The organism is Actinoplanes sandaracinus (assembly GCF_030009775.1).
GTDB lineage: Bacteria > Actinomycetota > Actinomycetes > Mycobacteriales > Micromonosporaceae > Actinoplanes > Actinoplanes sandaracinus.
Genome location: NZ_JASCTH010000019.1, coordinates 172128 through 212528, shown reverse-complemented (window position 1 = coordinate 212528; position 40401 = coordinate 172128). Strand labels below are relative to the sequence as shown.

Genomic DNA, 40401 nt, shown 5'->3' with positions numbered 1-40401 from the left:
GCTGTCGCCGCAACACTCAACAACCGACCACGTAAGACACTCGGCTGGCAAACCCCCGCCGAGGCCATGAACGAGCAGCTACTGTCAGTACAAAGCAGCGTTGTTGCGACGACCGGTTGAATACGGGTTGTGGCCCGCAATCAGAATGGAGGCCATGAGTGACCTCGACGAGCTGACCCGCCAGGCCGTCCAGAAGCTGGAACCGCGCCGCCACGGTGTGGTCGTCGCCGCGCTGGCCGGCGACACCACCGAGATCCGCGGCAGTGGGGGCCTGACCGCGAGTTCCCGCCTCGAGATCGGCTCGGTGACCAAGGTCTTCACCGCTCTCACCCTGGCCCGTCTCGTCGAGGCCGGTTCGGTCGGCCTGGACCAGCCGCTGAGCGACTTCCTGCCCGCGCCGGCCGGGATCACGCTGCGCCATCTGGCCCAGCACACGTCGGGACTGCCGCGCCTGCCGAAGGGGCTGATGCTGCGGGTCCTGCTCCGCCGCGGCATGAAGGATCCGTATGTGGACTGCACCACGGACTTCCTGATCGAGAACCTGTCCCGGGTCCGGCCGGGCGAGCCGGGCAAACGCTTCCGGTACTCGAACTTCGGCGCCGGCCTGCTGGGCCTGGCGCTGGCGCGCCACACCGGCCTCGGCTACGGCGAGCTGGTGGCCCGGGAGATCCTCCACCCGCTGGGCCTGACCGGCACGGGCATCGGCGGCCCCGTCGTGCAGGGCCACAAGGGCAACGGCACCACCCCCGCCGGGCCGTGGAACCTCGCCGACCTGGCCGGTGCCGGTGGCCTCCGCTCGACCGTCACCGACGTGGTCGCGTTCGTGCGCGCCCACCTGGAGGACTCGGTGCTCACCCCGGCCGTCGCGGTCGCGCTCGGCGCCGAGCACCGGGTCAACCCGATCATGTCGGTCCGGCTCGGCTGGATGGCCCAGCGCCTGCACGCCAGCCAGGGCGGCCACCTGCAGATCTTCCACAACGGGCAGACCGCCGGGTGTTACTCGTTCGCCGGGTTCGACCCGGAGAAGCGGGTCGGTGTGGTGGTGCTCAGCGACACGTCGCGGCCGGTCGACAACGTGGCGCTGGAGCTGCTGAAAGGGCTGCGCTCACGGGCGTGACAGCCGGCGCATCGAGCGGAGGTAGAGCTGGGTCGCGATCTCCTGGCCCAGGACGGTGAGCGGCCCGCCGATCCGGGCCAGCGCCGTCGCCGGGCGGGAGAACGCGGTGATCCGGAACCGTACCCGCCCGGCGCCGGTCAGGTGCAGGACGAACGCCTCCTCGCCGGACTCCGGATGCCCGCGCAACGTGCCGTAGGCGAACCCCTGCCGGTCGGGCTGGTCGATCCGGTAGACGACCCGGCACGGCGCGGAGAGCCGGAACGGTCCGGCCCCGATCCGGATCACGGCCGGGACACCGGGCGCGGCCGGGGCCGGAGCGTCGACGGACAGGCCGGCGCCCCGGTGCATCCGCCAGGACATCAGCGCGGCGGCGGCCCGGTCGAATGTCTCCCGGCCGGCGCCGATCTCCACGTCCCGCAGCACGTGGCGGTACCCGGACGGCAGGGGCGCGGCCCGGGTCGCGCCGACCTCGGCGTAGGTGAAAGGAGTGTTCAGCAACATCGAGTTCAGGCTAGGCGACCGCAGGTCCGCGAGCACTGTCCATTGATGATCGCCATCTTGATATGGGTGCGGAGATTGCGATGACGGGCGTACCGCGAGAACAATGGCAAACGGTCAGCAATTCGCGAGCGACACGGTGAACCAGATCAAGATCGAAGTGGTTATGACAGTCGGTGGCGCACAGCTGATCTATCGGCAAGGGGTACGGGGATGGCCGGTCACGAACCGCTCGGCAGGGAGTACCTGCTGCACGAGGAGATCGGCCGCGGTGCGATGGCGGTCGTGCGGCGCGCGACCAGCCGGCACGGCGGCCCTCCGCTGGCGGCCAAACTGCTGCGCCCCGAATTGGCCGGTGACCGCCGGGTCCGCGAGCTGTTCCTCCGTGAGGAGGCGGCGCTGCGTGCCCTCGACCACCCGGCCATCGTCGGCCTGCGTGACCTGATCGTCGAGGGCGGCACCCTCGCCCTGGTGATGGAGTTCGTGGACGGGCCTAATCTGCGCCGTTACCTGTCGTTCCGGGGCGGCCGGCTCACCCCGCCCGAGGTCGTCGCCGTCGCCGCGCAGACCGCTACCGCCCTGGCCGTCGCGCACGAGCGCGGGGTCGTCCACCTCGATCTGAAGCCGGAGAACCTGCTGGTCCGGCGTGGCTCGACGCCGCCGGAGATCCGGATCACCGACTTCGGGGTGGCGGTGCTGCTGAACGACGCCGACCACGGGGCGGCCGGCGGCACCCCCGGATACACGGCGCCGGAGATCTTCCAGGGTGGGCCGCCGACCCCCGCGGCGGACGTGTGGTCGCTCGGGGTCCTGCTGCTGGAGTTGACCACCGGCCGGCCCACCGGAGACCCGTCGGCCCTGCCCGGTCCGCTCGGCCCGGTCGCCCGGGACTGTCTCGCCGCCGATCCGCGACGACGTCCACCGGCCCGCCGAGTGGCCTCCTACCTGCGACAGTTCGCCGCCGGCCAGGTCGGCGGGCGGCCGTTCAGCTCGCCGCCGGTGCCGCCGGTCTCCGGGCCGCCCACCGCCGGCCGGACGCCGTCCGACGAGTTCGAGCCGACCACCCTGTCGCTGGGGTTCCCGCCGCCGCGACTGCCGCAGCCCTCGTTCCCACCGCCCGCGCCCCCGCAGCCGCCGCGTGCCGCGTTCGTGGGGCCTCGCGACACGATCGGGCAGTGGGCGGGGCGCCTTCCCGAGACCGGCCCCTACCAGCCTGTCGTGCCGGCGCCACCGCCGCCGAGCCGCGGTCCGTCCCGCTGGCGGCGCGGCCCGCTCGTCACCCTCGGCGCCGCGGCCCTGGTCGCCGCCGTGATGACCGGCCTCAACCTGAGCGCCGACGCCGGCGCGCGCACCAGCAGTCTGGTCACCCAGGTCAGCGTCCCGCCCGCGGTGTCTCCGGTGGAGGCCGGGCCGTCCGCCTCGTCGGCCGCCTCGCCCGGCCCGGCGCAGACCCTGCCGCCGACCAGCGAGGTCGCCGTGCCGCCGCTGAACACGCCCGACGCGGAGAGACTGCGGGTCACGATGGCCGGCAAGGTCGACGACGACGCCGGGACCCTGGCCATCTCGATCCGGGACGGGCAGGCCATCGCGTACATCTGCGACGGCGACCGCCTCGAGGCGTGGCTGAAGGGCACCGCCCAGAACGGCCTGCTCAACCTCACCGGAAAGAAGGACAGCAAGATCACCGGTTTGTTCGACGCCAACCGCGCGGCCGGTGAGATCACCGTCGAGGGCCGGGCGCACCGCTTCGAGATCGGCGTGGTCCGCAAACCGTCCGGCCTCTACCGCCTGGCCGGTCAGGTCGGCGGCGCCAAGGTGGCCGGCTCCTGGATCGTCCTGCCCGACGGCCGTCAGGTCGGTGTCCTCATCCGCGGCGAAGGCGAACAGGTCGGCCCCGCCCCGGTCCTCGACGTCGCCAACCGCACCACCACCGTCGACGGCGCCACCGTCACCGGCGCGACCACCATCGACGTCGACACCGGGGAGGGGTTCTGACGTGGAGGCCGCGACCCTGCTCCGGCCGCGTGCCTGGCTGCCCCTGGCCGCCGGAGTGGGGGTCGCCGTCGTCCTCGGCGTCTACGGCCGCCTCCACGATCCGATCGGCGCCTCCGACGTGGACTTCTTCCTCAGGGTGCAACTGCTGAAGGTCTGGCTGGCCACCGGTGTCGCCGTCCTCCTGGGCGTCCAGTTGTTCACCGCACTGGCGATCTACGGGGTGATGCCGTCGGCGTCGTGGATCCCGGCGCTGCACCGCTGGAGCGGCCGAACCGCCCTGCTGCTGTCGGTGCCCGTCGCGGTCCACTGCCTCTACGTCTTCGGGCTGCGCGGCGACACCCCGCGGGTGCTGGCGCACTCACTGCTCGGGTGCCTGCTCTACGGCGTGTTCGTGACCAAGATGCTGCTGCTCAGCCGGCCGGGCGACGGTCGCGGCTGGGGCGTCCCGGTGGCCGGCGGCCTGCTGCTCACGGCCGCGGCGGGGGTGTGGCTGACGTCCGCTCTCTGGTTCTTCACCACTATCGGCACACGCTGGTGAAGATCCGGCGACGGTACGAGGTGCGAGCGCTCCCGCCGCCGCGGCGGAACCGCGGTGGAGTGTCGTTCAGCCGCGGTGGAGCAAGAGCCAGGCGTCGGCGGGGAAGAGGCGCTGGGCGACGGCCCAGGTCGTGCGGGTGTAGTAAGGGCGGGCCGACGCCGCGTCGATGATCCGCGGGTCGGTCGCCCGGAGGTCGGCGCCCTTCCACCGGAGGGTGCAGCCACCCGCGGCGAGCACGTTGCGGACCCAGTTGGTGCCGGCGCCGAAAGGCAGGTTGATGATGTAGCCCTCCGGGGTGGTGACGATGGCGACGGGCACGGTGAGGTCCCGGCCGCTCTTGCGGCCACGGTGATGGACCACCGCCCACAGCGGGAACCAGCGTCGCCCCGCCAGCGCCGCGGCGACGGGCGCGGTGGCGCGGGCGAATTTCCAGGACGTGTTGGCGGGAGCCACGGAAGTCATGCCCCGATCGTCCGCCCGTGGACGGCCCCCGCGCGTCCTGGCCCTCCGTCAGGCGCCGTGACGGTTTTCCGTCATCCGGCCCCGCCGTGACGATCCCGGCCGCGGCAGCGGGGTCAGCCCAGCGTCAGGCGGACGGCGTCGCTGCGCCCCCGGGCGCCGAGCTTGCGGTAGATCGCCGACAGGTGCCGTTCGACGGTGTGCACCGCGATCCCCAACCGCCGGGCGATCTCGGTGTTCGAGTCGCCGGCCGCGAGCCGCCGCAGCACCTCGTGCTCGCGCGGCGTGAGGCTGCCCGCGCCCGAGACCGGTCGGCCCACCCGCCCGCCGGTCACGAAGTCGGCGACGAGGTTCTCGATGAACAGCGTCGGTGTCGAGCCCGGCAGTTCCACGAGCCGGGCGTCCGGCAGCGCCTGGGCCAGCCTGCGGGACGCCTCGACCGGGATCCGCTGCTCACCCTGGCGGTGCAGGATCAGCGCCGGCGCCCGGACCGCGGCGACTTCGCCGGTGACGTCGATCCGGCCCGCCGCCTCGAACCAGGCCTTGGCGACCGGTGCGGTGGTGGCGGTCCGGAACGCCTCCGCGGTCCACCGGCCCGACGCTGCCGAGTCCCAGCCGAGCCAGGCGGTCGCGGCGGCGTCCGCGAACAGGCCCCAGTCCTGGTCGATCAGCGAGAGCAGCGCCTGCGTCTGGGCCGGCAGCATCGCCTCGCGCAGGCGTGGCGTCCCACCGAACAGGACCAGGCGCTCGACCCGTTCGGGCGCTCGGGCGGCGAACGCGATCGCCGTCGTCACCGAGTGGTAGAACCCGAGCAGGGACGCCTGTGTCAGCCCGGCGGTGTCCAGCACGGCGTGGAGGTCGCGCAGGTGGGCGTCGACGCCGAGGTCGTCGAGGTCGATCCGCCGGTCCGAGGTGCCGGTGCCCCGGCTGTCGTAGAGCACCACCGTCATCCGCTGGGACAGGCCCAGGTAGGCGGCTCGCAGGGCCGGGATCCGCCACTGGGCGACGATGTTGCTCAGCGACGGCATCCACACCAGCGGCGGTCCCTGCCCGAAGACCTGGTAGCCGATCGTCACGCCGTCCGCGGTACGGGCGAATCGCACCTCGGGCTGACTGTCCACCCGCCCAGTATCGCGTAGCCGTGGGCACGGCAGCGGCCCGTGACGCCGGGGCCGCCCGGTCGCCGGGCCGGCTGTGCCCCTCGCCGCTGCGGCAGCGGGGCATATTTGTATCCATCTGAGGTCAGGCAGGTGCGGGGCCGCGCCGGGCGGGCCTCGACTTTACGCCGCCAGGCGCGGTGCGCTCCCTCAGAGGTTCTTGAGCATGTCCTCGAAATCGGCGCTGAGGGCGAACGGGTCGGTGACCACCGCGGGTTCGCGGCGTTCGACCTCGCGGGCCAGCTCGGCCGCGGCGCGCTCGATGCGGCCGCGCAGCGGGCCCTCGACCGAGTCGGCGCCCCAGTCGTCGCTGGCCGCGAAGACCGACGTCGGGATGATCGCCGCCCGCAGGTAGGAGAAGAGCGGCCGCAGCGCGTGTTCCAGGACCAGCGAGTGGCGGGCCGTTCCGGCGGTCGCCGCGAGCAGGACCGGCTTGTCGGCCAGAGCGTCCTTGTCGAGGACGTCGAAGAACGACTTGTAGAGGCCGCTGTAGCTGGCGGAGAACACCGGGGTCACGGTGATCAGGGCGTCGGCTGCGGTGACCGCCTCCTGGGCGTACCGCAGCTCGGTCCTGGCGAAACCGGTCAGCATGTTGTCGGTGATCTCGTGGGCCAGGTCGCGCAGCTCGATGACCTGGACATCGAGGTGCACGCCGAGCTGGGCGGCGGCCCGCACCGCCGTCGCCGACAGCTGGTCGGCGAGCAGGCGGGTCGACGACGGCTGGCTCAGGCCCGCGCTGATGACGACGAGCTTGCGCTGTTTCATGCCTGAACCTCTTCCTTGGCGTTCTTCTTCGCCAGCAGGGCGGCGTGCGTGGGCGCGTCCGGCACGTGGGCCGGCTTGAGGGCGGCGAACTCCTTGCGGAGCACCGGGACGACCTCTTCGCCGAGCAGGTCGAGCTGCTCCAGCACCGTCTTGGTCGGCAGGCCGGCGTGGTCGAGCAGGAACAGCTGGCGCTGGTAGTCGCCGACGTAGTCACGGAAGCCCAGCGTGCGGTCGATGACCTGCTGCGGGCTGCCGACGGTCAGCGGCGTCTCACGGGTGAAGTCCTCCAGGGACGGGCCGTGGCCGTAGACGGGGGCGTTGTCGAAGTACGGCCGGAACTCCTTCACGGCGTCCTGGCTGTTCTTGCGCATGAACACCTGACCGCCGAGGCCGACGACGGCCTGGTCGGCGGATCCGTGGCCGTAGTGCTCGAACCGCTGGCGGTAGAGCTGGACCATGCGCTGGGTGTGCGACGCCGGCCAGAAGATGTGGTTGGCGAAGAACCCGTCGCCGTAGTAGGCGGCCTGTTCCGCGATCTCCGGGCTGCGGATGGAGCCGTGCCAGACGAACGGCGGGATCTCGTCGAGCGGCCGCGGCGTGGAGGTGAAGCTCTGCAGCGGGGTGCGGAACTTGCCCTGCCAGTCGACGACGTGCTCGCGCCACAGCTTGTGCAGCAGCGCGTAGTTCTCCAGCGCGAGGGGGATGCCGGCGCGGATGTCCTTGCCGAACCACGGGTAGACCGGGCCGGTGTTGCCGCGGCCGAGCATCAGGTCGACGCGGCCGTCGGCGAGGTGCTGCAGCATCGCGAAGTCCTCGGCGATCTTCACCGGGTCGTTGGTGGTGATCAGCGTGGTGGCGGTGCTGAGCTGCAGCGTCGACGTCTGCGCGGCGATGTAGGCGAGCGTGGTCGTCGGCGAGGACGAGAAGAACGGCTCGTTGTGGTGCTCGCCGAGCGCGAAGACGTCGAGGCCCACCTCCTCCGCGTGCTTCGCGATGGTGACGATGTCCTTGATGCGCTGGGCCTCGGTCGGGGTCCGGCCGGTGGTCGGGTCCGTCGTGATGTCGCTGACGCTGAAGATTCCGAACTGCATGACCCGCTCCTGGACTGCTCGGCCGGGGTTCTTACGTCCCGGACTGTCCCGTACAACTCCCTTGACTCCGCAACTATTTCAGATTCAAAGAACTGCCGCTGCGGCGGGGGTCACAGCTGAAGCCCTCGACCGGCTCGAGTAGTCGCTCCTCACCCTCCCGCCTGGGCGTGCCGCTCCAAGATCACCCGTAGCGCCAATTTCGCTCCGATGTTCCTCAAGGGCCGGTCCGGGGGAGGGGTGAAGCTTTCCAAGCAATTGCTTGACATCGAAAGGCGCGCATCCAAGACTCCAAGCATGTCTTTGGAATCTGGTCACCGGATGGTGGGTGATCCCATGGTCTTGCGGGCCCTGGCTCACCCGCTGCGTCTCAAGCTGCATGCGCTGGTGGGCCGGGAGGGGGCCATCACGGCGGCTGAGGCGGCGCGTCAGCTCGGCGTGAGTCAGGCCCTCGCCTCGCATCACCTTCGCCAGCTTGCGAAGTACGGATACGTCGAGCCAGCCGAGGCGGGCGACAATCGGGAACGTCCCTGGCGGGTGACGGCCACCTCGCAACAGTGGGATCCGGGCGACTCCACCGAAGCGTGGGAACAGGTCGATCTGATCGAGCGGTTCCTGGTCGAACGCAGCGCCGCTCAGCTCGCCGACTGGCAGCAGCGGCGCACCGCCGACGATCCGCGCTGGTCGGAGCACACCGGGGTCTCCCAGAACCTGGTCTACCTCACGGTCGAGGAGATGGCCGCACTGTCCCGGGCGTGGGATGAGCTGATCACGCCGCTGGCCCGCCGCCGTCCTCTCGGCGACGCGCAGAGCCGCCCGGCCGATGCCATCCCGGTCGACATCACCCTCGTGGCCGTGCCGGTTCGGCCCACCGCATCGGAGGGCTGACAATGCGCAGGCTATGGGCGTTCCTGGCGGGGAACCGAGACTATCGGCTACTGGTGTCCGCGAATTTCGTCTCGTCGACCGGCGATTGGATCCTGCGCACCGGCCTGGCGTATCAGATCTATGCCCTCACCGGATCCACGATGGCGTCGGCGGCCGCCGTGCTGGCCGCCCTGGTCCCCCGGATGGTGTTGGGCTCCATGGCCGGTGTGTACGCCGACCGCTGGGACCGACGGCGCACCGTCATCGTCACGAACCTGCTGCTGGGCCTGTTCTTGCTACCGCTGATCGCCGTCCACGGACCCGGCCAGGCCTGGATCGTCTATACGGTCCTGGCCGGCCAGAGCTGTCTCGCGCTGCTCTTCTCCACCGCCGAGGCGGCCCTCGTCCCCGCAATGGTCGCCGAACACGACCTGGTGACCGCCAATTCACTCAACGGGCAAGCACGCGACGTCGCACGGCTGACCGGCGCGGCGCTCGGCGGCGTCGTCGTGGGAGTGGGCGGCATAGCGCTGCTCACCGTCGTCGACGTGGCCACCTACGCGGTCGCCGCCGCGCTGCTCGCGTTGATGCGGCGACACGGCGGCTCCTCACCGGCACCGGCTCGACCACCCCGCCTGATTCAGGAGTGGGCCGACGGCCTGCGCATCGCGGTTTCCAGCCGGACATTGAAAACCATCATGGTGTTCACCCTGATCACCGGCATCGGCGAAGCCGCGATGAGCACCCTGATGGCGCCCTTCGTGCACGATGTACTGCACGGCAGCGCACAAACCTACGGCACGATCATGTCCGCGCAGGCCATCGGCGGCATCATCGGAGGCCTCCTCACGACGATCTACGGCCACCGCTTCGCGCCCCGGCACCTGCTCGGCTACGGCGCCGTCGTCTTCGGCCTGCTCGACCTGGCGCTGTTCCTTTACCCGCTGGTCACCCGCTCCCCGTGGCCCGCGGTGATCCTCATGGCCGTCGTCGGGCTGCCTGGCGCCCTCACCATGGCCGGCCTGATGACGATCTTCCAAACCGCCACCGACGACAGCCACCGCGGCCGCGTTTTTGGAGCACTCGTCACCCTCGACTCCGCCGCGATGCTCGCAGCCACGGCAGCCGCAGGCACCCTCGGCCAGCGCCTCGGCATCGTCCCCGTCATCGCGGTCCAAGGCGTCGGCTGCTGCCTCGCCGGCCTGCTGGTATTCGCCCTTCTGCCGCGGGCTCACCCCGCGGCGCAGAACAGCACACCCTCACTGCCTCATGAAGCCGACGCCAGTGCCCGGTAGCCGCCGCAGTCATGACGACACTCGCCGGTAACTCCGCCCCTCGGGTCGGGTCAGCTAATAGCAGGGCCTCGACACCGGGTGGCGCTGATCGAGGGGTTGACCCCATAGAAAGATCATCTTTATATTGGCCGGCATGTCCGCACCCATGCGTGAACCCACGTTCTGGATCCTCGCCGCGCTGGCCCCAGAACCCCGGCACGGCTACGGGGTGATCCGAGAGGTTGCCCGGCTCTCCACCGGTCACCTCACCTTGCAGGCCGGCACCCTGTACGCCGCGCTCGACCGGCTCACCGCGCAGGGCCTGGTCGAGCCGGACCGGGAGGAAGTCGTGGACGGCCGGCCCCGACGCTACTACCGGCTCACCAGCGACGGCGCCGCCGCACTGGACGCGGAGGCCGAGCGGCGGCAAAGAAGCGCCGAGGCGGCGACCGCACAACTCGCGGCCCGCCGTCGTTTCGGTCTGGGTCCGGTGTCGCCGTGAGCAGCCTGGCCCGCCGGTACACCCGCTGGGTGCGCTTCTATCCGCCCGGACCACGCCGGGCCGAGCTGCTGGGCACCCTGCTCGAGTGCGCGCCGCCGGAGCGTACCCGGCCGACCGCCCGTGAGGTGGGCAACCTGGCCCGGCACGGATTGCGCGCCCGGCTGGGCCGCCCGAAGAGCACCGGGGTGGTCGTGCTGGCCACTCTGGTCACGCTGGTCTGCGGCCTGTTCGGTGCGGCCGCCGCGACCCGGGTCGGCTGGGAGTTCGCGCCGTCGTTGCCGGCCGGCGCGGAGTCGACAGCGCTCGCTGCCACCGTCTTCCCCGGCCAGCAGGTGTGGGGCGGCGGCGACACGCGGCTCTTCGACATGTACATCATCGCGGACGGAACGTCGCAGTACGGCTCCGTCGATTACTGGGTGAAGCACACCGCGCAGACCCGGGACGTGCACACGTACGCACGAGGCGCCCGTGATCGGCTGGCCGCGGCCGGCTGGCTGATCCAGGACGGCGCTGCGGACGGCGAGTCGGTCGAGTTCTCGGCGACTCGAGGCGGGCTCTTCCTCACCTATTCCGCCTACTACCAGCCGGATCGTCCCTGGTACGACTCCGACGGAGTGACCAGCTTCGAACTGAGCCGCGCGTCCGCGCCGTCGTGGCTGCCCTGGGTGGCCGTGGCGGGCGGAGGGCTCGCCGCGGCCACCGGCTGGCTGATCTTCGGCTGGGCGAGCCGGCGCAGCGAGGGCGCCATGCTCCGGACCGGGTTCGGTGCCGCCCTCACCGGGCTGACGCTCGTCGTGGCGGCGCTCTGTGCCCAGCTCGCCAGCGGGTACTACCCGCCGTCGCCACGGCCCGAGGACGAGGCGTTCTGGGCGATGCTGTGGAATCTGCACGACGAGTGGTCCCTTGTCGTGCTGCTCCCGGCGCTCGCCGCAGTCACTGCGGCGGCCCTGCCGGGCCGCAGGCAGGTCGCCGTGTGGGCGACCCTGACGGTGGTCATGGTGGGCGCGGCGAGCAACGTGCCGATCTGGCTGCGCGGGTCGTGTACGCCGTCCGGGCCACCGCCGAATCCGTCCGCCGAGGACGCCGCCGGCAGTAATCTGGCCCGTGTCTTCGTCCATCAGGACTCGACCGATGAGCAACGCAACCTGGCCGAGGCCGCGATCAACCGGGTGTGGGGCGCCGGCGCCTCGTCCTTCCACTACGACCCGACCAGCGCGGAGTACCGGTACGCGTACTGCGACGGCCGGCGGCTGGCCGGTGAATCCGGCAACCGGATGCCGTACTTCTGGGAGGTCGCCGTGTCCGGTCCGAACAGGTTGCCGGCGCTGGTGGCCGAGGTTGAGCATCTGCCCGGCGTGGCAGCGGTAAGGCTGGGCCGGCCCTACTGGACCTTCACGTAGTTTCCTGCCTGAAATCAACGGCAACGCTGGTCAACCGGCTGATAACGCGAGCGGCGCGACCGCCTGTCGACATCGGCTCTGAGGCCCTGCGCTGGGGATGATGGGCACCGAGACCTCGGTGCAGTGGGGCAACAACCGGATGGACGCGGCCATCATGAACGGCGGGTCCTACTGGAACGGCGCCGTCTACGGCGGCAGGGTCGACGGCACGGCCTGGGCCGTCGGCGGCCAGCTGGCGGTGGCGGTGGGCAACAGTGTCTGTTCCGACGGTTCGTTCACCAAGAAGAACTGCAGCGCGACGATCAGCGCGATCAACGCCTGCCTGAACCTGAACGACAACGGGACGATCGTGCGGGTCTGCGACCAGGCGCTCGCCGACTCCACCTCGGGCCGGATCGTGCAGCACGGCGACAGCGGCGGACCAGTCCTGCGGCACACCACCACGTTCGAGGAGGCCGTCGGTGTGGAGCTGATCAGCGGCGGCAATGACAACGGCCGGCACATGAACTTCACGCAGATCCAGGACTTCTCGTCGACGTTCGGCGTCAACGTGGTGACCGGCCGGCCCTGCTGCTGACCGGCGGGGGCCGGGCCGCGGAGGCCCGGCCCCTCACCCGCCGTGCACGAGCCTCCTGCCGTTCAGCGGCTCCGGCAGCCCGACGCCGACGATGGCGTTGTGCCGCCCGCCGCTGGGGCAGGGGCTGCGCGCGGTGCCCCAGACCGTGACGGTGACCGTCTCCGACGTGGACGTCACCTCAGCGCCGGTGGGTGTGCGGCAGTCGGCGCCGGGCACGACGACGAGCAGTTGCCGTCCCGGCGGCTCGCTGCCTTCGAGCTGCCACGGCAGGGCCACCGCGCCCGGGATCGGCCCGGACACCGCGGGCAGCGTGGACAGCGGTACGGGCGGCTCGGTCTCCCTCGGCTCGCTGCTCGCGCATCCGCCGGCCAGGCCGACGGTGAGCACGACCGAGCCGAGACGGCTGAATGGCACATGCATGCCTCCCCCTTGTCGGATTCCGTAGTCCGCCGCACGGCTGACCGCAGTCCTCTGCACTACTCCCCGTTCTAGGGCAGCCAAGCTGTAAGCGCGGCTGTGATGAGCAGCATGACGGGCAGGCCCCAGCGGGTTACGGCGATGAGAACGCGTGGGGTGGAGAACGGTTCAGATCCGGTGCGTGGATCGATGATCCGATCAGCGAAGATTCGATGGGAGGCGGTAGGCCACCACGCGGCGGCCAGTAAGAACAAGCCGGCAGTCAGTAGTACCCACCCGGATGCGTACTCGGTCGGCGTACGCCACAGCACTGCGGGAACGCCGGTCTTGCAGCCGTTTCGGTCATCGTCATCGACGATCACGCACGCCTCCTGCGGAGGCCTGCGACCATGACGAGCCAGGCAGTGGGGAGTGGGGTTCGCGCCGCGCCAAGCAGGTGAGGTATGGAGTAATGGCTGGCGTCTCGGGTCGGATGGGCAGAGGTGTTGTGGATCTCGACGCTGTGATCGGTTCGCTGGACTGGGCGTGGGAGTCTTCACCACCGCAACAGGACCCGGCCCGGGTGAAGGCGGCGTTGCACTCGATCGCCTCGGGTCAATCGGAGGTCGCGGTGGCGTGGGCCGTAGCCGCGTTGCAGGACGCGGCAGGTAACAGCCACGCCGCGGTGCTGTTTCCGGTGGCTGCTCCGGCAGCGGCGGTGATGTTGGCGGTGGCGGGGCGTTGGCGCGCCGAGGCGCGTGCGCAGGCTTTGGTCAGCCTGGCAGAGATGCTGGAAACCGAGGTTCTGCCTGGGTATGACAGCTACGAACGCGATGGCGTGATGGTCGACGTGGAGCAGGTCATCAAGGGGCATGTTCGCAACGCCCTGCCGCTGTTGCGGTCGATTGCCGCCGGTCCGCAGCCGTGGCAACACAATCGTAGGCTCGCCCGGTCACTGATCGAGCTGAGTACCGATGACGCGTGAGGGTTCGGTTACTGGCGCACTGGCCGGCTGACCGAGTTCGGGGTACTCACGCCGGGACGCGGCCAGTCTGGGGAACTGCCTCTGGACCGTAGCTTGGTCGCCGAAATCGATGGGTTGTCCTACCAGATCCTCCGGCCCGTCAGGGTCGCAGCCGAGCGGCCACGTGCCGCTGACGACGACATGCGCCTCGGTGAGGAACTCGCCGAACCATGGCGCGCGAGCGTTGCCCGCATCCGCGGCGAGATCCGCGAGGCTGTCCGGCTCCCGAGCGATCCGCTCGACCGCCGTGTGGCCGTACGAGATGATCCAGTCCTGGATATGGCCGAGGTCTTCCTCCTCGACCGGACCGAGCAGCACGCAAGCCGCGTCGGTCACCGGCCACGAGAAGAGCCGAGATCTTGCGCGTTCCCAAAGCAGGACGAACTCGACGACCTCGGTTGCGTCGAGCGCGCGTAGACGGCGGAACAGGCCGCGCGAGACGAGTTCGGTGTTGTTCCCGCTCTCGTGCCGACATTCCGCGATCAGCGCCCAGAACGAGTCGTCGTTCACGAACGGACCGTAGCAGCCAAGGTGTCAGGCATACACGCTCTGTGGAACCGCGACGGCGGCATCACGTCGGACCCGCTCGCGTTTCGCCGGACGGCCCCTCGACCTCCCGGGGCGGCTCCCCTAAAGTGTCGGTCACGCCACGAAGAGTGACCTGCGCTGGAGGCGGCCTTGCCGGAGTCGGGTGGGAGACGGCGATTGTTCCGGGCGGTCATGGTCGTGGTCGCGGTGGGCTCGGCAACCTGGATGATCGTCCAGGCCATACGCGGCGACTTCGACCTGTGGGCGCCGCTCGGCGTGGTGATCTCCGTGTTGTCGCTGATCGGCGACGCGGCGGAGCGGCGGCGGCAGCGCCTCCTGCCCGGCCCGTCGGTGAATGAGCTGGCCGCCGTGCTCGCCGACATCCTGGATCGCAAATGCCGCGCCGAGGTCGCCGATCGAGGGCTCCTCGACGATCCGGGCCTCCTCCCGGTGGCCTGGACCGAGGTGAAGGCGAGGGCGCCGAACGTACGGGTGGACGAGGCCCGGCCCGACCAGCGGATCCGGAAGCGCTTCGAGGACGCGACATTCCGGCTGGCCGAACTGTTCCGCAACGACCCTGCCGGGCGGCTGGTGGTGCTCGGCCAACCGGGCGCCGGGAAGTCGGTGCTGGCCCTCACACTCCAGGCCGGCCTCCTCAAGTCCCGGTTCGACCGGCCGGCCGACGAGCCCGTTCCCGCACTGGTTTCAGTGGCCTCCTGGAATCCGCTCGGCGTGACCCTCGACGACTTCCTGGTCGACGCCCTGGCCCGGGCACACTACGGCGGAAGCCCCGACCATCCCCGGAGCCTGCTCGACGCCGGCCGGGTGCTGCCGATCCTGGACGGCCTCGACGAGATCCCTGAGTTCTCCCGAGCAGCGGCAGTCACCGCCGTCAACGAGGCGATCGGCCGCCACGGCTGGCCACTCGTGGTCACCTGCCGCCTGGTCGAGTACGAGGACCTGATCCACGGCGGGGCGCCGCCGCTGCGCCGGTCGACAGTGATCCGGGTGCTGCCGGTCCAGCCTCGGGACGCCATCGCGTACCTGAAAGCGGCGGCGTCGACGGACGCCTCGGCATGGGCAGGCGTCTTCGCCGAGATCGAGCGCCCCGGTTCTCCGGTCGCCGAGGCGTACTCGACGCCGTTGATGGTCTCGATCGCCCAAGAGGTGTACGGGCGACTCGGCCGCGATCCCCGCGAGCAGCTCGACGCCTCTCTGGACTCGCGGCTCGCGGTGGAAAACAACCTGCTGGACCGGCTGGTCGACGCGGCCTACCCGTCGCCGGACGGACCGCAGCCGCAGGAACGCCCGGCCGGACGATGGCCGAAGGAGAAGGCATCCCGCTATCTGACGGCCCTGGCCCGATACCTCTACGACGCGCAGGAGCGGGACCTGCGCTGGTGGGATCTCGCCGACCGGCTGCTTCCAGCCGGAACAGGGGCTCTGCTAGGCACCGTCATCGGTCTGCTGATGATGGTCGCGTCTCTGGTGTGCTTCGCGGTCGCTGGCGGCGGCGCGGCGGGCTCAGCCTTCTGGACCAGCGCGCTGGTCGGCTTTCTGTTCCTCGTTTTCATCATGTCAAGCTGGTCGGTGGAGAGCGCGCCGCCCAGCCGCTTGCCGACCCGGCCATTCTCCGCGGCGGCGATTCGCGAGGCGTTCGCCGTCACGCCGACGCTGGGCGTGCTGATGTGGATTCCGTTCGCGCTGGTCTCCGCGGTGGCGATCACGGCGATCGACGGCTGGTCGGTCTCCAGCGGTGAGCTGTTCCTGCAATCGATGGGACTGGCCTCTGCCCTACTGGTGGCGTTCGCTGTCGCGCTGTCGGCGCACCGGTGGCTGCTGGCCGCTCCGGCCGCCGCTCGCCTGGATTCGCCGCGGGCCGTGCTGCGCCAGGACCGCACCTCGGCGCTGGTGAGCGCGGCCGCGAGCGGGCTCGTCTTCGCGCTGCTCCTCACACCGCTGGGGCTCATCGCCGCCGCGTTCGGCAGCGCCGTCTACGGCTGGACGACCGGCGGAGCGGGCTGGCTGCAGGGCGCCCAGTTGTCGGACATCGTCCAAGCCCGCCTCCTCGACGTCGTGCCGGGCTACTTCGCCACCTGGCCCGTCGCGGTGTGGCTGCTCGTCGTGGTGCCCGGCCTCCTCCTCGGCACCTATTTGCTGGTGTCCCGGGCATGGTTCCGCCTTCAGATCGCCCGGGTGCTGCTGGCCGGCAACCGGGTGCTGCCGTGGCGGCTGCTCGGGCTGCTCGAGGACGCCGGCCGGCGCGAACTGCTGCGACAGTCCGGCGGGGCCTACCAGTTCCGGCACCTGCGACTCCAGGAACGGCTCGCGGACGATCAGTCGGCCGCCTATTACGCCGTTTCGGAGGCGGCGCGGCGGCGGGCGCGGCGGCGGCGACGGATCCTCGTGCCGGCGCTGATCGTCGCCTTCCTGGCGAGTCTGGCCGTTCCGCTGACCGCGGCGCCACGCGACAGCGCCGACGCCGTGTTGCGACTGCCCTACGGCAGGTTCGCCGACGACCTCGTGGTCAGCCCGGACGGCGAGACGCTGGCCACCACGTCCACCGACGGCGTCCGGCTGTGGCGATTGGACAACGTGGGCGTACAGGACGACCCCTACTTCATCGCGACCGCCGGCGACGACGTCCGGGACTACTTCAACCCGAGCGGGCGGCTGTTCTTCGTCCGCGACAGCGTCCCCTCGGCCGCCGGGCCCGATGCGGATGCGGAGCCTCGTGTGCGGGTGTGGCGCTGGGCCGCACGGGGCTGGGAGCAGCTCGGCCCGGCGCGGCCGCCCGAGGCCGTAGTGCTCCTGGCCGGCGGCGCCAAGGTCGGCCTGCTGTCCGCCACCGACGGGCGGGCGAACGCCACCCTCACCGTCCACTCCGCCGACGGCGGACCTGCCCGACCGATTCCCGGCCGTTTCGCCGACGATCTCGGCGAAACCCAGCCACCCGAGTACGACGCCGACGGCACGTCCGTGGATCTCGTCGAGCGGCGTTTCGTGCTGGGTGGAAAGGACGACGGCTCCCTCACGGTGTGGGACACGGCCGCCGACCCGCCGTCTTCCAGGGTGATCGCGCAGCCCGGCGGCGGGCCGAGCGAGGCCCTGGTGGATCCGGCGGGCAGGCACATGGTGGTGCGCACCGAGAGCGGCGCGAAGCTCTTCGACCTGTCGCGCGGGACATCGGTCCCGCTGCCATTCCGGGAAACCAAGTCGGAGCTCCGCTTCGACCCGACCGGGACGTGGCTCGCCGGATCGAGCGGAACCCGGGAGAACGACGCCACCGACGACCGTATGGTGACCGTCTGGAACGCGGCAGACGGCCGGCAACAGGGCTCCTGGACGCTCGGCGGAGACGTGGTCGACTTCGACTTCGTCCCCGGCGTGTCCGCGCTCATCGTGGAGACCGCGGAGCAGGATTCGGGCTACCAAGCCCTGCAGGTCCTGCCGGTGAGCGGCGGCCCCGCGTCGCCGCCGGTGACGGGCGCGTCGGGCTACACCCTGTACCAGACCCGGCCGAAGCCGATCCTGGTCGTGCCGCGTGTCCGGCCGGACGCGCCGCGCGGCCAGCGGGACTCGGTCGACATCCTCGATGCGGCCTCGGGGGCACTGCTCCACTCGGTCGCCGTGCCCGGCGCGCTCGAGCAGGCTGATGCGTGGTCACCTCGGCCGGACGACGACGAGGGCCAGCCGCCCCCGATCGTCGCAAGCACCGCGGATGGCGGCCGCATGGCCTGGAACTCGGTGACGGGGCAGGAGTTGGGCATCGGAGGGCGCGTCGATTGGGTGGACCACCTGCCGAGCCCGCCCGGCACGGTCATCGCCGGGAAGAGCGACGGCCGCCTGGCGATCTACGATGCCCGGACCGGCGCGCTCGAAGAGAGTCTGATCCGGTCGCTGCCACCGCCGAGCGACGTCGACTCCGACTTCGGCCCGATCGGCGCGCTCTTCAACGCCGACGGCCGCTTCCTCGCCGCGCCCGCCCGAGACGGCGCGATCGAGGTGTGGGATCTCGCCGGCCCCAGCCGCTCGATCGAACTGAACGGGCACAGCGGGAAGCTGGAGACGTTCGCCTGGGGTTGCCAGAAGACCCGGGAAACCTTGATCAGCGCGGGTGCGGCGGACTCGACCATACGGCTTTGGAGGCTGTGATCGTCGGTCAGTCTCAGTGGATCTGGTCCGGGAGGATCAACCCGAAAATCTCCAACCGTCCTCTCAGATCCAGCCGTTGTCCTGGGCCACCCGGTAGGCGTCTGACCGGCTGGTGGCGCCGAGCTTGTGGGTGGCGGCGCTGAGGTAGTTACGGACGGTGCCCGGTGACAGGAACAGCATGCGCGCGATGTCACGGACGGGTCGGTCCGGGCCGGCGGCGGCCAGCACCTCGGCTTCGCGCGGGGTCAGCGGGGACGGTGGCGCGGTGAGGGCGTCGGCCGCGAGCAGCGGGTCGACGTAGCGGCGCCCTTCGTGCAGGCGGCGGATCACCTCGGCCAGCGTCGCGGCGGGCGCACCCTTCGCCAGGAAGCCCCGGGCACCGGAGGTCAGGGCTTGGCGGAGCAGCAGTGGCCTGCCGTGCCCGGTCAGTATCGCGACCGGGCAGGACGGCAGGACCCGGCCGAGTTCGCCGACGACCTGCAGCCCGTCGAGCCCGGGCATCTGCAGGTCGACCACGGCGACGTCCGGCCGGTGGGCACGGGCCAGGGCGACCGCCTGGGTGCCGTCGGCGGCGGTGGCGACGACCTCGATGTCCGGCTCTCGCTCCAACAGGGCGGCCAGGGCGGTACGGATCATCTCCTCGTCTTCGGCCAGCAGGACACGGATCATGTGGCCGGCAGCTCCACGCGCACCTCGAAGCGGTCGCCGGCCGGGCCGTACCGCAACACGGCACCGACCTGCGCGCAGCGCTCCGCCAGCCCGGCCAGGCCGATGCCCGCACGGCCGGGAGCGGACCGCGGTTCGTCGTTCACCACCGCCAACCTGACCGACCCGCCCGCCGCCGTCAGGTCGATCCAGACATGCCGCGCCTCGCTGTGCCGGAGCACATTCGTCACCGCCTCCCGGACCACGGCCGCCACCAGCTGCGACGCGGCCGGGGGGAGGGCAAGCGGCTCGACGTTGACGACCGGCTCCACACCGGCGGAGGCCAGCACCAGCCGGGCCGTCCGCAGCTGCACGTCCAGGTCGACCGTGCCGAGTCCGTGTACCGCCGTCCGCACGTCCCGAAGTGTCTCACCCGCCAGCCGCTGGATCTCGGTGGTCTCCGCCCGGCAGCGGGCCGGCGCGGCCTCCACCAGCTCCCCGGCCAGCTCGGCCTTGAGCCCGATCACACCGAGCCGCTGGCCCAGCAGGTCGTGCATCTCCTGGGCCAGCCGAAGCCGCTCCTGCGACACGGCCAGTTCGGCCTCCGTCGCCCGGGCGGCGTCGGCGGCCACCAGCAGCCGCAGTAGCCACACCACCACCTGCCCCATCAGCATCAACGCGGCCGCCGCGACGAGGGTGAGCACCAGGTTCCGAGCGACCGGCTGCCCCCAGACCCCCGCACCCGCCGCGACGGCGGCCAGCATGCCGACCGCGACGAGGCCGGCGGCCGGCCACCGCAGCACCAGCGGCGCGGCGCCGATCACCGACGCCGCCACCCACGCCCAGGGCTCCCGCCCGGGCTCGGCCCACGCAAACGTGACCGGCCACAGTGCCAGGGCCGCCACCGTCTGGGCCGCGACCAGCCGCCCGCAGGTCGCCGGGCTGGTCGCGGGGGTCACGGCGGCCCGCAGGACCAGCGCGAGAGCGACGCCCGACGCGGCGGCGAGCAGCACCAGCACCACCCACCCGACGGCCGACGGCGGCCGGGTGAGCCGCAGCGGCAACGCCACCGCCCACACCACGTTGGTCAGCAGCACCGTCAGGACGACCATGCGCACCACGGGGAACGGGGCCTGCCCCGACCGGATCGACATGTCAGTACGTGACCAGCAGCGAGACGCCGACCAGGACGTCCAGCACGGCGCACCACTCGGCGTACGCGGCCGGCACCACGCCCCGACGCCGGAGATGGAGGAGGTCCCACAGCCCGTGGCTCAGCCACCCGGCAGCGACGAGCACGCGGGCGAGTTCGGGCCCGGTGTGCAGTGCCAGAACGGCCACCCCGCCGAAGACCAGCAATCCCACCAGCTGGACCGCGGTCTCCGCCCGCCCCGCACGGCGGAGCAGCCCGGCCCCGCCGACCGCCGCGGCGACCACGAGCAGCGCGGTCGCCACGTCGATCCGGTTCTGCAGGTGGAGGGCGAAGACGAGTCCGGTCCCGGCGAGCAGGGCCGGCCAGACGACAAGGGGCCGGCCGACCGCCGCCACCACCACGTACAGCATCGGCAGCAGCAGCAGAATCTGGGCGCCGCCCACGGTATCGACTCCCCACATCAGGCCGGCCGCCGCGACGGCGAGAGCCGCCGGCCAACGCCTCCACACAGCCGCCCACGCGGCCGGGCCACGCCGCCCGGCCCGCTCCGGCGTCGCTTCGACATCGTCAACGGCCAGAGCTCCGGCCGAGCCCTCGGTTCGGACAGCATTCAGGCGCTTCATCATCGGATTACTCCCTCGGATCGGTACCTCCCATCCTCAGGAAGTCCGCGGTCGGTGGGAACGTGCCGCCTGTCATGGTCTACCCATGACAGTCACCGGACCGGGCCAGGATTGAGCTCGACCTGCCGGGCGGTCAACTATCCTCGGCGTGCGCTTCGGGCGAGTACGGCCACTCGATCACCTCGACGCTGACCCAGGTGATCAGGCCGGCGGCAACCTTGTCGCCGCAGCCGACGCCCTGATCACCGTGACCCCGGTGTTCTCCGCCAGCTACAGCGGCCTCTACTCGGTCGAGGGCCCGCTGCGCGGCCGCATCGAGCGCGCCGCGGCCGAGCCGGCCCGCGAGGTCGAACGCCGTGAACCCGCGGTGGTCACCGACCCGTTCGCCCTCAGCGCCGATTTCGAGGACATGCTCAAGAACCTCTGAGCGTCGTACGACGGGAAGTGACGCGGCGGCCCGGCTCTTCAGAGGATCGCCGCTTGCACGAGCAGCGCGGCCACCGGCAGCAACGCCACCCCGACACCGGCTACCCAGCCGATCCAGCCGTGGCGGGGCGCCTTCCTGCCGGCCGCGATCAGGGCCGTCGCGGAGCAGGCCGTTGCGCCCAGAATGGCGAGGATCGGCAGGAGCCAGCCGATCATGTCCACGACCGAGAGCGGCTCCGGCTCCGGCATCATGGCCGGTGGCAGTGTGAGCACGGTCGTGGCCCCCAGTGCTCCGAGCAGCCACCACCAGCTCCGGCCGCCACCCGAGCGGCGCAGCCACACCAGCCCGGCGACGGTGAACACGAACCCGGCGATCAGACTGCCAAGCGTGATCGGCAGCACCCGGTCCTCGCGCGGCGCTGTCGCCTCCTCCAGACTGATCGGCGCCTCGTCCCCCGGAATGCCCGGGAACCCGATGCGCTTCCACTCTCCGGTCACCGTGCGCAGCGCGAACCCGTCCCGCCCGTTCGCGACGACCACCACGTGCCGGTGCTCGACGTCCAGAACGGCCAGCGAGTGCGAGCTGAGTTCGTCGACATGCGTCGTGTCCTGGTACTTCCGGTTGAGACCCTTCCGCTCCTCGTCCGTGATCCGCCAGCTCACCGTCCACGGGCCGCCCGCGGTACTGCTCTCCACCCCCAGCGCGTGGGGAATCGTCCGGTAACAGACCACCGGCTCACTCCTCGCGCAGGTGGCCGCGCCCGGAAGGCCCTTCGGCGCCTCCGCTCCGGCCCAGGTCGTGCCCTGATCCGCGCTGACCGTCCAGACGTCGCCGTAACTGTCGTGGTCCGCGCCCGCGTAGATCAGATCACCGTCGAGGATCACCCGGTCCGCCGACGGCCGGGGAGCCGGGCTCGTCGCCGCCACTCCGGCCAGCGCGAGCGGCAGCAGCACCGCCGCACGAACCGCGCGGGCCAGCCGTTCGTTCGGTGTCCTCCGGCTCCGGCCCGCCGACCACCAGGCCACACCCAGGAACGGCCACGCGAGCAGATCGGTGGGGTCGGCGCGGATCAGCGAGGGCGTGCCGAGGCTCCAGAGCGCGGACGCGAGCTCGGCCCCGTACCACGAGGCCTTGACGAACCCGAACCCCAGACCGACGGTGACGATCGAGCCCGCCGCGAGCCGGCGGAACGGCAGGCGGGGTGCGATGAGGCCCGCCAGGGCCGCGAGCAGCGGCGGCGCCAGGACCATGCCGGCGGCGTCGCTGAGCTTGCCCGTCACCCAACCCGGGTGAGTGTTCTTGAGCACGTGATCATTGACGATCAGCAGCGCCAGGGCGGCCATCGTCACCGGATGGCCCAGCCAGGCGAGTGTGCCGTTCCGAGTGGTGGTCACATCGGACACCCTCGCGACCCGGTGTCACGAGATCGACACGGTCCGATTCCCGTTGAAGACCGTTTCCGGGCCCCCGACCTCGTGCAGGATGAGGCCATGTGCACCGAACCGAAAGCCGGCCATGGCCTGTCACGCCGCGCGGCCCTCGCCGGGGCCCTGGGATTCGCCGCCGCCACCGTCGCCGCTGAGCCCGCCGCGGCGTCGGGCGGGCGTGGTCTGCGCGATCTCACCTACCCGCTGACGACCGGCTTCCCGGCGTTCGCGCCCGGTGAGGAAGCCGTCCGCCGGACCGTCGCCTCCCTCGAGGAGGACGGCTACTACATGCAGGAGTGGCGCATCGTCGAGCACATCGGCACCCATGTCGACGCGCCCGGCCACTTCACCGCGGGCGGCCGGACCGCGACCGAGTTGCGGCCGTCCGAACTGATCGTGCCGGCCGTCGTCGTCGACATCGCGCGGCGGGCGGCCCGCGACCCCGACACCGTGGTGACCGTCGACGACCTGCGGGCGTTCGAGCGCCGGTACGGCCGGATCCCGGACGGCGCGGCGGTGCTGATGTACTCCGGGTGGGGCGCCAAGGTCGGCGACGCGAACGCCTACCGGGGCACCGACGCGGCGGGCGGGCTGCACTTCCCCGGCTTCGGCACGGACGCCTGCGAGTGGCTGCTGCGCCACCGCGCGATCCGCAGTCTCGGTGTCGACACGCTCAGCATCGACCCGGGCGTCTCGGCGACCTTCGACACGCACCTGGCGCTCACCGGCGCCGACCGATACGGCCTGGAGAACCTCGCCGGCCTCGATCGGCTGCCCCGGCACGGCGCGACGATCTTCGTGGGGCTCATCCCGTACGAAGCCGGCTCCGGCGGGCAGGCCCGGGTCCTCGCCACCTGGTGATCGTCCTCAGGGTTTGCGCGCCACCCCGCCGTAGAGCGCCACCTGCGCGTCGGTGAACTCGGGCTCCTGCTCCGGCCGCCAGCGCAGGATCGGCACCACCCCGGGCTCGAGCAGTTCCAGGCCGGTGAAGAACCGCGACACCTCCGCCTGGCTGCGCAACCGAGTGCCGATGCCCTGCCGGCGCATGATCTCGGCGAACCGGGCCCAGGACTCCGGGTCGTGGTCGGCGGTGATGTGCGAGATCACCAGGTGACTGCCGCTGGGCAGGGCGGACATCAACTTCCCGACCACGGCATACGGGTCGGCGTCGTCCTCCAGGAAGTGCAGGACCGCGAAGAGCAGCACCGCCACCGGCTGCCGCAGATCCAGCACCTCCAGCAGCTCGGGGGCGTCCAGGATCGTGCCGGCGTCCCGCAGGTTCGCCTCGACGTAGGCGGTGCGGCCCTCCGGAGCGCTGGTCAGCAGGGCCCGAGCGTGGGCGAGCACCAGTGGATCGTTGTCGACGTAGACGACACGAGCGGACGGGGCCACCGCCTGGGCGATCTCGTGCACGTTCGGCGAGGTGGGCAGGCCGGTGCCGATGTCCAGGAACTGCCGGATCCCGGACTCGGCCAGCAGCCGCACCGTCCGGCGCAGGAACGCCCGGTTCTGCCGGGGCGCGGTCGCCGCGTTCGGGTTGGCCTTGAGGCCTTCGGCCGCGGCCGCCCGGTCCGCGGCGAAGTTGTCCTTGCCGCCGAGCAGGTAGTCGTAGACGCGGGCGGGATGGGGCCGCCCGGTGTCCAGTGGTTCGGGCACGCTTCCTCCAGCCGTCGCGGCACGCCGATCCACGTCGCGGCACACCGATCCACAGAGGATAGCGGCTCCGCCCCGACGCCCACCGGAGTCCTGACCGCATCCAGGCTCTGGGATCGATGCGGGGCGATCATGGCGACCTGGCGGGCGCCCCTAGGCTTCCCTCGACCACGAAACCATGGATGGCGTCGACCTTGCCGGCGGCGACCGTCCCGTGTGAGAGGCGGAAGCCTGTGCATGTCATCGAAGCCGTTCAGATCCTGGCGGCGGGCGCGGCGGCCGGCGCGATCAACGCGCTCGTCGGCTCCGGAACACTGGTGACCTTCCCGGTACTGCTCGCTCTCGGCTATCCGCCCATCGTCGCGAACGCCTCCAACGCCGTCGGCCTCGTGCCTGGTTCGTTCGCCGCCGCCTGGGGTTACCGCGCCGAGGTCGCCACCCAGCGCCGCCTGCTGCTGCCACTGGGCGCGGCCGCCCTGGCCGGCGGCATCGTGGGCGCGTGGCTGCTGCTGGTGCTGCCGGCCGCGACGTTCCGGGCGGTCGTTCCGGTCCTGATCGGCGGCGCCCTGATCCTCATCGTCGTGCAGCCGTGGCTGGTCCGTGCCCTGCGCCGCCGCAGCCCCGCCACCCGCTCAGCCTCCGACGACGACGCCGCCACCCGCCCGGCCGCTGCCGCCGACCCCGCCGTCCGTCCCGCCGGGCCCGCGCTGATCGTGGGCGTCTTCGCCGCCGGCGCCTACGGCGGCTATTTCGGGGCGGCGCTGGGCGTACTGCTGCTCGGTCTCCTCGGTGTTCTGGTCTCATCGAACCTGCAGCAGGTCAACGGCCTGAAGAACATCCTCGCCGGGGTCGCCAACACGGTGGCCGCGCTGGTGTTCATCGCCGCCGGCGTGGTCTCCTGGCCGCCCGCGCTGCTGATCGCGGCCGGCGCTGTCGCCGGGGGTGCGGTCGCCGGCCGTTACGGCCGCCGCCTGCCCGACCCGGTCCTCCGCACGGTGATCGTCGCCGTGGGCCTCGTCGCCGTGATCCGCATGGTCGCCTGAGCCCTCTGACGGCGGGAGGCCCGGACAGGGGCGGCGAGCGGCCCGGACAGGGGCCGCGGGCGGGTCAGGCCGGCGGGCCGGCGATCAACAGCGCCGAGACCGCCAGCCACCCGATGTGCCAGGCTTGATCCAGCTCGAAGAGGCCGGTCCCGGGGCCGGTGTTCGCCGCCCCGGACGGCCGCATCACCCCGACGTGATCCATGTACCCGCCGCGCCCCAGCAGCCGCCCGAGCCTGATCAGCGGAGTCCGCAGGTCGGCGATGAAGTGGGTGACCGCGTTCAGCACGACGCCCGCCACCAGCCACCCCGGCTCCAGCGGCAGACGCAGCCACCACGCGGCGGCGAGCAGGAAGACGGTGGTCGTCACGGTCCACGACGCGACGTGCTTGGCGCAGTGCCACAGCGCGGCGGAGCGCACGCAACCGGCAGTGTCGAGGCCTTTGCCGTAGGCCTGCCCACTGGTCTGCACCCAGTGATCACCGACGTAGTGCCCGGCGAGCATCACGCCGAAAGCCACCGCGGCGATGATCGCCCGGATCAGATCTTGGTGCTGCATGCGCGGTCCGCCTTCGCCGAGAGTGCCGTGCCCCATGCCCACTCCAGCACCCGGGCGGCGCTGTGAACGCGAAACGTGTCCGCGCCCACTGCGTCACCTCCGTCACCCTCAAAGCTTGAAACCTTCACATCCCCCATCTCGTACGGCTACCAAACCCCATTCCGTGGCTACCACGCGAGGTGGTCGCCACACCGGGCCCCAGCGCGACCACCGGGCTGCTGCCCACGGAAAAACGGCCCGGCCCGGCCCCGGTGCGCCTCCGTGAGCAGCGGCGCGTTCCACCGCGATCGCGCGTGGGGGATGAGACTCAGGCCGGTGTCAGATCCCAGCCCAGAACCCGGTGGACGCGGGCCGACTTGGGATAGGTGGAACCGTCCGCTGACCGGCCATCGGTCTCGAACAGGTCGAGCATCAGCACGAGCGGATATCCGGGAGCCTGCTCGAACCGGCCGGCGACCAGGCCCTCACAGCCGATCACCGTGCCGTCCGGTCCCCAGATGACGGTCCAGGTGTGCGGCTCCGACGCGGTCACCGGGACGACCACCTCGATCATCTCCGTGCGGAGCCGGTCGTCGTGGTGCGCCTTGATGCCGATCCGGGCGGTCGAGGCGCCGTCCCCGATCGCGGCCGCGTCGATCTCGAAGACGCAGATCTCCCCGCTGTCGCGGGGGTCGAGATGTTCGGTCCCGACCAGCCAGGCCGCCAGCATGGAGCCCTCGTCGAGGCTGGCGCTCACGGTCACGTCGATCCGGCCGGCCGACGGCGTCCAGAGCAGCCGGGTCCCGGCCGGGGTCCGGACGGTCAGGCCGTCCGGGCGGTGCCGGTGCGTGCCGCGTTCGCCGCCGGCCAGCCCGGAGAAATTGCCGGTCTGCAGGTTGGAGACCCGCAGCGGGGCGTCTTCCGGCCGCCAGTCGGGCTGGTCCTCGTCGATCCGCAGCCGGACACCGTCCGCGTCCAGGTCGTATCGGGCACGGGAACGCTCCGGCGTGCTCCAGTGCGGCAGATAGTGGTCGATCCAGACGTCGTCCCGCAGCGCCGGCCCGGCGAAGTCGTCGGACAGATCGGGCGCGCGGCCCGGTGGTTCGGGCAGTACTTCCAGGTTCACGTCTCCATCCCATCACAGGCCGCCGCGGTGGCCTTCCGTGATCCGATCGTTGGCAGCCTTCACTCACCGTGACACGAGACGCGAACGACGTTCGTCACATCCCGTCGGACCCCGGGTGGGGGCGGGTGCCGACACAGGTAGCCTCCGGGCTATGCGAGGAATGACCATCGCAGCCGTTCTCACCAGCACCCTTCTGGCGACTTCCGGCTGCGTTACGAGCACTGGACAGCCTGCCGGCCCCGCTACCGCGGCCCCGGCAGTGACCATCAGCGGCTTGGACGAAGCCACCGCGACCGCTTGCGGCATCTCCAACCACGCCACTCTCGGTAAGGGCGGTTACGACTTCGATGTCGCCACGGCCAAGCAGATCGTCGCGCTCGGCGAGACGTCGAAGAGCACCGTCATCACCGCGGCGGCGAACGTCCTCGAACTCCCGACCCGGCAGGCGGAGTCTTCCGTCGGCCAGCCCGAGGAAGCCGCCCACCTCGCCGAACTCCGGTCGGCGATGCTCAAGTTCCAGACCGTCTGCCAGGACGTGGACGCCATCATCGGCAGTGTTCAGGAGAGCAAGCAGGCCGTCGATGAGGACGCCGACGACGTCTCCAACCGCTGACCCCCCGACACTTCGACGAAGCCGGAGACCCCGGAACCGGAGAAGCCGAAGAAACCCCGGACCCTGACGGTCCGGGGTTTCTTCGTGTCGGAGGTCGCCGCCTGGCGAATGCCCGGCACGCCACCGGCACGCGGAACACCGTGGACGCCCGGCCGAACGAGCGCCCGCTGCAACGTGGACGCCCGGCCGGGGGGTGCGTCCGCTGCAACGTGGACGGCCGGACTGCGGTGCGTCCGGGTGACGGGAGCGTGCGGAAGAGATGAATTCTGGGTGGACGCTGACGCTCGGTAAGACGTGATCACCAGGGCGGAGTCGTGTGTTCGGCGCGGATGATCGGCTGTCCGGCCTATGTGATCGCCGGTGTGGTGGCGGTAAGTTCACCGTCCACACGTCACCGGGCCATGGGGGAGTGCCTTGCACCGGAACGAGACGGCCCGGGACGCTTTATCCCAGGTGGAGAGCGCCGCCGGACTGTACGCGGCCGGCGAGGACAGGATCGCGGGATTCCGGGAGATCCTGGCACGGCAGCACCCGAACGACCGTGGCACCTACGCGTGCGCCGCCCTCGACCGCGTGGTCACCGACATCGCCTACGACCACCGCACCGAATGCGACGGCGGGCCGGACTGCCGCACCTGCGAGGGCCTGCGTGACGCGCTGACGATAGCGGTGGCCAGCGTGCGCTCGATGATCGCCGACGAGATGACCTGGAGCCGCCGGCGCAACCGTCGCTGGTTCTGGTCCCGCTGACCTCCTCGTGCCAGACGGAAAGACATTCCCGGTCGTGGCGCCCGGCGAAATTCGCCGAAGTCGGCCTTCCGGGGTGACTTCGTCCCCGCGACTTGTTGCACGGTGTAACGATGGGGACAAGCGGCACCGGCGGCAAAGGAGGCGTCATGTCCGAAACTGTGATGGCGCGGGCGGAGACGCGCCCGCTCCGGGCGATACCGGCGGGGCCGGTGGCCTGGCAGCGGACCGGCGTGATCGGCACCGAACTGGTGTTCCCCCGTGGCGGCGCGCGGCCGGGAGCGACCGGAGGCGAGCCGCCCGGCGCTGAGCGGCCGGGCGCGCACGGCACGGCCGTCGTGGCCGGGGGAACGCCGTACTCGCTCCAGTGGCGCGCCGTGACCGATGACGACGCCGGTGTTCAAGAGCTGAGCGTGAGCTGCCGGGGCGCCGACTGGAGCCGCACCACCGAACTGCGCCGCACCGACGGCGACTGGGAGTGTGAGGGGGCCGCCCGGATCGACCCGGACGCGGTGGTCCGCCTCGCCGACTCCCCGATCTTCGTGACGTGGGCGCTCCGGCGGCTCGGCCTGACCGTCGAGTCAGGACCGATGTGCGTGCCGTCGGTGCGGATCCTGACGCCGTCGCTGGAAGTGGTGCCCGGCACGGCGACCTATCACCTGGTCAGCCCGCGGCGGTTGCGGATCACGGGGGAGGGGCCGGCCGTCACCTACGAACTCGATGATGCCGGCTTGGTCGCCTATCAGCCGGGCAACCTGCGCCTGGTTCGCTAGCGGGGGCCGGGAACGCGTGCGAGGCCTTGCGGCTGCCCGCTTCACGGCCCCTGACCAGCCGCGGTCCGTGGATGCCCGGCGGGCGTGGTGAGCGTCGCCGGGGCCGGGTGGAACGGTGGCCGCCGACCCATATGATCATGACTGCAACGGGGACCGACCTGGCGGGGAGTCTGGTGAGCGAGCAGAAACGACGCGACGGCTGGAGTTCGGGAGACAGGGGTGGGGTCGGCCTCGGCCTGGGACTCCTCTTCGGTCTGGTGTTCGGATCACTCACCGACCAGCTGATGCTGAGTCTCGCCGTCGGCCTCACCCTCGGCGCGGGCTGGGAGATGCTGGCACGGAGCAAGAACAACGCGAAGGACGAGCCCCGTCCGTAGGGCCGCTCCCGCCGGGGCGGCCGCTAGACCATTCTGAAATCGGCGAAGTCGAAGCCCGGCGCGACCACGCAGCTGACCAGCACCGGCTCGTCGCCGGCAGGCTCGGCGGCCTGCCACACACCGGGCGGGATCAGCGCCTGCGGCTCCTGGCCGGCGGCGACGTCGGGGCCCAGCAACACCTCGTCGCCGTCGCCCGGCTGGTCGCCGTCGCCGCCACGGCGCAGCAGCAGCGGGCCGCCGGAGTGCCAGAACCACAGCTCGGCGGACCGCACGACATGCCATGCGGACCGTTCTCCCGGGTGCAGCAGGAAGTAGATCGCGGTCGCGGCGTGCCGGGGTCCGTCGTACCCGTCGGGTTCGAACATGACGGGGGAGCGCCACGTCTCCCGGTACCAGCCACCTTCGGGGTGCGGTCGCAGATCGAGCCGCTCGGCGAGATCGGAACGGTGAGCCATGGCCGAGATCCTATGCCGCCGCCGCCGGCCGGCGGTCGATTCACGGGCCGAAGAACGGTCCGGCGGCCGACGCCGGTCAGAGCGGGTAGGCGGCGCGGAACAGGCCGTTCGGGTCGGCGGCGGCGCCGGCCCGTCGCAGCCGGTCCAGGTGGCGGCCGTGATAGCGGCCCGGATCCGTCGGCCCCGGCTCCAGGTAGTTGACGTAGCGGCCGGACGACCAGGCCGCCACCGCGCGATGTCCGGTGTCGATCCACGTGTACCCGTCGGCTGTCGATGCCGCGTCGATCGCCGGTGGTTCGACGAGCCATTGCAGCATGCTGTGCGCGCCGTGCCAGGGGAAGGCGGTCGTCTCCGGGGCGACGCGGGCCGGGGCGCCGGTCATCCGTTTGAACTTCGCGAGACCGGGGCGGCGGCTCGCGGCACGGCTCTGCACCACGGCCAGCAGGGCGGCGATCCCGGCCGCCGGCAGCGCCCGGCTGAAGATCTCGCTCCCGATCAGGTGGGTGGTCCGGGTGGCGGCTCCGGCCCGGTCCTTCAGCACCTGGACGTGCGGCTGGCGGGCCATGGTCACCGTCGCCGGGTTCCGGCCGATCGCCGCGGTCAGGGCGGTCACCTCGGGCTGGGCGTCGCCGTCGAGGACGAAGCCGGAGAGGCGTACGGACAGGGCGCCGGTGCGGTCGGACGCGAACTGGCACGCCGACCAGCAGTTGTCCGGCGCGACGGCGGTGCGGGACTGCCATCCGGCGGCGACCGCGGCCGCGTCCGCCCACGGATAGGTGAGCACGAACGTGCCTGTCGACCCGGCCGGGTGGGTTCGCATCCGCCACGACGTGACCACCCCGAACCGTCCGCCGCCACCGCCGCGTAACGCCCAGAACAGTTCGGGTTCCCGCTCGGCGTCGACGGTCCGGTGGCGGCCGTCGGCGGTCACCACGTCGGCGGCGACGACACCGTCACAGGTCAGCCCGTAGGCGGAGGAGGCCGCTCCGATCCCGCCGCCGCAGGTCAGGCCGCTGATGCCGACGGTTCCGCAACTGCCGGACGGCACCGAGACGCCGTGCGCGCCCAGGCCGGTGTAGACGTCGATCAGCGGGGCGCCGCCACCGATGGTCGCGGTCCTGGTCGGCGCGTCGTAGCCGACCCTGTTCAGCGGCCGCAGATCGAGGACCAGGCCGGTGGCCGTGGTGGATGCGCCGACATACGAGTGTCCGCCGCCGCGCGGCACGATCGGCTGCCCGGTCCGGGCGGCGAAGCGGACGGTTTCCACCACATCGGCCGGGCTCGCGCAGCGCACGATCGCGGGCGGCCGAATGTGGTCGAAACGGGGTGAGACGAGCCGTCGTGCCTGGTCATAGGCGGCGGTGCCGGGCCGGTCCAGGGAGCCTTCCAAACCCTCCGCGAGGGCCCGCCAGTCAGCGTCGGTGGGGCCGGGCGTCGGCTGCGTGCCGGGCGTCGGCTGTGGGGCCGGTGCCTGCTGTGGGCCCGGTGTCTGCTGCGGGGTGGGTGCGACCGCACCCAGCAGACCGGCACTGAGTAGGGCACGACGGGACAACGGCATACAAACATCCTGACATATGCCGTTATGACCTTTCGGTGTTACCGATCCTTCGGCGCCTCCACCCGAAGGGCCGCTGCGGCCCGCGCGACGACGGCCGGGCGCACGGTCCCCGCGCGTCTTTCGGGCCGACGCCGCCGGTCACCGGGCCGCGGGCTGGACGGTGAGGGTTCCGGCCCCGGCGTCGAGGCGGGCCGCGACGCCCAGGGGCACCGCGGTCTGCTCCCCGCCGTGGCCGATCGGCAGCCCGCCGAGAACCGGGACGCCGAGCGCGCCCAGATGCTCGGCCAGCACCTGATCCGCGCCCGGACAGCGGGTGAACCGCCCGACCGCGACACCCGCGAGACCGTCGAACCAGCCCGCCCGTCTGAGCTGGACGATCGAACGGTCCACCCGGTACGCCGCCTCGCCGACCTCCTCGATCAGCAGGATCGCGCCGGTCGTGTCCGGCCGGTGAGGTGTCCCCGCGGACGCGGCGAGCAGCGTGAGGTTGCCGCCGAGCAGGATCCCGTCCGCCCGGCCCGTTCCGCTCGCTCGGCCCGGGAAGCGGACACCGTCCTCCTCCGGGGTCACGATCACGGGATCACCGGTCATCACGGTGCGGCGCAGGGTCTCCTCCGCCGGGGCGCTGATCTCGTAGAGGCCGGCGCCGACCGGGCCGTGCACGGTCGCCAGCCGGGCCTCACACCACAGCGCCAGGTGCAGGGCGGTGATGTCGGAGAAGCCGATCACCAGCTTCGGATCGGCACGGACGGCGTCGTAGTCGATCCGGTCCACGATCCGCTGAGTGCCGTAACCGCCGCGCAGACAGAGGATCCCGCGCACCTCCGGATCGCGGAACGCGGCGTCGAGGTCGGTGAGGCGCTCGTCGTCCGTACCGGAAAGGAAGGTGTGTCTGCCGAGGGCGTGGCGGCCGTGACGTGCCCGCAGACCCCAGCGGGCGAGGACCTGCGCCGCGGGAGCGGCCTGCTCCGGGGTGAGCGGCCCGGACGGGGAGACGAGCGCGACGAGGTCGCCGGGGCGCAGCCGCCGCGGCCGGACCGCTTCCGGCGGGTTCACCACCGCAGCGTAGGCGGGCCGTGCGCGGTCAGCGCCAGAGCGCGGCGGCGGGCCGGGGTCAGCGGAGGACGCGGCGGTCCGCGACGGCGTAGGAGATCGCGGCGGTGACGGCCGAGACCGCGATCACCGACGGCCACGGGCCGATCCGCTTCGCCAGCGGGTGGGACAGCGCGAACGCCCCCAGATAGGTCGCGACCAGCGCGCCCGTGGTGACCGGCCCGGTGTGGCGGGCCCAGTCGCGGCCGGCCAGGATGCCGCCGGCGGCCAGGACGGCGCCACCGAGCGGGCGGACACCGGTGCGGCGGGCGACCTGCCAGCCGCCGATCAGGGAACCAGCGGTGATCGCTGCGGTGGGGACACGCATTTCCCGACCTTATACCGCCGCCCTGTCACGATGTCCGGTGACGCCGGTGTTCTCGACGTCGCCGAGGGCGTCGAGATCCTCGCGCCCCAGCACGGTCCGAAGGCGTCGGGTCCTCGCGGCTAGGGTGGCCGGCGTGACGGTGCGAGTGATGGTCGTGGACGACCACCCGATGTGGCGCGACGGGGTGGCTCGTGACCTCGCCGAGGCGGGCTACCTGGTGACCGCGGCGGTCGGCGAGGGCGTCCAGGCGCTGCGCGTGGCCGTGGCGGCCGCTCCCGACGTGGTCGTCCTCGACCTGCAACTGCCGGACCTGGCGGGCGTCGACGTGATCCGCGGGCTGCTGGCGACGCTTCCGGCCGTACGCATCCTGATGCTCTCGGCCAGCGGTGAACAGCAGGACGTCCTCGACGCGGTCAAGGCCGGCGCCAGCGGTTACCTGATCAAGTCGGCGGGCCGGGCCGAGTTCCTGGACGCCGTCCGCCGCACCGCCGAGGGCGACGCCGTGTTCACCGCCGGGCTGGCCGGCCTGGTGCTGGGGGAGTACCGCCGGCTCGCCGCCGCCCCGGCCGCTCCGGAGGACCGGCCGCTGCTCACCGACCGGGAGACCGAGGTGCTGCGGCTGGTCGCGAAGGGCCTGTCCTACAAGCAGGTCGCCGACCGCCTGGTCGTCTCGCACCGCACGGTGCAGAACCACGTCCAGAACACCCTCGGCAAGCTGCAACTGCACAACCGCGTCGAGCTGGTCCGCTACGCGATCGAGCACGGCCTGGACGGCTAGCCGGTTCGCGCCGGAGGGTGATCCACGGTGACCGGTGCAGCGTTTCGCCGCCGCCAGAGTAGGTACTCACCGGACGGTTGAGTACGAGTACTCATGTTCCGGCGCACGAAAAAGGCGATCGTCTTCGCATGCCTGAAGAACGCCGACGCGATCCGGTCTACCGGAACATCACCCGGATCACCGCCTTCCTGCTGGCGCCGGTCGCCTGCCTGGTCACGCCGGGGCGGGGACGGCACACCGCCTGCCAGTGGGCGCTGGCCCTGCGCTTTCCAGAGGAGAACCTGGACGGGCTGCGGCCGGACGTCCGGACGGCGTTCGAGGAGGCACGTACCCGGGCGCTGTGGTGGCACGGCGAGCTCGTCGGGCTGACCTCCGGCTACCGGACGGCGACGCGGCAGGCGGTGCTCTACGCCGAGGAACTGCGGCGCAGCGGCTCCGTGGCGGCGGCCCGGCGGTGGGTGCTGCCGCCGGACGAGTCGCGGCACGTCGCCGGGACGGCGATGGACGTACGCCCCACCGAAGGCGCCCGCTGGCTGGAGGAACACGGCGGCCGGCACGGGCTCTACCGGGTCTACGACAACGAGTGGTGGCATTTCGAGTACTGGCCGGACGGACCGCCCCGGCGGCTGCCGCACCCGGGCGTGGTCAGCGAGCAGGAGGCGGCGCTGCGGAACCTCTGGCGGGGGGGCGGGCCGCCCGGCCGTACGTAAAAGGATCGTGATGTGACCGCGGCTCTGGCGCTGCCGGGAGTGGAGCTGGCGGCGCCGGCCTCGCCGGTGATGCTGCCGGCGAGGCCGGCGGGCGAGTTGGTCGCGGCCGTTCGGGCCGCTCTGGACAACGTCCGGCGGCATGCGGGCGACGGCGCCCGGGCCTGGATCCTGCTGGAAGACGAGGGCGACGGGGTACGGGTGACCGTCCGTGACGACGGAGCCGGGTTCGATCCCGGCCGTCTGAGGGAGGCCGCCCGCGCCGGGCGCCTCGGTGTGGCCCGGTCGATGCGGGGCCGCATCGCCGGCCTCGGCGGCACGACCAGCATCAACAGCGTGCCGGGCGAGGGCGCCGAGGTCGAGTTCTGGGTGCCGCGGCGGTAGTTCCCGGCTGGGTGTCAGTCCAGCTTGAGCACCAGGAACTCGTCCGGCCCGTCCTTGACGACCTCGAGTTCGTCGAAACCGAACCGCTTCAGCATGCGGATCGAGGCGGCGTTGCGGACGTCGGCCTCCGCATAGAGCGGCCGCGTCCGCTCCTCGCTCTCGGCGAGGAACAGTGACAGCGCCCGTGTGCCGATCCCCCGGCCCCAGAAATCCTGGCCCAGCCAGTACCCGACGTGCCGCCGCCCGTTCTGCCACCAGGCCACGATGTTGCCGGCGGTCGCCTCGCCGACGATGACGGCCCGCGCCCGCACCGTCGGATCCCCCAGGACGCGCCGCCGCCAGTGGTCCACGAACGCGTCGTGCCCGCGACCCGGGAAGTTGGCACGCCGCAACGCCTCGGGATCGCGCTCCTGCAGGTAGAAGACATCGACGTCGCCCGCCTCGACCGGCCGGAGCCGCACCGATTCACCCTCGTCCACCCATCGACTCTATGCGGCGCTCACGGCAGGATCGACCGCGTGTACCGGAGCATCCTGCTGTTCAGCGGCATCGCCGTCGTCGCCACCGCCGTTACCACCTGGGCGGTCGCGGACGTCCTCTACGACATCAGCCTGCCGCGTTGCGTGAGCGGCCGCCGAGTCTCCAGCTGCGGCGGCGATGAGGGCTGGCACGGCGTGTCGTCGCTGCTCACCGCCCTCCTCGCGATCCCTCTGCTGATGACACTGGCGGGTTCCTACCTGTTCATGGCGTCGCGCCTGGTCCGCGCCGCGAAGGCGAAACGCCGCGACGACGTGCGCAAGGAGGTCCGGTCGCGGTTCGCCCTGGCGCTGCTCGCGGCCGTCGCCATCGCGCTGCCGGCGACGCTCCTGGTCCGCTCAACCCTCTAGCTGTCGTACGAGGAAAGCACTTGCCTACTAGGAAAGTAATGGGTACTTTCCTAGTAGGCAAGTACATTCCTGAGGGGGAAGTCATGGACATTCCACCGATCGACGCCGAGCTGGCCCTGGCCGAGATGCGGGCCCGCCGCGAGCAGGTCGTCGAGACCAACCTCGTGCCCGACTGGTTCTGGCGGGCGATGGGCGGCATGATGCTGGCGTTCGTCGCCGCCGTGGAGAGCGAGATCCGCTGGCTGATCACCGTCGGCACAGTGGTTTTCACGATCGTGATGGCCGCCATGCTGTTCGCCCTCTTCCGCAAGACCCGCCTGCAGGTGCGCCAGGATCTCCTCGGTCTGCGGGGCTTCGTCGCGATCGTGGCCTTCAGTGTCGGGCTCACCGCGGTGGGGATCGGGCTCGGGCTCACCCTCGATGCGCTGTCCGTCCCGTTTCCGGGTGCCCTCGCCCTCCTGCCGGTCTGCTTGGGGCTGGCCTTCGGCGGGCCGATGCTGATGGCGTACCTGCGCAAGGTCATGCTGTCGCGACCGCTGGCGAGCTCCCGGTGAGCCCCGAGCCACGCTTCGACGAGCTGATCCACGCGCCGACCCGGCTCTCCCTGGTGAGCCTGCTGGCCGCGAGCGAGTGGGCCGACTTCCGCTTTCTGCGAGACAGCCTGACCATGTCCGACTCGGCGCTGTCGAAGCAGCTCACCACCTTGGAGGAGGCCGGCTACGTGGAGATCCGCAAGAGTTTCGTGGCGAAACGGCCCCGCACCTCGGTCAAACTGAGCCCACAGGGCCACCAGGCGTTCGCCGGCCATGTGGCCGCCCTGCAGGAGATCGTCGCCCGCTCCGGCTTGGCCGTCCTCCCCGACCAGGTCAGCTGACCCGCATCGGTTGCCGGCTGTCGACCCTTATGTGAGTGGCAGCCCCACCCGGCGGCCGAGGCCGTACTCGGCCGCCTCGTTGTCGGTGACCATCGCGAACGCCCCGGCGGGCACCCCGTCGAGCGCCGCCACCCGCGACGCGACACCGAGCAGCATGGCTTCGTCGGCCCCCCGGAGGAAGAAGACGTAGACCTCCCCGAACTCCTCACCGTCGTCGGCCACCTCGAACGAGCCGTCCTCCTCCGATTCGGCCAGGAACTCCTCGATCTGGTCGATCCAGGGAAACGGGTATGCGCCAGGTTCGAGTCCCGGCGTAGGCGTCAACGGAACGTGAATCTCGACGACGGTGTCTGCCATCCCCTGATGATCCACCCGCCGGGCGAGGCTCGTGCCGTCTCGCCGGCCGCGCCCGCTCGTCTCCCGCGGTTCACCGGTCCAGCCCTCGCCGCGGCGAGAACGATCTCCCGATAGGAGGTGAGCAATATGAGGAGGATGTGAACCATTAGGCTTGTTTCCGTGACGGACCAGCGACTGCGAGAGCTCGTTCTGATGCGGCGCGTCCGCGACCGGATCGACCGGGACTATGCGCAGCCGCTCGACGTGGAGGCGCTCGCCCGCCACGTGCACATCTCCGCCGGGCACCTGAGCCGGCAGTTCAAGGCCGCGTTCGGCGAGTCGCCGTACAGCTATCTGATGACCCGCCGGATCGAGCGGGCGATGACCCTGCTGCGGCGCGGCGACCTGAGCGTCACCGAGGTGTGCTTCGCGGTCGGCTGCTCGTCGCTGGGCACGTTCAGCACCCGGTTCACCGAGCTGGTCGGCATCTCACCGAGCGTCTATCGCAAGCTCGGCGCCGATCAGGTCGAGGGGTTGCCGGGGTGTGTGGCGAAACAGGCGATGAGACCGGTCAGGAATCGAGAAGCACCGCGGGGCGCCGGCTCCCTAGCATCGAACGCATGAGCAGCCTGATCATTCACTCCACGTTCCTGCCGGCCGACGACCCCGAGAAGTCCCTGGAGTTCTACCGCGACGGCCTCGGCTTCGAGGTGCGCAACGACGTCGGGTTCGGCGACATGCGCTGGATCACCGTCGGCCCGCCCGGCCAGCCGCAGACCTCGATCGTCCTGCACCCGCCGGCCGTCGACCCGAGCATCACCGACGACGAGCGCCGCACCATCGCCGAGCTGATGGCCAAGGGCAGTTACGCCTCGATCGTCCTGGGCGCCTCCGACCTCGCGGAGATTTTCGACAAGCTGCAGGCCGCCGGCGCCGACGTCGTCCAGGAGCCCGCCGATCAGCCGTACGGCGTTCGGGACTGCGCCTTCCGTGACCCGGCGGGCAACATGGTCCGCATCAACCAGCTGTCCTGAGGTTGAATCATTCCAGTCACGAGGGGGACGGAGAACACATGAGCGCCCACCGCTCGATCCGCGTGCACGGCGCCCGGGTCAACAACCTCAAGGACGTCAGTGTCGAGATTCCGAAACACCAGCTCACGGTTTTCACCGGAGTCTCCGGCTCGGGCAAGAGCTCGCTGGTGTTCGGCACCATCGCGGCCGAGTCGCAGCGCCTGATCAACGAGACGTACAGCGCCTTCGTGCAGGGATTCATGCCGACGCTGGCCCGTCCGGACGTGGACGTGCTGGAAGGCCTGACCACGGCGATCATCGTCGACCAGGAGCGGATGGGTTCCGATCCCCGCTCGACGGTCGGCACCGCCACCGACGCCAGTGCCATGCTGCGGATCCTGTTCAGCCGGCTCGGTGACCCGCACATCGGTTCGCCGCAGGCGTTCTCGTTCAACGTCGCCTCGATCTCCGGCGCCGGCGCGGTGACCCTGGAGAAGGGCGGCGTCACCACGAAGGAACGCCGCTCCTTCAGCATCACCGGCGGCATGTGCCCCCGGTGCGAGGGCCGGGGCAACGTCAACGACTTCGATCTGACGGCGTTGTACGACGAGACGAAGTCCCTGAACGAGGGCGCCGTCTCGATTCCCGGTTACAGCATGGACGGCTGGTACGGCCGGATCTACCGTGGCTGCGGCTTCTTCGACCCGGACAAGCCGATCGGCAAGTACACCAAGCGGGAGCTGAACGACCTCCTCTACAAGGAAGCCACCAAGATCAAGGTGGACGGGATCAACCTGACGTACGCCGGTCTGATCCCGTCGATCCAGAAATCGTTCCTGTCCAAGGACGTCGACGCGATGCAGCCGCACATCCGCGCCTTCGTGGAGCGGGTCGTCACCTTCACGGTCTGCCCCGAGTGTCACGGCACCCGCCTGTCCGAGGCCGCCCGCTCGTCGAAGATCAAGGGGATCAGCATCGCCGACGCGTGCGCGATGCAGATCAGCGACCTGGCCGCCTGGGTGCGCGGCCTGGACGAGCCGTCGGTGGCGCCACTGCTGGAGAAACTCCAGCACACGCTGGATTCGTTCGTCGAGATCGGCCTCGGGTACCTCTCCCTGGAGCGCCCGGCCGGCACGCTCTCCGGCGGCGAGGCGCAGCGCACCAAGATGATCCGGCACCTCGGGTCGGCGCTCACCGACGTCACCTACGTCTTCGACGAGCCGACCATCGGCCTGCACCCGCACGACATCCAGCGGATGAACGAGCTGCTGCTCCGGCTGCGCGACAAGGGCAACACGGTGCTGGTGGTGGAGCACAAGCCGGAGGCGATCGCGATCGCTGACCGGGTCGTCGACCTCGGTCCCGGCGCCGGCGCGAACGGCGGCACGATCTGCTACGAGGGGCCGCTCGACGGCCTGCGGGCAAGCGGCAGCATCACCGGGCGCCACCTCGACGACCGGGCGAAGATCAAGGATTCGGTACGCACACCGTCCGGCGCCCTGGAGATTCGCGGCGCGGCCACCCACAACCTGCGCGACGTGGACGTGGACATCCCGCTCGGCGTCCTGGTCGTGGTGACCGGGGTGGCCGGCTCCGGCAAGAGTTCGCTGATCCACGGCTCGGTCGCCGGGCGGGACGGCGTGGTCGCGATCGACCAGGGCGCGATCCGCGGGTCCCGGCGGAGCAATCCGGCCACGTACACCGGCCTGCTGGAACCGATCCGCAAGGCCTTCGCGAAGGTCAACGGGGTGAAACCGGCCCTGTTCAGCGCCAACTCCGAGGGCGCCTGCCCGACGTGCAAGGGCGCCGGCGTCATCTACACCGACCTCGGCATGATGGCCGGCGTGGCCACCCCCTGCGAGGAGTGCGAGGGCAAGCGGTTCGAGGCCTCGGTGCTGGACTACAAGCTCGGCGGCAAGGACATCAGCGAGGTCCTGGCGATGTCGGTGACCGACGCCGGCGCCTTCTTCGGCGCCGGTGACGCCCGGATCCCGGCCGCGCACGCCATCCTGACGAGGCTCGCCGACGTGGGTCTCGGTTACCTGAGCCTGGGGCAGCCGCTGACCACGCTCTCCGGTGGTGAGCGGCAGCGGCTCAAGCTGGCCACCCACATGGGTGACAAGGGCGGCGTCTACGTCCTCGACGAGCCCACCACCGGCCTGCACCTGGCCGACGTCGAACAGTTGCTGGGCCTGCTGGACCGGCTCGTCGACGCGGGCAAGTCGGTGATCGTCATCGAGCACCATCAGGCGGTCATGGCGCACGCCGACTGGATCATCGACCTGGGTCCGGGCGCCGGGCACGACGGTGGGACGATCGTCTTCGAGGGCACCCCGGCCGACCTGGTCAAGGGCCGTGCCGGCCTCACCGGCGCTCACCTCGCGGAGTACGTCGGAGCCTGAACGGTTCGCCAGGCAGACGGCCCGGATCAGCCGGGAGATCCACGGCGGGGGGGGGGGGCCGCCACGGGCCGGGGCCCCCCCCCCCCCCCCCCCAACCGCACCCAC

At 71.4% G+C, this 40401-nt stretch carries 47 protein-coding genes and 1 pseudogene; 27 read left to right on the top strand and 21 right to left on the bottom strand.

The features are described 5' to 3' along the window. Both QLQ12_RS27985 and QLQ12_RS27980 read left to right on the top strand, forming a co-directional pair. Nucleotides 1-120, top strand: a pseudogene (locus tag QLQ12_RS27985) (IS30 family transposase); the annotation flags it as partial. Between the two features lie 34 nt (nt 121-154). Further along, the gene (locus QLQ12_RS27980) at nt 155-1117 is read left to right on the top strand and encodes a serine hydrolase domain-containing protein (RefSeq protein WP_282763505.1); all 963 of its coding nucleotides are present in this window, start codon (nt 155-157) and stop codon (nt 1115-1117) included. Here the strand turns inward: QLQ12_RS27980 and QLQ12_RS27975 are convergent. Then, entirely contained in the window at nt 1106-1618 is a 513-nt protein-coding gene (locus QLQ12_RS27975) for a DUF1990 family protein (protein ID WP_282763504.1), read from the bottom strand. The genes QLQ12_RS27980 and QLQ12_RS27975 overlap by 12 nt on opposite strands. 210 nt (nt 1619-1828) lie before the next feature. On the opposite strand from QLQ12_RS27975, the gene QLQ12_RS27970 reads away from it, so the two are divergent. Both QLQ12_RS27970 and QLQ12_RS27965 read left to right on the top strand, forming a co-directional pair. Then, the gene (locus tag QLQ12_RS27970) at nt 1829-3610 is read left to right on the top strand and encodes a serine/threonine-protein kinase (RefSeq protein ID WP_282763503.1); all 1782 of its coding nucleotides are present in this window, start codon (nt 1829-1831) and stop codon (nt 3608-3610) included. Nucleotide 3611: 1 nt separating this feature from the next. Further along, nucleotides 3612-4148: a DUF6529 family protein gene (locus QLQ12_RS27965; RefSeq protein WP_282763502.1), complete on the top strand. Its 537-nt coding sequence runs from the start codon at nt 3612-3614 to the stop codon at nt 4146-4148. 66 nt (nt 4149-4214) lie between these two features. Here QLQ12_RS27965 and QLQ12_RS27960 read toward each other — a convergent pair whose 3' ends face one another. The 4 genes from QLQ12_RS27960 to QLQ12_RS27945 form a co-directional block, all read right to left on the bottom strand. Beyond that, nucleotides 4215-4610: a nitroreductase family deazaflavin-dependent oxidoreductase gene (locus QLQ12_RS27960; RefSeq protein ID WP_282763500.1), complete on the bottom strand. Its 396-nt coding sequence runs from the start codon at nt 4608-4610 to the stop codon at nt 4215-4217. A 113-nt stretch (nt 4611-4723) separates the two neighbouring features. Continuing rightward, entirely contained in the window at nt 4724-5728 is a 1005-nt protein-coding gene (locus QLQ12_RS27955; protein ID WP_282763499.1) for an alpha/beta fold hydrolase, read from the bottom strand. Nucleotides 5729-5914: 186 nt separating this feature from the next. Beyond that, nucleotides 5915-6529 carry an FMN reductase gene (locus QLQ12_RS27950; protein ID WP_282763498.1) on the bottom strand — a complete coding sequence of 205 codons (615 nt, stop codon included), beginning with the start codon at nt 6527-6529 and terminating at the stop codon, nt 5915-5917. Further along, on the bottom strand, nt 6526-7620 hold the full coding sequence (locus QLQ12_RS27945; protein ID WP_282763497.1) for an LLM class flavin-dependent oxidoreductase: 1095 nt from the start codon (nt 7618-7620) through the stop codon (nt 6526-6528). Before QLQ12_RS27945 ends, QLQ12_RS27950 begins: the two co-directional genes overlap by 4 nt. Before the next feature lie 207 nt (nt 7621-7827). Here QLQ12_RS27945 and QLQ12_RS27940 point away from each other — a divergent pair, with 207 nt between their 5' ends. The 5 genes from QLQ12_RS27940 (at nt 7828) to QLQ12_RS27920 (ending at nt 12237) form a co-directional block, all read left to right on the top strand. Next, nucleotides 7828-8505, top strand: a complete 678-nt coding sequence (locus tag QLQ12_RS27940) for an ArsR/SmtB family transcription factor (protein ID WP_282763496.1) — start codon at nt 7828-7830, stop codon at nt 8503-8505. A 2-nt stretch (nt 8506-8507) separates the two neighbouring features. After that, on the top strand, nt 8508-9779 hold the full coding sequence (locus QLQ12_RS27935; protein ID WP_282763495.1) for an MFS transporter: 1272 nt from the start codon (nt 8508-8510) through the stop codon (nt 9777-9779). 133 nt (nt 9780-9912) lie between these two features. After that, complete coding sequence (locus tag QLQ12_RS27930) at nt 9913-10260, top strand: PadR family transcriptional regulator (RefSeq protein ID WP_282763494.1); 348 nt, start codon at nt 9913-9915, stop codon at nt 10258-10260. Then, entirely contained in the window at nt 10257-11660 is a 1404-nt protein-coding gene (locus QLQ12_RS27925; protein WP_282763493.1) for a hypothetical protein, read from the top strand. The genes QLQ12_RS27930 and QLQ12_RS27925 overlap by 4 nt, the downstream gene beginning before the upstream one ends. Before the next feature lie 100 nt (nt 11661-11760). Next, nucleotides 11761-12237 (top strand): chymotrypsin family serine protease, encoded by a 477-nt coding sequence (locus QLQ12_RS27920; RefSeq protein ID WP_282763491.1) that lies wholly within the window; start codon nt 11761-11763, stop codon nt 12235-12237. A gap of 33 nt (nt 12238-12270) precedes the next feature. On the opposite strand, the gene QLQ12_RS27915 is transcribed toward QLQ12_RS27920, so the two are convergent. Together QLQ12_RS27915 and QLQ12_RS27910 are read right to left on the bottom strand one after the other, a co-directional pair. After that, nucleotides 12271-12657 carry a hypothetical protein gene (locus QLQ12_RS27915; protein ID WP_282763489.1) on the bottom strand — a complete coding sequence of 129 codons (387 nt, stop codon included), beginning with the start codon at nt 12655-12657 and terminating at the stop codon, nt 12271-12273. Between the two features lie 68 nt (nt 12658-12725). Continuing rightward, a complete protein-coding gene (locus QLQ12_RS27910) occupies nt 12726-13016 on the bottom strand; it encodes a hypothetical protein (protein WP_282763488.1) in 291 nt (96 codons plus the stop codon). A gap of 125 nt (nt 13017-13141) precedes the next feature. Between QLQ12_RS27910 and QLQ12_RS27905 the strand changes: the two genes are divergently transcribed. Next, complete coding sequence (locus QLQ12_RS27905) at nt 13142-13618, top strand: hypothetical protein (protein WP_282763487.1); 477 nt, start codon at nt 13142-13144, stop codon at nt 13616-13618. Here QLQ12_RS27905 and QLQ12_RS27900 read toward each other — a convergent pair. Further along, nucleotides 13586-14167: a DUF4240 domain-containing protein gene (locus QLQ12_RS27900; protein WP_282763486.1), complete on the bottom strand. Its 582-nt coding sequence runs from the start codon at nt 14165-14167 to the stop codon at nt 13586-13588. The genes QLQ12_RS27905 and QLQ12_RS27900 overlap by 33 nt on opposite strands. A 195-nt stretch (nt 14168-14362) precedes the next feature. Here QLQ12_RS27900 and QLQ12_RS27895 point away from each other — a divergent pair, with 195 nt between their 5' ends. After that, on the top strand, nt 14363-18340 hold the full coding sequence (locus QLQ12_RS27895) for an NACHT and WD40 repeat domain-containing protein (protein WP_282763485.1): 3978 nt from the start codon (nt 14363-14365) through the stop codon (nt 18338-18340). Between the two features lie 63 nt (nt 18341-18403). On the opposite strand, the gene QLQ12_RS27890 is transcribed toward QLQ12_RS27895, so the two are convergent. From QLQ12_RS27890 to QLQ12_RS27880, 3 genes are read right to left on the bottom strand one after another with little or no spacing between them, the layout of a single operon-like run. Next, a complete protein-coding gene (locus tag QLQ12_RS27890; protein ID WP_282763484.1) occupies nt 18404-19009 on the bottom strand; it encodes a response regulator transcription factor in 606 nt (201 codons plus the stop codon). Beyond that, nucleotides 19006-20139, bottom strand: coding sequence for a sensor histidine kinase (locus tag QLQ12_RS27885; protein WP_282763483.1), 1134 nt, complete (start codon nt 20137-20139; stop codon nt 19006-19008). The genes QLQ12_RS27890 and QLQ12_RS27885 overlap by 4 nt, the downstream gene beginning before the upstream one ends. Nucleotide 20140: 1 nt before the next feature. After that, nucleotides 20141-20764 carry a hypothetical protein gene (locus QLQ12_RS27880; protein ID WP_282763482.1) on the bottom strand — a complete coding sequence of 208 codons (624 nt, stop codon included), beginning with the start codon at nt 20762-20764 and terminating at the stop codon, nt 20141-20143. Between the two features lie 145 nt (nt 20765-20909). Here QLQ12_RS27880 and QLQ12_RS27875 point away from each other — a divergent pair, with 145 nt between their 5' ends. Next, on the top strand, nt 20910-21188 hold the full coding sequence (locus QLQ12_RS27875) for an NADPH-dependent FMN reductase family protein (RefSeq protein WP_282763481.1): 279 nt from the start codon (nt 20910-20912) through the stop codon (nt 21186-21188). 38 nt (nt 21189-21226) lie between these two features. Here the strand turns inward: QLQ12_RS27875 and QLQ12_RS27870 are convergent, their stop codons facing one another. Further along, nucleotides 21227-22582 carry a hypothetical protein gene (locus tag QLQ12_RS27870; protein ID WP_282763480.1) on the bottom strand — a complete coding sequence of 452 codons (1356 nt, stop codon included), beginning with the start codon at nt 22580-22582 and terminating at the stop codon, nt 21227-21229. A gap of 96 nt (nt 22583-22678) precedes the next feature. Here QLQ12_RS27870 and QLQ12_RS27865 point away from each other — a divergent pair, with 96 nt between their 5' ends. Further along, entirely contained in the window at nt 22679-23476 is a 798-nt protein-coding gene (locus QLQ12_RS27865) for a cyclase family protein (RefSeq protein ID WP_282763479.1), read from the top strand. A 6-nt stretch (nt 23477-23482) separates the two neighbouring features. Here the strand turns inward: QLQ12_RS27865 and QLQ12_RS27860 are convergent, their stop codons facing one another. Continuing rightward, nucleotides 23483-24271, bottom strand: a complete 789-nt coding sequence (locus QLQ12_RS27860) for an SAM-dependent methyltransferase (RefSeq protein WP_282763478.1) — start codon at nt 24269-24271, stop codon at nt 23483-23485. A gap of 230 nt (nt 24272-24501) precedes the next feature. Here QLQ12_RS27860 and QLQ12_RS27855 point away from each other — a divergent pair, with 230 nt between their 5' ends. After that, nucleotides 24502-25311 carry a sulfite exporter TauE/SafE family protein gene (locus QLQ12_RS27855; RefSeq protein WP_282763476.1) on the top strand — a complete coding sequence of 270 codons (810 nt, stop codon included), beginning with the start codon at nt 24502-24504 and terminating at the stop codon, nt 25309-25311. Nucleotides 25312-25375: 64 nt separating this feature from the next. On the opposite strand, the gene QLQ12_RS27850 is transcribed toward QLQ12_RS27855, so the two are convergent. Then, nucleotides 25376-25867 (bottom strand): transcriptional regulator, encoded by a 492-nt coding sequence (locus tag QLQ12_RS27850; protein WP_282763475.1) that lies wholly within the window; start codon nt 25865-25867, stop codon nt 25376-25378. Nucleotides 25868-26174: 307 nt separating this feature from the next. Further along, complete coding sequence (locus QLQ12_RS27845) at nt 26175-26972, bottom strand: LamG domain-containing protein (protein ID WP_282763474.1); 798 nt, start codon at nt 26970-26972, stop codon at nt 26175-26177. Nucleotides 26973-27246: 274 nt separating this feature from the next. Between QLQ12_RS27845 and QLQ12_RS27840 the strand changes: the two genes are divergently transcribed. From QLQ12_RS27840 to QLQ12_RS27825, 4 genes are all read left to right on the top strand, one after another. After that, nucleotides 27247-27585, top strand: coding sequence for a hypothetical protein (locus tag QLQ12_RS27840; RefSeq protein ID WP_282763472.1), 339 nt, complete (start codon nt 27247-27249; stop codon nt 27583-27585). 453 nt (nt 27586-28038) lie between these two features. Beyond that, nucleotides 28039-28335 carry a hypothetical protein gene (locus QLQ12_RS27835; RefSeq protein WP_282763471.1) on the top strand — a complete coding sequence of 99 codons (297 nt, stop codon included), beginning with the start codon at nt 28039-28041 and terminating at the stop codon, nt 28333-28335. Between the two features lie 146 nt (nt 28336-28481). Continuing rightward, nucleotides 28482-29105, top strand: a complete 624-nt coding sequence (locus tag QLQ12_RS27830) for a putative glycolipid-binding domain-containing protein (RefSeq protein WP_282763470.1) — start codon at nt 28482-28484, stop codon at nt 29103-29105. Nucleotides 29106-29242: 137 nt separating this feature from the next. Beyond that, nucleotides 29243-29482, top strand: coding sequence for a hypothetical protein (locus tag QLQ12_RS27825; protein ID WP_282763469.1), 240 nt, complete (start codon nt 29243-29245; stop codon nt 29480-29482). 23 nt (nt 29483-29505) lie between these two features. Here the strand turns inward: QLQ12_RS27825 and QLQ12_RS27820 are convergent, their stop codons facing one another. From QLQ12_RS27820 to QLQ12_RS27805, 4 genes are all read right to left on the bottom strand, one after another. After that, nucleotides 29506-29937 carry a cupin domain-containing protein gene (locus tag QLQ12_RS27820; RefSeq protein WP_282763468.1) on the bottom strand — a complete coding sequence of 144 codons (432 nt, stop codon included), beginning with the start codon at nt 29935-29937 and terminating at the stop codon, nt 29506-29508. Between the two features lie 76 nt (nt 29938-30013). Beyond that, on the bottom strand, nt 30014-31495 hold the full coding sequence (locus QLQ12_RS27815) for an FAD-binding oxidoreductase (RefSeq protein ID WP_282763467.1): 1482 nt from the start codon (nt 31493-31495) through the stop codon (nt 30014-30016). Between the two features lie 138 nt (nt 31496-31633). Further along, nucleotides 31634-32551 (bottom strand): S66 peptidase family protein, encoded by a 918-nt coding sequence (locus tag QLQ12_RS27810; protein ID WP_282763466.1) that lies wholly within the window; start codon nt 32549-32551, stop codon nt 31634-31636. A gap of 58 nt (nt 32552-32609) precedes the next feature. Beyond that, the gene (locus QLQ12_RS27805; RefSeq protein ID WP_282763465.1) at nt 32610-32915 is read right to left on the bottom strand and encodes a hypothetical protein; all 306 of its coding nucleotides are present in this window, start codon (nt 32913-32915) and stop codon (nt 32610-32612) included. Between the two features lie 148 nt (nt 32916-33063). On the opposite strand from QLQ12_RS27805, the gene QLQ12_RS27800 reads away from it, so the two are divergent. The 3 genes from QLQ12_RS27800 to QLQ12_RS27790 all read left to right on the top strand — a co-directional run bounded on the left by QLQ12_RS27800 (nt 33064) and on the right by QLQ12_RS27790 (nt 34784). Further along, nucleotides 33064-33693, top strand: coding sequence for a response regulator (locus QLQ12_RS27800; protein WP_282763516.1), 630 nt, complete (start codon nt 33064-33066; stop codon nt 33691-33693). A gap of 128 nt (nt 33694-33821) precedes the next feature. Then, nucleotides 33822-34403 (top strand): D-alanyl-D-alanine carboxypeptidase family protein, encoded by a 582-nt coding sequence (locus tag QLQ12_RS27795; RefSeq protein WP_282763464.1) that lies wholly within the window; start codon nt 33822-33824, stop codon nt 34401-34403. Nucleotides 34404-34415: 12 nt separating this feature from the next. Further along, entirely contained in the window at nt 34416-34784 is a 369-nt protein-coding gene (locus QLQ12_RS27790) for a sensor histidine kinase (protein ID WP_282763463.1), read from the top strand. Between the two features lie 14 nt (nt 34785-34798). Here QLQ12_RS27790 and QLQ12_RS27785 read toward each other — a convergent pair whose 3' ends face one another. Continuing rightward, complete coding sequence (locus QLQ12_RS27785; protein WP_282763462.1) at nt 34799-35263, bottom strand: GNAT family N-acetyltransferase; 465 nt, start codon at nt 35261-35263, stop codon at nt 34799-34801. Between the two features lie 39 nt (nt 35264-35302). Here QLQ12_RS27785 and QLQ12_RS27780 point away from each other — a divergent pair, with 39 nt between their 5' ends. From QLQ12_RS27780 to QLQ12_RS27770, 3 genes are all read left to right on the top strand, one after another. Continuing rightward, nucleotides 35303-35671: a hypothetical protein gene (locus tag QLQ12_RS27780; protein WP_282763461.1), complete on the top strand. Its 369-nt coding sequence runs from the start codon at nt 35303-35305 to the stop codon at nt 35669-35671. A gap of 83 nt (nt 35672-35754) precedes the next feature. After that, nucleotides 35755-36225, top strand: a complete 471-nt coding sequence (locus tag QLQ12_RS27775) for a hypothetical protein (protein WP_282763460.1) — start codon at nt 35755-35757, stop codon at nt 36223-36225. After that, nucleotides 36222-36545, top strand: coding sequence for a winged helix-turn-helix domain-containing protein (locus QLQ12_RS27770; RefSeq protein WP_282763459.1), 324 nt, complete (start codon nt 36222-36224; stop codon nt 36543-36545). The genes QLQ12_RS27775 and QLQ12_RS27770 overlap by 4 nt, the downstream gene beginning before the upstream one ends. A 27-nt stretch (nt 36546-36572) precedes the next feature. Here the strand turns inward: QLQ12_RS27770 and QLQ12_RS27765 are convergent, their stop codons facing one another. After that, on the bottom strand, nt 36573-36902 hold the full coding sequence (locus tag QLQ12_RS27765; protein ID WP_282763458.1) for a hypothetical protein: 330 nt from the start codon (nt 36900-36902) through the stop codon (nt 36573-36575). Nucleotides 36903-37094: 192 nt separating this feature from the next. Between QLQ12_RS27765 and QLQ12_RS27760 the strand changes: the two genes are divergently transcribed. Genes QLQ12_RS27760 through QLQ12_RS27750 form a run of 3 tightly spaced genes read left to right on the top strand, consistent with a single transcriptional unit; the run spans nt 37095 to nt 40296 of the window. Continuing rightward, the gene (locus QLQ12_RS27760) at nt 37095-37505 is read left to right on the top strand and encodes a helix-turn-helix transcriptional regulator (RefSeq protein WP_282763514.1); all 411 of its coding nucleotides are present in this window, start codon (nt 37095-37097) and stop codon (nt 37503-37505) included. Further along, nucleotides 37502-37915 carry a VOC family protein gene (locus tag QLQ12_RS27755; protein ID WP_282763457.1) on the top strand — a complete coding sequence of 138 codons (414 nt, stop codon included), beginning with the start codon at nt 37502-37504 and terminating at the stop codon, nt 37913-37915. The genes QLQ12_RS27760 and QLQ12_RS27755 overlap by 4 nt, the downstream gene beginning before the upstream one ends. Nucleotides 37916-37953: 38 nt before the next feature. After that, nucleotides 37954-40296, top strand: a complete 2343-nt coding sequence (locus QLQ12_RS27750; protein WP_282763456.1) for an excinuclease ABC subunit UvrA — start codon at nt 37954-37956, stop codon at nt 40294-40296. Nucleotides 40297-40401 lie beyond the last annotated feature (105 nt).

Coding starts and splice junctions, on each gene's coding strand:
- QLQ12_RS27980 (WP_282763505.1), top strand. CDS start 155: ATGAGTGACCTCGACGAGCTGACCCGCCAGGCCGTCCAGAAGCTGGAA.
- QLQ12_RS27975 (WP_282763504.1), bottom strand. CDS start 1,618: ATGTTGCTGAACACTCCTTTCACCTACGCCGAGGTCGGCGCGACCCGG.
- QLQ12_RS27970 (WP_282763503.1), top strand. CDS start 1,829: ATGGCCGGTCACGAACCGCTCGGCAGGGAGTACCTGCTGCACGAGGAG.
- QLQ12_RS27960 (WP_282763500.1), bottom strand. CDS start 4,610: ATGACTTCCGTGGCTCCCGCCAACACGTCCTGGAAATTCGCCCGCGCC.
- QLQ12_RS27950 (WP_282763498.1), bottom strand. CDS start 6,529: ATGAAACAGCGCAAGCTCGTCGTCATCAGCGCGGGCCTGAGCCAGCCG.
- QLQ12_RS27945 (WP_282763497.1), bottom strand. CDS start 7,620: ATGCAGTTCGGAATCTTCAGCGTCAGCGACATCACGACGGACCCGACC.
- QLQ12_RS27940 (WP_282763496.1), top strand. CDS start 7,828: ATGTTCCTCAAGGGCCGGTCCGGGGGAGGGGTGAAGCTTTCCAAGCAA.
- QLQ12_RS27935 (WP_282763495.1), top strand. CDS start 8,508: ATGCGCAGGCTATGGGCGTTCCTGGCGGGGAACCGAGACTATCGGCTA.
- QLQ12_RS27930 (WP_282763494.1), top strand. CDS start 9,913: ATGTCCGCACCCATGCGTGAACCCACGTTCTGGATCCTCGCCGCGCTG.
- QLQ12_RS27920 (WP_282763491.1), top strand. CDS start 11,761: ATGGGCACCGAGACCTCGGTGCAGTGGGGCAACAACCGGATGGACGCG.
- QLQ12_RS27915 (WP_282763489.1), bottom strand. CDS start 12,657: ATGCATGTGCCATTCAGCCGTCTCGGCTCGGTCGTGCTCACCGTCGGC.
- QLQ12_RS27890 (WP_282763484.1), bottom strand. CDS start 19,009: ATGATCCGTGTCCTGCTGGCCGAAGACGAGGAGATGATCCGTACCGCC.
- QLQ12_RS27885 (WP_282763483.1), bottom strand. CDS start 20,139: ATGTCGATCCGGTCGGGGCAGGCCCCGTTCCCCGTGGTGCGCATGGTC.
- QLQ12_RS27880 (WP_282763482.1), bottom strand. CDS start 20,764: ATGATGAAGCGCCTGAATGCTGTCCGAACCGAGGGCTCGGCCGGAGCT.
- QLQ12_RS27865 (WP_282763479.1), top strand. CDS start 22,679: ATGTGCACCGAACCGAAAGCCGGCCATGGCCTGTCACGCCGCGCGGCC.
- QLQ12_RS27850 (WP_282763475.1), bottom strand. CDS start 25,867: ATGCAGCACCAAGATCTGATCCGGGCGATCATCGCCGCGGTGGCTTTC.
- QLQ12_RS27830 (WP_282763470.1), top strand. CDS start 28,482: ATGTCCGAAACTGTGATGGCGCGGGCGGAGACGCGCCCGCTCCGGGCG.
- QLQ12_RS27825 (WP_282763469.1), top strand. CDS start 29,243: ATGACTGCAACGGGGACCGACCTGGCGGGGAGTCTGGTGAGCGAGCAG.
- QLQ12_RS27820 (WP_282763468.1), bottom strand. CDS start 29,937: ATGGCTCACCGTTCCGATCTCGCCGAGCGGCTCGATCTGCGACCGCAC.
- QLQ12_RS27815 (WP_282763467.1), bottom strand. CDS start 31,495: ATGCCGTTGTCCCGTCGTGCCCTACTCAGTGCCGGTCTGCTGGGTGCG.
- QLQ12_RS27805 (WP_282763465.1), bottom strand. CDS start 32,915: ATGCGTGTCCCCACCGCAGCGATCACCGCTGGTTCCCTGATCGGCGGC.
- QLQ12_RS27800 (WP_282763516.1), top strand. CDS start 33,064: ATGGTCGTGGACGACCACCCGATGTGGCGCGACGGGGTGGCTCGTGAC.
- QLQ12_RS27795 (WP_282763464.1), top strand. CDS start 33,822: ATGCCTGAAGAACGCCGACGCGATCCGGTCTACCGGAACATCACCCGG.
- QLQ12_RS27775 (WP_282763460.1), top strand. CDS start 35,755: ATGGACATTCCACCGATCGACGCCGAGCTGGCCCTGGCCGAGATGCGG.
- QLQ12_RS27765 (WP_282763458.1), bottom strand. CDS start 36,902: ATGGCAGACACCGTCGTCGAGATTCACGTTCCGTTGACGCCTACGCCG.
- QLQ12_RS27760 (WP_282763514.1), top strand. CDS start 37,095: ATGCGGCGCGTCCGCGACCGGATCGACCGGGACTATGCGCAGCCGCTC.
- QLQ12_RS27755 (WP_282763457.1), top strand. CDS start 37,502: ATGAGCAGCCTGATCATTCACTCCACGTTCCTGCCGGCCGACGACCCC.
- QLQ12_RS27750 (WP_282763456.1), top strand. CDS start 37,954: ATGAGCGCCCACCGCTCGATCCGCGTGCACGGCGCCCGGGTCAACAAC.